The 56817-nt window shown below is 71.2% G+C and carries 48 protein-coding genes, 1 pseudogene and 1 riboswitch (2 of these 50 running past the window's edge); of the genes and pseudogenes, 31 read left to right on the top strand and 18 right to left on the bottom strand.

All coding sequences use genetic code 11. The features are described 5' to 3' along the window. Positions 1 to 64 carry the 3' portion of a PP2C family protein-serine/threonine phosphatase gene (locus tag ACFYZB_RS27160; RefSeq protein ID WP_388763214.1) on the top strand. Its footprint begins 1160 nt before the window's first position, so the window shows 64 of its 1224 coding nt (coding positions 1161-1224); the start codon falls outside the window, past its left edge; the stop codon is at positions 62 to 64. Positions 65 to 203: 139 nt separating this feature from the next. Further along, positions 204 to 410 (top strand): hypothetical protein, encoded by a 207-nt coding sequence (locus ACFYZB_RS27155; protein ID WP_388763212.1) that lies wholly within the window; start codon positions 204 to 206, stop codon positions 408 to 410. A gap of 298 nt (positions 411 to 708) precedes the next feature. Here the strand turns inward: ACFYZB_RS27155 and ACFYZB_RS27150 are convergent, their stop codons facing one another. Then, positions 709 to 882, bottom strand: coding sequence for a hypothetical protein (locus tag ACFYZB_RS27150; protein WP_199840890.1), 174 nt, complete (start codon positions 880 to 882; stop codon positions 709 to 711). A gap of 376 nt (positions 883 to 1258) precedes the next feature. Here ACFYZB_RS27150 and rlmN point away from each other — a divergent pair, with 376 nt between their 5' ends. From rlmN to ACFYZB_RS27125, 5 genes are all read left to right on the top strand, one after another. Continuing rightward, positions 1259 to 2365 carry a 23S rRNA (adenine(2503)-C(2))-methyltransferase RlmN gene (gene rlmN / locus ACFYZB_RS27145; protein ID WP_388763210.1) on the top strand — a complete coding sequence of 369 codons (1107 nt, stop codon included), beginning with the start codon at positions 1259 to 1261 and terminating at the stop codon, positions 2363 to 2365. 25 nt (positions 2366 to 2390) lie between these two features. Next, positions 2391 to 2499: riboswitch (TPP riboswitch) on the top strand. 81 nt (positions 2500 to 2580) lie between these two features. Next, complete coding sequence (locus ACFYZB_RS27140; protein WP_388763208.1) at positions 2581 to 3657, top strand: thiamine ABC transporter substrate binding subunit; 1077 nt, start codon at positions 2581 to 2583, stop codon at positions 3655 to 3657. Positions 3658 to 3701: 44 nt separating this feature from the next. Beyond that, positions 3702 to 5303, top strand: a complete 1602-nt coding sequence (locus ACFYZB_RS27135; RefSeq protein ID WP_388763206.1) for an ABC transporter permease — start codon at positions 3702 to 3704, stop codon at positions 5301 to 5303. A 49-nt stretch (positions 5304 to 5352) separates the two neighbouring features. Then, positions 5353 to 6372 (top strand): ABC transporter ATP-binding protein, encoded by a 1020-nt coding sequence (locus tag ACFYZB_RS27130; RefSeq protein WP_388763205.1) that lies wholly within the window; start codon positions 5353 to 5355, stop codon positions 6370 to 6372. Between the two features lie 25 nt (positions 6373 to 6397). Further along, entirely contained in the window at positions 6398 to 7195 is a 798-nt protein-coding gene (locus ACFYZB_RS27125) for a maleylpyruvate isomerase family mycothiol-dependent enzyme (protein ID WP_388763203.1), read from the top strand. A gap of 64 nt (positions 7196 to 7259) precedes the next feature. On the opposite strand, the gene ACFYZB_RS27120 is transcribed toward ACFYZB_RS27125, so the two are convergent. The 6 genes from ACFYZB_RS27120 to ACFYZB_RS27095 all read right to left on the bottom strand — a co-directional run bounded on the left by ACFYZB_RS27120 (position 7260) and on the right by ACFYZB_RS27095 (position 12946). After that, a complete protein-coding gene (locus tag ACFYZB_RS27120) occupies positions 7260 to 7940 on the bottom strand; it encodes an LAETG motif-containing sortase-dependent surface protein (protein WP_388763201.1) in 681 nt (226 codons plus the stop codon). Between the two features lie 201 nt (positions 7941 to 8141). Beyond that, a complete protein-coding gene (locus ACFYZB_RS27115; RefSeq protein WP_351210840.1) occupies positions 8142 to 8549 on the bottom strand; it encodes a VOC family protein in 408 nt (135 codons plus the stop codon). A gap of 99 nt (positions 8550 to 8648) precedes the next feature. Then, positions 8649 to 10115 (bottom strand): hypothetical protein, encoded by a 1467-nt coding sequence (locus tag ACFYZB_RS27110; RefSeq protein WP_388763199.1) that lies wholly within the window; start codon positions 10113 to 10115, stop codon positions 8649 to 8651. Further along, positions 10097 to 10843: an ABC transporter ATP-binding protein gene (locus ACFYZB_RS27105; RefSeq protein WP_388763197.1), complete on the bottom strand. Its 747-nt coding sequence runs from the start codon at positions 10841 to 10843 to the stop codon at positions 10097 to 10099. Before ACFYZB_RS27105 ends, ACFYZB_RS27110 begins: the two co-directional genes overlap by 19 nt. A 197-nt stretch (positions 10844 to 11040) precedes the next feature. Then, on the bottom strand, positions 11041 to 12405 hold the full coding sequence (locus ACFYZB_RS27100) for an aspartate aminotransferase family protein (RefSeq protein WP_388763195.1): 1365 nt from the start codon (positions 12403 to 12405) through the stop codon (positions 11041 to 11043). A 19-nt stretch (positions 12406 to 12424) separates the two neighbouring features. Beyond that, complete coding sequence (locus tag ACFYZB_RS27095) at positions 12425 to 12946, bottom strand: Lrp/AsnC family transcriptional regulator (RefSeq protein WP_067041370.1); 522 nt, start codon at positions 12944 to 12946, stop codon at positions 12425 to 12427. A 169-nt stretch (positions 12947 to 13115) separates the two neighbouring features. Here ACFYZB_RS27095 and ACFYZB_RS27090 point away from each other — a divergent pair, with 169 nt between their 5' ends. Both ACFYZB_RS27090 and ACFYZB_RS27085 read left to right on the top strand, forming a co-directional pair. Continuing rightward, positions 13116 to 14555 (top strand): gamma-aminobutyraldehyde dehydrogenase, encoded by a 1440-nt coding sequence (locus ACFYZB_RS27090; RefSeq protein WP_388763193.1) that lies wholly within the window; start codon positions 13116 to 13118, stop codon positions 14553 to 14555. A 292-nt stretch (positions 14556 to 14847) separates the two neighbouring features. Continuing rightward, positions 14848 to 16011 (top strand): PotD/PotF family extracellular solute-binding protein, encoded by a 1164-nt coding sequence (locus tag ACFYZB_RS27085; RefSeq protein ID WP_388763311.1) that lies wholly within the window; start codon positions 14848 to 14850, stop codon positions 16009 to 16011. Positions 16012 to 16070: 59 nt separating this feature from the next. On the opposite strand, the gene ACFYZB_RS27080 is transcribed toward ACFYZB_RS27085, so the two are convergent. The 3 genes from ACFYZB_RS27080 to ACFYZB_RS27070 all read right to left on the bottom strand — a co-directional run bounded on the left by ACFYZB_RS27080 (position 16071) and on the right by ACFYZB_RS27070 (position 18235). Next, the gene (locus ACFYZB_RS27080; RefSeq protein ID WP_388763191.1) at positions 16071 to 16265 is read right to left on the bottom strand and encodes a DUF397 domain-containing protein; all 195 of its coding nucleotides are present in this window, start codon (positions 16263 to 16265) and stop codon (positions 16071 to 16073) included. A 469-nt stretch (positions 16266 to 16734) separates the two neighbouring features. Beyond that, positions 16735 to 17106, bottom strand: a complete 372-nt coding sequence (locus ACFYZB_RS27075; protein ID WP_388763190.1) for a hypothetical protein — start codon at positions 17104 to 17106, stop codon at positions 16735 to 16737. A 229-nt stretch (positions 17107 to 17335) separates the two neighbouring features. Beyond that, the gene (locus ACFYZB_RS27070) at positions 17336 to 18235 is read right to left on the bottom strand and encodes a helix-turn-helix domain-containing protein (RefSeq protein ID WP_388763188.1); all 900 of its coding nucleotides are present in this window, start codon (positions 18233 to 18235) and stop codon (positions 17336 to 17338) included. A 352-nt stretch (positions 18236 to 18587) separates the two neighbouring features. Between ACFYZB_RS27070 and ACFYZB_RS27065 the strand changes: the two genes are divergently transcribed. The 5 genes from ACFYZB_RS27065 to ACFYZB_RS27045 all read left to right on the top strand — a co-directional run bounded on the left by ACFYZB_RS27065 (position 18588) and on the right by ACFYZB_RS27045 (position 22352). Continuing rightward, on the top strand, positions 18588 to 19550 hold the full coding sequence (locus ACFYZB_RS27065) for a hypothetical protein (RefSeq protein WP_388763186.1): 963 nt from the start codon (positions 18588 to 18590) through the stop codon (positions 19548 to 19550). 54 nt (positions 19551 to 19604) lie between these two features. Beyond that, positions 19605 to 20261, top strand: coding sequence for a hypothetical protein (locus ACFYZB_RS27060; protein ID WP_388763184.1), 657 nt, complete (start codon positions 19605 to 19607; stop codon positions 20259 to 20261). Beyond that, positions 20245 to 21201, top strand: coding sequence for an inositol monophosphatase family protein (locus ACFYZB_RS27055; protein ID WP_388763182.1), 957 nt, complete (start codon positions 20245 to 20247; stop codon positions 21199 to 21201). Before ACFYZB_RS27060 ends, ACFYZB_RS27055 begins: the two co-directional genes overlap by 17 nt. Before the next feature lie 151 nt (positions 21202 to 21352). Beyond that, positions 21353 to 22186: a Scr1 family TA system antitoxin-like transcriptional regulator gene (locus ACFYZB_RS27050; protein ID WP_388763181.1), complete on the top strand. Its 834-nt coding sequence runs from the start codon at positions 21353 to 21355 to the stop codon at positions 22184 to 22186. Next, positions 22164 to 22352, top strand: coding sequence for a DUF397 domain-containing protein (locus ACFYZB_RS27045; protein ID WP_388763180.1), 189 nt, complete (start codon positions 22164 to 22166; stop codon positions 22350 to 22352). Before ACFYZB_RS27050 ends, ACFYZB_RS27045 begins: the two co-directional genes overlap by 23 nt. Here ACFYZB_RS27045 and ACFYZB_RS27040 read toward each other — a convergent pair. Further along, positions 22349 to 23632, bottom strand: coding sequence for an SLC13 family permease (locus tag ACFYZB_RS27040; RefSeq protein WP_388763179.1), 1284 nt, complete (start codon positions 23630 to 23632; stop codon positions 22349 to 22351). The two genes, ACFYZB_RS27045 and ACFYZB_RS27040, sit on opposite strands and share 4 nt — an antisense overlap. A 101-nt stretch (positions 23633 to 23733) precedes the next feature. Between ACFYZB_RS27040 and ACFYZB_RS27035 the strand changes: the two genes are divergently transcribed. After that, a complete protein-coding gene (locus ACFYZB_RS27035) occupies positions 23734 to 29568 on the top strand; it encodes a TIR domain-containing protein (RefSeq protein WP_388763177.1) in 5835 nt (1944 codons plus the stop codon). A gap of 65 nt (positions 29569 to 29633) precedes the next feature. Continuing rightward, positions 29634 to 30158 (top strand): hypothetical protein, encoded by a 525-nt coding sequence (locus ACFYZB_RS27030; protein ID WP_388763176.1) that lies wholly within the window; start codon positions 29634 to 29636, stop codon positions 30156 to 30158. A gap of 206 nt (positions 30159 to 30364) precedes the next feature. On the opposite strand, the gene ACFYZB_RS27025 is transcribed toward ACFYZB_RS27030, so the two are convergent. Further along, positions 30365 to 31057 carry a glycerophosphodiester phosphodiesterase gene (locus ACFYZB_RS27025; protein WP_351210804.1) on the bottom strand — a complete coding sequence of 231 codons (693 nt, stop codon included), beginning with the start codon at positions 31055 to 31057 and terminating at the stop codon, positions 30365 to 30367. Between the two features lie 37 nt (positions 31058 to 31094). Beyond that, a pseudogene (locus ACFYZB_RS27020) lies at positions 31095 to 32306 on the bottom strand (adenosine deaminase). 23 nt (positions 32307 to 32329) lie between these two features. Between ACFYZB_RS27020 and ACFYZB_RS27015 the strand changes: the two are divergent. Then, positions 32330 to 33214: a DUF4190 domain-containing protein gene (locus tag ACFYZB_RS27015; RefSeq protein ID WP_388763175.1), complete on the top strand. Its 885-nt coding sequence runs from the start codon at positions 32330 to 32332 to the stop codon at positions 33212 to 33214. Between the two features lie 22 nt (positions 33215 to 33236). Here the strand turns inward: ACFYZB_RS27015 and ACFYZB_RS27010 are convergent, their stop codons facing one another. Beyond that, positions 33237 to 33794, bottom strand: coding sequence for an NADAR family protein (locus tag ACFYZB_RS27010; protein ID WP_388763174.1), 558 nt, complete (start codon positions 33792 to 33794; stop codon positions 33237 to 33239). Positions 33795 to 34003: 209 nt separating this feature from the next. Between ACFYZB_RS27010 and ACFYZB_RS27005 the strand changes: the two genes are divergently transcribed. From ACFYZB_RS27005 to ACFYZB_RS26970, 8 genes are all read left to right on the top strand, one after another. Next, on the top strand, positions 34004 to 35539 hold the full coding sequence (locus ACFYZB_RS27005; RefSeq protein WP_388763172.1) for a gamma-aminobutyraldehyde dehydrogenase: 1536 nt from the start codon (positions 34004 to 34006) through the stop codon (positions 35537 to 35539). Positions 35540 to 35626: 87 nt separating this feature from the next. After that, positions 35627 to 36874, top strand: coding sequence for a spermidine/putrescine ABC transporter substrate-binding protein (locus tag ACFYZB_RS27000; RefSeq protein WP_388763171.1), 1248 nt, complete (start codon positions 35627 to 35629; stop codon positions 36872 to 36874). Positions 36875 to 36879: 5 nt separating this feature from the next. Beyond that, on the top strand, positions 36880 to 38031 hold the full coding sequence (locus tag ACFYZB_RS26995) for an ABC transporter ATP-binding protein (RefSeq protein WP_388763170.1): 1152 nt from the start codon (positions 36880 to 36882) through the stop codon (positions 38029 to 38031). Further along, the gene (locus tag ACFYZB_RS26990; protein ID WP_351210790.1) at positions 38031 to 38960 is read left to right on the top strand and encodes an ABC transporter permease; all 930 of its coding nucleotides are present in this window, start codon (positions 38031 to 38033) and stop codon (positions 38958 to 38960) included. Before ACFYZB_RS26995 ends, ACFYZB_RS26990 begins: the two co-directional genes overlap by 1 nt. Continuing rightward, positions 38961 to 39761: an ABC transporter permease gene (locus ACFYZB_RS26985; protein ID WP_388763168.1), complete on the top strand. Its 801-nt coding sequence runs from the start codon at positions 38961 to 38963 to the stop codon at positions 39759 to 39761. 22 nt (positions 39762 to 39783) lie between these two features. Then, positions 39784 to 41214 carry an NAD(P)/FAD-dependent oxidoreductase gene (locus ACFYZB_RS26980; protein ID WP_388763167.1) on the top strand — a complete coding sequence of 477 codons (1431 nt, stop codon included), beginning with the start codon at positions 39784 to 39786 and terminating at the stop codon, positions 41212 to 41214. Positions 41215 to 41352: 138 nt separating this feature from the next. Then, a complete protein-coding gene (locus ACFYZB_RS26975; protein ID WP_388763166.1) occupies positions 41353 to 41631 on the top strand; it encodes a hypothetical protein in 279 nt (92 codons plus the stop codon). Between the two features lie 144 nt (positions 41632 to 41775). Further along, positions 41776 to 42234 (top strand): hypothetical protein, encoded by a 459-nt coding sequence (locus ACFYZB_RS26970; protein ID WP_388763164.1) that lies wholly within the window; start codon positions 41776 to 41778, stop codon positions 42232 to 42234. 33 nt (positions 42235 to 42267) lie between these two features. Here ACFYZB_RS26970 and ACFYZB_RS26965 read toward each other — a convergent pair whose 3' ends face one another. Further along, positions 42268 to 42888 (bottom strand): phosphatase PAP2 family protein, encoded by a 621-nt coding sequence (locus tag ACFYZB_RS26965; protein WP_388763162.1) that lies wholly within the window; start codon positions 42886 to 42888, stop codon positions 42268 to 42270. A 442-nt stretch (positions 42889 to 43330) separates the two neighbouring features. After that, complete coding sequence (gene gabT, locus ACFYZB_RS26960; protein ID WP_351210778.1) at positions 43331 to 44665, bottom strand: 4-aminobutyrate--2-oxoglutarate transaminase; 1335 nt, start codon at positions 44663 to 44665, stop codon at positions 43331 to 43333. 302 nt (positions 44666 to 44967) lie between these two features. On the opposite strand from gabT, the gene ACFYZB_RS26955 reads away from it, so the two are divergent. The 4 genes from ACFYZB_RS26955 to ACFYZB_RS26940 all read left to right on the top strand — a co-directional run bounded on the left by ACFYZB_RS26955 (position 44968) and on the right by ACFYZB_RS26940 (position 52061). Next, positions 44968 to 47094 carry an ATP-binding protein gene (locus tag ACFYZB_RS26955; RefSeq protein ID WP_388763160.1) on the top strand — a complete coding sequence of 709 codons (2127 nt, stop codon included), beginning with the start codon at positions 44968 to 44970 and terminating at the stop codon, positions 47092 to 47094. A 127-nt stretch (positions 47095 to 47221) separates the two neighbouring features. Then, positions 47222 to 48880, top strand: a complete 1659-nt coding sequence (locus tag ACFYZB_RS26950) for a PucR family transcriptional regulator (RefSeq protein WP_388763158.1) — start codon at positions 47222 to 47224, stop codon at positions 48878 to 48880. Positions 48881 to 49043: 163 nt separating this feature from the next. After that, positions 49044 to 50489 carry an aldehyde dehydrogenase family protein gene (locus ACFYZB_RS26945; protein ID WP_388763156.1) on the top strand — a complete coding sequence of 482 codons (1446 nt, stop codon included), beginning with the start codon at positions 49044 to 49046 and terminating at the stop codon, positions 50487 to 50489. Positions 50490 to 50699: 210 nt separating this feature from the next. Further along, on the top strand, positions 50700 to 52061 hold the full coding sequence (locus ACFYZB_RS26940) for a S8 family serine peptidase (protein WP_388763154.1): 1362 nt from the start codon (positions 50700 to 50702) through the stop codon (positions 52059 to 52061). A 215-nt stretch (positions 52062 to 52276) separates the two neighbouring features. Here the strand turns inward: ACFYZB_RS26940 and ACFYZB_RS26935 are convergent, their stop codons facing one another. Further along, positions 52277 to 53290 carry a LacI family DNA-binding transcriptional regulator gene (locus tag ACFYZB_RS26935; protein ID WP_388763152.1) on the bottom strand — a complete coding sequence of 338 codons (1014 nt, stop codon included), beginning with the start codon at positions 53288 to 53290 and terminating at the stop codon, positions 52277 to 52279. A 333-nt stretch (positions 53291 to 53623) separates the two neighbouring features. Here ACFYZB_RS26935 and ACFYZB_RS26930 point away from each other — a divergent pair, with 333 nt between their 5' ends. Beyond that, a complete protein-coding gene (locus ACFYZB_RS26930; protein WP_388763150.1) occupies positions 53624 to 55561 on the top strand; it encodes an acyl-CoA dehydrogenase family protein in 1938 nt (645 codons plus the stop codon). Between the two features lie 34 nt (positions 55562 to 55595). Here the strand turns inward: ACFYZB_RS26930 and ACFYZB_RS26925 are convergent, their stop codons facing one another. Beyond that, positions 55596 to 56060, bottom strand: a complete 465-nt coding sequence (locus ACFYZB_RS26925) for a hypothetical protein (RefSeq protein WP_388763148.1) — start codon at positions 56058 to 56060, stop codon at positions 55596 to 55598. 255 nt (positions 56061 to 56315) lie between these two features. On the opposite strand from ACFYZB_RS26925, the gene dxr reads away from it, so the two are divergent. After that, positions 56316 to 56817, top strand: the beginning of a protein-coding gene (dxr, locus tag ACFYZB_RS26920; RefSeq protein ID WP_388763147.1) for a 1-deoxy-D-xylulose-5-phosphate reductoisomerase. It continues 770 nt past the right edge of the window; only the first 502 of its 1272 coding nucleotides appear in the window; its start codon is at positions 56316 to 56318; its stop codon lies off the right edge, out of view.

Below are 56817 nucleotides of genomic sequence, written 5' to 3'. Positions count from 1 at the left end.
GGCCCGGCTCGGCGTCGCGGGCGGAGCCAGTGACGACATCGCCCTGGTCGTCATCCGCTTGTAGCCGTTTCAGGTGCAGATGACCCGGTTTAGGGTGTTGACGCCTTGCCTGCGGCATATGACGATGTGCGGAACCAGTGAGCGCCGAACCGTCGCCCTGTGAACCGCGCGGCGCTCCCGTCTCGGCCCGAAGGAGGGCGGCAATGAAGATGTTCCGGAGGCGTGTGCCGGGCAAGAAATCGGCGGTGGCGGCAATGATCCTCGGGGTGACCCTCTTGGCCGCTCCGACCGCGACCGCCGCCGCCGAGAGCCCGAAGTCCCAGAGTCCCGGCTTCGACCGCTGCGTCCACAGCGCCGGTCCGGCCGGACGCTATTTCTACCCGGGCTACGCCAACGTGCCCTGCCTCTGAGCGGCGCACCGGACGAGGAGCGGCTCGGCCGGCCGGGCCGAGCCCTCCTCCCGTTCTTCGGGCCGCCCAGGGCGGCTGAACGGCTTCCCTCGAACGCCGACGCCAACCCCTGGGTGAAGATTCCCGGCGAACTCAAGGGGGACGTCGGCGCCGCCGCCGACGGCACCGTCTGCGGCGTCAACATGCGGGTTCGATTCCTGCCGCCCGCTCTGGACGCTGAAGGCCCAGCAAGAGGTTGTTTCCCTCTTCCTGGGCCTTCAGCCGTTCCTGGGGCGGGTTCAAGCCCGCAGCAGCGCGCTCAGCGCTTGAAGGAGCCCTTGGTCTGTTCCTTCGTGCCCCGCATCTTGCCTCGTGCTTCGAGAGCGGCGCCTTTCGCCGCGAGGGTTTCCTTGTGCATCGCGTGGGCCGCCGTCCGCACGGTCTTTCCGACGATCTGTTCGGCCTTTGCCTTGGCCCGTTCTCCGGCGCTCATCTCGGTACCTCCGTGGGTCTCACTGGCCGTGTGCCCCTTGAGGCAAAGGGTGAAGCCACCCTTGTGGGCCGCGTTGGCAAGGCGCGGCCGAGGTCCCCACGGGCCCGACGCGGAGGCGTTCCGGATCCGCTCCCACCTGGATGATCGCCTCGATGCCTTCGTGGCGGCGGCACGTAGCGCCATGGGCGGTCTGCTTGGCGTGAGGAGATCGGGACGATGACGGTGGCAGCTCGGCCGGGGACGTGCAGCGCCGTCGGCCGGGCCGTCTCTGGGCCGTCCGACGCCGCTCAGTGGCGACCACTGACGCCTACCAATGACCGTCGTAGCCAGTGACAGCCGCAGGTCACCCAAGTGGATCTGCGACACTGGTACAGCCATGCCTAAGCCCGGAGAACTCACTTTCGTCGCGCCGCGCGGAGCTCAGAAGCCGCCGCGGCATCTTGCCGACCTCACGCCCGCGGAGCGCAAGGACGCGGTGGCCGAGATCGGCGAGAAGCCGTTCCGTGCCAAGCAGCTCTCGCAGCACTACTTCGCGCGGTACGCGCACGACCCGGAGCAGTGGACCGACATTCCCGCCGGGTCGCGCGGAAGACTGCAGGAAGCGCTGTTCCCGGAGCTGATGACCGTCGTCCGGCATCTGTCGACCGACCAGGGGACGACCCGTAAGACGCTGTGGCGGCTGTTCGACGGGACCCTGGTCGAGTCCGTGCTGATGCGGTACCCGGACCGGGTCACCATGTGCATCAGCTCGCAGGCCGGGTGTGGGATGAACTGTCCCTTCTGTGCCACCGGGCAGGCCGGGCTCGACCGGAATCTGTCCACCGCCGAGATCGTCCACCAGATCGTGGACGGGATGCGGGCGCTGAGGGACGGAGAAGTGCCCGGAGGGCCTGCCCGGCTCTCGAACATCGTCTTCATGGGCATGGGCGAGCCGCTCGCCAACTACAAGCGGGTCGTGGGGGCCATCCGGGCGCTCACCGATCCCGCCCCGGACGGGCTCGGGCTGTCCCAGCGCGGGATCACCGTGTCCACCGTCGGGCTCGTGCCGGCCATCCACCGGTTCGCCGACGAGGGCTTCAAGTGCCGGCTCGCGATCTCCCTGCACGCCCCCGACGACGAACTGCGCGACACCCTCGTCCCCGTGAACACGCGCTGGAAGGTGCGCGAGGTGCTGGACGCGGGGTTCGAGTACGTCGAGAAGAGCGGACGCCGGCTGTCCATCGAGTACGCGCTCATCCGGGACATCAACGACCAGGCCTGGCGAGGTGACCGGCTCGGGCGGCTGCTCAAGGGCAAGCCCGTGCACGTCAATCTCATTCCGCTGAACCCGACCCCGGGCAGCAAGTGGACCGCCTCCCGGCCGGAGGACGAGAAGGCCTTCGTCGAGGCCATCGCCGCCCATGGGGTGCCCGTCACCGTCCGGGACACCCGTGGCCAGGAGATCGACGGGGCCTGTGGTCAGCTGGCGGCCACCGAGCGGTAATCTGGCCACCGTCCATCACATCTTCATATTCCGACAGGGGAGCGCCACAGCGCTGAGAGTGCGGCGGACAGGGCCGCAGACCCTCTGAACCTCGCCCAGGTCATTCTGGGTAGGGAGTTCGGTCATCACTCAAGCTGTTGCGCCCTGCCCGGGTCTCCCCAGCGGAGCCCGGTCAGGGCCGCGTCTCTTCCTGGCCAACCCCAGGAGGACATCCAGTGCAGAACAAGACCTTCGTGGCCGTGGCGGTCGGGCTCGGCCTGATCACGCTGTCCGCGTGCGGTTCCGGCGGCGGCACCACGTCGTCCGCGGACTCCAAGGACGTCACGCTCGTCAGCCACGACTCGTGGGCCGTGTCCAAGAACGTGCTCGCCGACTTCGAGAAGAAGACCGGGTACAAGGTCCACGTCCTCAAGGACGGCGACGCCGGGCAGGCCGTCAACAAGGCGATCCTGACCAAGGACAACCCGCAGGGCGACGTCTTCTTCGGCGTCGACAACACCCTGCTCTCCCGCGCCATCGACAACGGCCTCTTCCAGCCGTACACGGCCAAGGGCCTCGACAGGACCGGCGCCGCCTACCAGCTCGACCAGGACAGGCACCGGGTCACACCGATCGACTACGGCGACATCTGCGTCAACTACGACAAGGCGTACTTCAGCAAGCACAAGCTGACCCCGCCGCAGACCTTCGCCGACCTCGCCAAGCCCGAGTACAAGAACCTCCTCGTCACGGAGAACGCCGCCACCTCGTCGCCGGGCCTCGGCTTCCTGCTCGGCAGCGCAGGGCAGTTCGGCGACAACGGATGGCAGGGCTACTGGAAGAAGCTCAAGGCCAACGGCGTCAAGGTCGTCGACGGCTGGGAGCAGGCCTACTACCAGGAGTTCTCGGGTTCGTCGGAGGGCAGGAAGGCCGGGGGCGACCGACCGCTCGTCGTGTCGTACGCCTCCTCCCCGCCCGCCGAGGTCATCTACGCCAAGAAGCGGCCCAGCACCGCGCCGACGGGGGTGTCGTACGGCACCTGCTTCCGGCAGATCGAGTTCGCCGGGCTGCTGAGCAACGCCAAGAACCCCAAGGGCGCCGAGGCGTTCATCGACTTCCTGGTCTCCAAGGAGTTCCAGGAGGACATGCCGCTGAACATGTTCGTCTACCCCGTCGTGCAGGGCGCGAAGGTTCCCGCCGAGTTCACCGAGTACGGCAAGGCCGCCGAGCACCCCGAGACCATGGCCCCCGGCAAGATCGCCGCCAACCGTGACCAGTGGGTCAAGTCGTGGACCTCGCTCGTACTGAAGTAGTCCCTCGGAAGGACCGCGCGGGGAGCGCGGCACGGCTCGGGCTGATGGCCCTGCCCGTCGCGTTCTTCGCGCTGTTCTTCGCCTGGCCCGTGGCAGCGATCGTCGCGCGCGGGCTGAACGTGGACGGTGCCTGGCGGTTGGGGCGGATCGCGGACGTCGTCACGCAGCCGGACATCCGGCACGTGCTGTGGTTCACCACCTGGCAGGCGCTCGCCTCCACCGCGCTCACCCTGCTGCTCGCCCTGCCCGCCGCGTACGTCTTCGCCCGGCTCGACTTCCCGGGCAAGCAGGTGCTGCGGGCCGTCGTCACCGTTCCGTTCGTGCTGCCGACCGTCGTCGCCGGCAGCGCGTTCCTCGCCCTCGTCGGACACGGCGGGCTGCTGGACGACCTGTGGGGCGTGCGGCTGGACACCACGGTGTGGGCGATCCTGCTGGCCCACGTCTTCTTCAACTACGCGGTCGTCGTACGGACCGTGGGCGGGCTGTGGTCCCAGCTCGACCCCCGCCAGGAGGAGGCCGCCCGCATGCTCGGCGCATCCCCGCTGCGCGCCTGGCGGAAGGTCACGCTCCCGGCCCTCGCGCCCGCCGTGGCCGCCGCCGCGCTGATGGTGTTCCTGTTCACCTTCACCTCCTTCGGCATCGTCCAGATCCTCGGCGGCCCCACCTTCTCCACCCTCGAAGTGGAGATCTACCGGCAGACCTCCGAGGTCTTCGACCTCTCCACGGCCGCCGTTCTCACCCTCGTCCAGTTCGCCGCCGTGGGCGCGATCCTCGCCGTGCACGCCTGGACGGTACGGCGCCGGGAGAGCGCCCTGCGGCTGGTGGACCCGTCGGTGACCGCGCGCCGGCCGCGCGGTGCCGGGCAGTGGGCCCTGCTCGCCGGGGTCCTCGTCACCGTCGCGCTGCTGCTCGTCCTGCCCCTCGCCGTCCTCGTCCGCCGCTCCCTGGACGCGCCCCGCTTCGGCTACTACCGGGCCCTCGCGAACGCCGACGGCGGTACGTTCCTGGTGGCGCCCGTGCACGCGGTGTGGACCTCGCTGCAGTACGCCGTCGCCGCCACCGCCATCGCCGTCGTGATCGGAGCTCTCGCCGCCGCCGCGCTGGCCCGCCGGGACGCCGGACGACTGGTCCGGGGTTTCGACGCCCTGCTGATGCTGCCGCTCGGCGTCTCCGCCGTGACCGTCGGCTTCGGCTTCCTGATCGCCCTCGACAAGCCGCCGCTGGACCTCAGACAGTCCTGGATCCTCGTCCCGCTCGCCCAGGCCCTGGTCGGCGCCCCCTTCGTCGTACGGACCATGCTGCCCGTGCTGCGCGCGGTGGACGTACGGCTCCGGGAGGCCGCCGCCGTGCTCGGGGCCTCGCCCTGGCGGGTGTGGCGGGAGGTGGACCTGCCGCTGGTGCGGCGGGCGCTGCTGGTCGCGGCCGGGTTCGCCTTCGCCGTCTCGCTCGGCGAGTTCGGGGCGACCGTGTTCATCGCCCGGCCCGACAACCCGACCCTTCCGGTCGCCGTGGCCCGGCTGCTCAGCCGCCCCGGAGACCTCAACTACGGCCAGGCGATGGCCCTTTCGACCATCCTGATGGTGGTGTGCGCCGCCGCGCTGCTGCTCCTGGAGCGGCTGCGCACCGACCGGACGGGGGAGTTCTAGATGCCGACGGGGGAGTTCCGATGCCGCTGACCGGACGGGTGGGTGCCCGATGCTGCTGAGCCTGGATGCCGCGACCGTGCGCTTCGGCGGGCGGGCCGTACTCGACGCGGTCGATCTCGACGTCGCCGAGCACGAGGTGGTGTGTGTGCTGGGCCCCAGCGGCAGCGGGAAGTCGACCCTGCTGCGGGCGGTCGCCGGGCTCCAGCCCCTCTCCGGCGGACGGGTGCTGCTCGGCGGCCGCGACCAGTCGGGCGTGCCCGCACACCGGCGGGGCGTGGGCCTGATGTTCCAGGACCACCAGCTCTTCCCGCAGCGGGACGTCGGCGCGAACGTGGCGTTCGGGCTGCGCATGCAGGGCGTGGGGAGGGGGGAACGGGACGCCGGGGTGGGCGAGTTGCTGGAACTGGTCGGGCTGCCCGGCGCCGCACGGCGGGCCGTGGCCTCCCTGTCCGGAGGCGAGCAGCAGCGCGTGGCCCTCGCCCGGGCGCTCGCGCCCCGGCCCCGGCTGCTCATGCTGGACGAGCCGCTCGGCCAGCTGGACCGCTCGCTGCGCGAGCGCCTGGTGGTCGAACTACGGGAGCTCTTCGGCCGGTTGGGCACGACCGTGCTCGCCGTGACCCACGACCAGGGCGAGGCGTTCGCGCTGGCCGACCGGGTGGTGGTGATGAGGGACGGGCGGATCGCGCAGTCCGGCACGCCGCTTCAGGTGTGGCAGCGGCCCGCCGACGCGTTCGTGGCCCGCTTCCTCGGCTTCGACAACGTGGTCCCGGCGACCGTGGCCGGTACGGCAGCCGACAGCCCCTGGGGCAAGCTGCCGGTCCCCGACGGCTCCCCGCAGGGCCCGCGCACGCTCCTGGTCCGGCCCGCCGGGGTACGGCTCGTGGCGGCCGACACCGGCCTGCCCTGCACCGTGACCGCGCGCACCTTCAAGGGCACCCATGTGGCCGTCCACCTCCAGCCGGCGGACGGGCCACGACTGGAGGCGGCGTGCGCGCTGCGGGACGCGCCGGAGGTGGGTGACGGGGTGGGCGTGGAGTTCGACGCGGCCGAAATGGTCGTGCTCGGCTGATCGTTCCCGCCCTAGGGTGTGGGGTATGACACTGCTCGCGCATGATCGCTACTGTGACGAAATCGCCCGCCAGGTGGACCAGTTCAGGGCCCTGGTGACCTCGGCGCCCGATCTGTCGGCCACCGTGCCGACCTGTCCGGAGTGGACGCTGGAACGGCTCGCACGGCACATGGGCGGCGCCCTGCGCTGGGCGGCCACGCTGGTCGGGGCCCGGGCCCAGGAGATGCTCCCACGGGAGCAGGTGCCGCTCGGCGGGGGGCCGGAGGCCGAGGGCGACGCTGCGGCCCTCGACGCCTGGCTCGCGGAGACCGGCGAGATGATCGTCGGGGCGCTGCGCGAGGCCGGTCCCGAGGCCAAGGTGTGGTCCTGGATGGGCATGGTCACCAGCGGGTTCTGGGCCCGTCGGATGGCCAACGAGATCACCGTCCACCGCGTGGACGCCGCGCTCACCGTCGGCGCACCCTACGAGGTCGCGCCCGACATCGCCGCCGACGCGCTGGACGAGTGGCTGCAGATCGCGGAGTGGGTGCAGCGCTCCGGCGCGCGCGAGTGGGCCAACGAACTGCGCGGGCCCGCCCGCAGCATCCATCTGCACGCCACCGACGCCGCCCCGGAGCTGAACGCCGAGTGGCTGATCGAGCTGAGCGAGAACGGACTCGGCTGGCGGCGCGGGCACGAGAAGGCCACGGTCGCCCTGCGCGGCCCGCTCACCTCCGTGCTGCTCGCCTTCTACAACCGGCTGCCGCTGGACGCACCCGGCCTCGAGGTCCACGGCGAGCGTGAGGTGCTGGAGTTCTGGCGCAAGCACGCCACCTTCGGCTGAGACACGACCGCGGCCCGTCCCCTGGGGATAGGGGGACGGGCCGCGGTGGCGTACGTGTGAGGCGTCAGCCGTTGCCGCGCGCTCCACGACGCCGCATGCCGAAGTAGACCGCGCCACCGCCGACGACGACCAGCGCGCCCGCGATGCCGGCGATCAGGCCGGTGTTGGAGCTGGCACCGGTCTCGGCGAGGTTGGAGTCACCGGCTGCCGGGGACGGCACGTTGCCGACCGTGCCCGCCGGGGCGGAGCTGGACGCGGAGGCCGTCGGGGTCGGGGTCGCCGACTGGGCCGGGGCGGACGGCGTCGGCTTCGGGGAGGCCGACGGGGCCGGGGTGGGGCTCTCGCTCGTGCAGGTGGCGGCCGGGGTCGTCAGGCCGCCCGCGATGTCCTCGTCGACGTAGGGGCTGGCCGTGACGTGGACGCGGTACGTCGCGTTCGGCTTCCACTTCTCCGAGAAGGTGACCGAGGTGCCCTGGGCGGAGCCCTTGACCTCCTGCTGGCCGATCTGCTTCTCGACCCCACCGTTGTTCGTGCGGAACAGGCTGATGGTGGCAGGGGTACCGGAGGCGTCGGTGTCGGTGACGACGATGACGCCCTTTGCGGCGTCGCACTTGGCTTCGGCCTTGAAGTCACCGATTACGCATGCGGACGCGGAGCCGGACAGGCCCAGCACCACGGCGGCAGAGGCGGCGGCAACACCCAGGATGCGCACGGAACGGCGTGCGCTGCGGCGAGATATGGACACGTTTGTCCTTTACAGAGTGCACAACTGCGGGGGGCTGAGGGAGAGTTGGGGCGACGGATGAACTGACGCCCCAGCACCCCCAAGTGGCTCACAGGTCTATAAGCGCTCTGTAAGAGTGTCAACGCATATGCCACCTACGGCCGTTGACTTTGCCTTCTTATTAACCATCGTGACGTTTGGCGACGTTCGGACTGCGCGGGGTCAGCCCTGGACCGCGGCCGGATCCATCCAGATGACCTCCCAGGTGTGGCCGTCGAGGTCGTCGAAGGCGCGGCCGTACATGAAGCCGTGGTCCTGGGTCTCGCCGCTCGGGGTGGCGCCCGACGCGAGGGCCTTGTCCACCAGTTCGTCCACCTTCTCGCGGCTCTCGGCGCTCAGCGCGACCAGCACCTCACTGGTCTTGGTGGCGTCGGCGATCTCCTTCTGGGTGAAGGTCGCGTAGAACGGCTTGGTGAGCAGCATCGCGACGATGGTGTCGCTGATCACCACGGAGGCGGCCTTCTCGTCGCTGAACTGCGGGTTGATCGTGTAGCCGAGCTCCGTGAAGAACTTCTTCGAGGCGTCGAGGTCGTTCACGGGCAGGTTCACGAAGATCATCTGCTGGTACATGACGGGTCTCTCCCTTGGTGGTCCGTGCCGGGATCGGCGTGTTCGGTCGGGTAGACCCAGGTCCCCGGGAGAACTCATCGGTCGCCGGAGACCTTTTTTTCAGCGGTCCACGGGCAGGGCCGCCAGGGCGGCGACTACCAGGGTGAGCGGGCCGAACAGCGCCAGCAGGGCCGCCGCGCGCAGGGCCGCGGCCGCTCGCAGCATCGAGGCCGGGGCGCCGAGACGGAGCAGCGCGGCGGTCGTGTCGGCCCGGCACTGGCGGGTCTCCACTGCCGCGGTGAGCAGGGTGGCGACCGTGCAGCCGGTGACGAGCAGCGCGCCGAGGGTGGTCAGGGGCCCGAAGGCCGGTGCTGTGCCGGCGTACAGGGTGGTCTTGGCGTAACCGGCGGAGGCGACCGCACAGACGACGCCCAGCGGGCGGCCGATGCGGATGGCCTCCGTCATGAGGACCCGGCCGGCCAGGAGGCGGAGGGCTCCGGGTCGGGTGGACTGCAGGAGGCGGCCGCACAGGTGGGTGAGGCCGGGGGAGGCCAGCACCAGGCCGATGGCGGTGAGCAGCCAGCCGAGCAGCACGGCGGCGTGCGAGCGGTCGGCGTAGGCCTGGGCCGCGAGGCCGGTGGCCAGCAGGGCGATGCCCCAGGGGAGACCGATGGGGGCCTCCTTGGGGGGCTTCGGGGCGCCGTCGGTCCAGTCCGTGCCCGGGGTTCCGGGCTCGGGGTCGGTGTCGCTGTCCGGTGTCGGCGGGGTGCCGGCCCGCTGCGGGGCGGGGGCCGCCCCAGCGGCACCACTGTCCGCGGGGTGGGGCTGGGGCTGCGCGCCGTCGTCGGGTGCGTCCGCGGGCTGATGGCCGGCGTGCGCCCCGTCGTCGGCGACCGCGGGCCGATGACCGGGCTGCTCGCCGTCTTCCGCCTGCCCGTGCTGTTCGCGAGGGCCTGCGGCCCCCGGCCGCGACCGTGCCCCGAACCTGCCGTACGTCCCGAACGTCTCCCGTGCCACCGAGTGGCCGTACGCCCCGAAGCGGCCGTACCTGCGCAGGAGCGGGGTGGCGGGGCGGGGGTCCTTGGGGCGCAGGGCCAGGGCCACCGCGGCCGAGGCGAAGGCCGGGACCAGGCCCAGCAGGGTGAGGGTCGCCGGGACGGGAAGGTGTTCGCCCGCCGCCAGGAAGTCCGCGGCCGCGCCGTCGAAGGGCACGCCCGTGAGGTCACCGCGCAGCGTGAGGAAGACCAGCAGGGCCAGCAGTGAGCCCAGGGTGCAGGACAGGGCCGTGGTCAGCGCGGAGATCGCCATCAGGCGCGCCGGACCGAGACCCACGGCGGACAGGCCCGTGCGCGGCCGGGTGCCGGGGTCGGTGCGGGCGACGGCGAGCGCGAAGTACACCGTGGCGGCGAGCGGCACCGCGCACCAGGCCAGCCGCAGCGCGGCGGCGTCCGCGGCCTCGGGGTGGTTCAGGGCGTAGCCGAAGCAGGACAGCAGCAGGAAGCCGCTGCCCGCCGAGGCCGCCGCCACCAGCAGGCGGCGCAGCTGGACGGCGGGCCGGGCCGCCCGGGTCAGACGGAGAGCGACCACGCGGCGCGGCCTTCCGTCTCGGGGGCGTCCGGCAGGTGCACGGTGCTGACGCGCCGGCCGTCCAGCAGGGCCACGGCGCGGTCGGCGAGGGCGGCGGTGTCGGGGTCGTGCGTGGCGAGGACCACGGTGATGCCGTGCGAGCGGGCGGCCGAGGTGAGCGTGCGCAGCACATGGGTGCGGTCGGCGCGGTGCAGCGGGGCCGTGGGCTCGTCGGCGAAGAGGACCTCCGGGGCCGGGGCCAGCGCCCGGGCGATGGCGACGCGCTGGCGCTCGGCCTGCTGGAGTTCGTGCGGGCGGTTGCGGGCCCGGTCGCCGACGTCGAGTCGTTCCAGCCACTCCAGCGCGGCGACCTTGGCCCTGCGCCGGCCGGCGCCGCGCAGCATCAGGGGGAGCGCGGCGTTCTCCCAGGCGCTCAGCTCGGGGACCAGGACCGGCTCCGGGTCGATCCAGCCGAAGCGGTCCCGGCGCACCCGCTCCCGGCGCATCGGGCCCAGGGTGTGCAGGGGCGCACTGTTGAACCACACCTCGCCGCTGAGCACCGGCACCAGGCCGGACAGACAGCGCAGCAGGGTCGTCTTGCCGCTGCCGCGCGGCCCGGTGACGGCGACGATCTCGCCCTCGCGCACACCGAGCGAGACCCCGGCGAGCCCGGGGGAGCCGTCGGGGTGCCTGAAGTGCAGGGAGCGTGCCCAGAGCACGTCGTTGTCCGGCGGGGCCTCGGCCTCCATGGTCGTACACCTCGTTCTGATCCGTTTTCCCGTGCCTGTTCCCTCGTCCGGGGGAACGAAGGCTGGGCCGATCGGTCACTGGAACGCTAGGCAGACGCCGGGGCGGAGCCGGGACAGCACGCGGCCCCGGCCCGCCGTTCTCACTCGAACGGGCGGCGCCGGGGCCGGGGCAGATCAGCTGATCGGATGAATCAGGCTCAGAGCTTGGTCCACGCCTCCGTCAGCGTCGCGCGCAGGATCTGCTCGATCTCGTCGAAGGTCTCCTGGTTGGAGATCAGCGGCGGGGCGAGCTGGACGACCGGGTCGCCGCGGTCGTCGGCACGGCAGTACAGGCCGTTGTCGTACAGCGCCTTGGAGAGGAAGCCGTACAGGACGCGCTCGGTCTCCTCCTCGTTGAAGGACTCCTTGGTGTTCTTGTCCTTCACCAGCTCGATGCCGTAGAAGAAGCCGTTGCCGCGGACGTCGCCGACGATCGGCAGGTCGTGCAGCTTCTGCAGGGTCTGCAGGAAGGCGCCCTCGTTGTCCAGCACGTGCTGGTTGATGTTCTCGCGCTCGAACAGGTCGAGGTTGGCGAGACCCACCGCGGCGGAGACCGGGTGGCCGCCGAAGGTGTAGCCGTGCAGGAAGGTGTTGTCGCCCTTGTAGAACGGCTCGGCGAGACGGTCGGAGATGATGCAGGCGCCGATCGGGGAGTAGCCCGAGGTCATGCCCTTGGCGCAGGTGATCATGTCCGGGACGTAGCCGAACTTGTCGCAGGCGAACATCGTGCCGAGGCGGCCGAAGGCGCAGATGACCTCGTCCGACACGAGCAGGACGTCGTACTGGTCGCAGATCTCGCGCACGCGCTGGAAGTAGCCGGGCGGCGGCGGGAAGCAGCCGCCGGCGTTCTGCACCGGCTCCAGGAAGACCGCGGCGACGGTGTCCGGGCCCTCGAAGAGGATCTGCTGCTCGATCTGGTCGGCGGCCCAGCGGCCGAAGGCCTCGGGGTCGTCGCCGAAGAGCGGGGCGCGGTAGATGTTGGTGTTCGGCACCTTGTGCGCGCCCGGTACGAGCGGCTCGAAGGGGGCCTTCAGACCGGGCAGACCGGTGATGGACAGGGCACCCTGCGGGGTGCCGTGGTAGGCGACCGCGCGGGAGATGACCTTGTACTTGGTCGGCTTGCCCTTGAGCTTGAAGTACTGCTTGGCGAGCTTCCAGGCGGTCTCGACGGCCTCGCCGCCGCCGGTGGTGAAGAAGACCTTGTTCAGGTCGCCCGGGGCGTAGTCGGCGAGGCGCTCGGCCAGCTCGACGGCCTTCGGGTGGGCGTAGGACCACACCGGGAAGAAGGCCAGCTCCTGGGCCTGCTTGAAGGCGGTCTCGGCGAGTTCCGTACGGCCGTGACCGGCCTGGACCACGAACAGACCCGCGAGACCGTCGAGGTAGCGCTTGCCCTTGTCGTCGTAGATGTAGGTGCCCTCACCCCGGACGATGGTCGGGACGGGGGACTTCTCGTACGAGGACATGCGGGTGAAGTGCATCCACAGGTGGTCGTACGCGGTGCGGCTGAGGTCCTTGGTGCTCACGGTTATCGGGTCCTCACGGTTATCGGGTTCCCCACATGTAGGTCTGCTTCTTCAGCTTCAGGTAGACGAAGCTTTCGGTGGAGCGCACCCCGGGCAGCGCCCGGATGCGTTTGTTGATGACGTCCAGCAGGTGGTCGTCGTCCTCGCAGACGATCTCGGCGAGGATGTCGAACGAGCCCGCGGTCATCACCACGTACTCGACTTCCGACATGTCAGTCAGCGCGTCCGCGATCGACTCGACATCGCCTTCGACGTTGATCCCGACCATCGCCTGGCGGCGGAAGCCCACGGTGAGCGGGTCCGTGACGGCGACGATCTGCATCACGCCCTGGTCCAGCAGCTTCTGGACGCGCTGGCGCACGGCCGCCTCGGACAGGCCGACGGCCTTGCCGATCGCGGCGTACGGCCTGCGGCCGTCCTCCTGGAGCTGCTGGATGATGGCGAGGGAGACGGCGTCCAGCTGGGGGGTGCCGCCGTTCCTGGACTCGCGGGTGGAGTCCCTCTGGTCTGCGCTTCGACTGGCCACGACCTCACTGTGCACGAGGTCTCGACAGTTTCGCAAGCCCCGATCGATGAAATTCGTTGTTTATGAGACCGAAGCTTGCGGATTTCGCAGAAGAGGTGGCCGTGGGGGTGTTGAAAACGTCGGCTCGGCGACTAGTGTGGGTGTCTCAGTGAGTGGACAGTAGAACCAGATCAGGAGGCCGGCAGTGAGCACCGAGCTGCGTCGTCTGCGCAACTACATCGACGGTGAGTTCCGGGACGCCGCCGACGGACGGACCACCGAGGTGGTCAACCCCGCGACGGGCGAGGCGTACGCGACCGCGCCGCTGTCCGGCGAGGCGGACGTCAACGCCGCGATGGAGGCCGCCGCCCGCGCCTTCCCGGCCTGGCGCGACACCACCCCCGCCGAGCGCCAGAAGGCCCTGCTCAAGATCGCGGACGCGTTCGAGGAGCGCGCCGAGGAACTGATCGCGGCCGAGGTGGAGAACACGGGCAAGCCGACCGGGCTCACCCGCTCCGAGGAGATCCCGCCGATGGTCGACCAGATCCGCTTCTTCGCGGGCGCGGCGCGACTGCTGGAGGGCCGCTCGGCCGGCGAGTACATGGAGGGGATGACCTCGATCATCCGCCGCGAGCCGGTCGGTGTCTGCGCCCAGGTGGCCCCCTGGAACTACCCGATGATGATGGCCGTGTGGAAGTTCGCCCCGGCGATCGCGGCCGGCAACACGGTGGTGCTGAAGCCGTCGGACACGACCCCGGCGTCGACCGTCCTGATCGCGGACATCATCGGCTCGATCCTGCCCAAGGGCGTCTTCAACGTCGTCTGCGGCGACCGCGAGACCGGCCGGCTCATGGTCGAGCACGACACCCCGGCGATGGCCTCCATCACCGGCTCGGTCCGCGCCGGCATGTCGGTCGCCGAGTCGGCGTCGAAGGACCTCAAGCGGGTCCACCTGGAGCTGGGCGGCAAGGCACCGGTCGTCGTCTTCGAGGACACCGACATCGCCAAGGCCGTCGAGGACATCTCCGTGGCGGGCTTCTTCAACGCCGGCCAGGACTGTACGGCCGCCTGCCGCGTCCTGGTCCACGAGGCGATCCACGACGAGTTCGTGGCCGCGCTCGCGAAGGCCGCCGAGGACACCAAGACGGGTCAGCCGGACGACGAGGACGTCCTCTTCGGCCCGCTCAACAACCCCAACCAGCTCAAGCAGGTCGAGGGCTTCATCGAGCGGCTGCCCGCCCACGCGCGCGTGGAGGCCGGCGGCAAGCGCGTCGGCGACAAGGGCTACTTCTTCGCGCCGACCGTCGTCTCCGGCGTCAAGCAGGACGACGAGATCATCCAGAAGGAGGTCTTCGGCCCGGTCATCACCGTCCAGTCCTTCTCCGACGAGAACCAGGCCGTCGAGTGGGCCAACGGCGTCGAGTACGCCCTCGCCTCCTCCGTGTGGACCAAGGACCATGCCCGCGCGATGCGCATGTCCAAGAAGCTCGACTTCGGCTGCGTGTGGATCAACACCCACATCCCGCTGGTCGCGGAGATGCCGCACGGCGGCTTCAAGAAGTCCGGTTACGGCAAGGACCTGTCGGCGTACGGGTTCGAGGACTACACGCGGATCAAGCACGTGATGACGTCCCTCGGAGAGTAAGCACCGGGAGCGGCAGCGAGCGGCCCCCGGACGGGTCATCTCCTCGTCCGGGGGCGCGCTGTCTCATGCCCCGGCGGCGAACTCCAGCTCCTGCTCGGCCGGTTCGAGCCGTGCCGCCCGCTCCGTGCGCCGGAGCGACCGTACGGAGCCGGTCCACCGTACGGAGGTCGGTGGCCGCGATCGACAGGGTGTCGGGCAGCCGGGGCCATGCTCGACGCAGCGTCGATTGTCGGCGACGGCAGCGGGACGGCATCCTTCCGGGGTGCCCCTGACTTCCTCTCGTACGTCCGCGATGTCCCGCCGCTCCCTCCTGCGCGCCCTCGGCGGCACCGCCGCGCTCGGTGCCCTGGCCGGCTGCGGGGTGCCCGCCGCCTATGTCGCGCCCGGCGACCGGGCCGTCGGCGACGAGTCCACGGCCGACAGGAAGCTGACCTGGGCGAACTGGCCGCTGTACATCGACACCGATGACAAGAACCCCAACAGGCGGCCCACCGTGGACGCCTTCGAGAAGCGCACCGGGATCTCCGTGGACTACGTCGAGGAGATCAACGACAACGACGAGTTCTTCGGCAAGATCAGCCCCGCGCTGATGAACCACCAGTCCACCGGCCGCGACCTGATCGTCATCAGCGACTGGATGTGCGCCCGGTTCGTCCGCCTCGGCTGGGTCCAGGAGATGGACCGCGCCCGGCAGCCGAACGTCGCGAAGTACCTCGACCCGCTGCTCCGTTCACCCGCCTTCGACAAGGGCCGTCGTTTCACGGTCCCCTGGCAGTCCGGCATCACCGGCATCGCCTACAACCGCAGGAAGCTGGGCCGCGAGATCCGGCACGTCAAGGACCTCTGGGCGAGCGACCTCAAGGGCCGCGTGACCCTGCTCTCCGGCCTGGACGAGTCCTTCGCGCTGCTGATGCAGGGCAACGGCGTGGACATCACCCGGTGGACGGCGGACGACTTCCACCACGTCTGCGACGAGGTCGAGCGCGAGATCCACCGCGGCCAGATCCGCCGCTTCACCGGCAACGACTACACCAAGGACCTGGTCAGCGGGGACGTCCTGGCCTGCCAGGCCTACTCCGGCGACGTCATCCAGCTCCAGGCCGACAACCCCGACATCCGCTTCGTCGTGCCCGAGGAGGGCGCCGAGCTGTGGTCGGACTCCCTGATGATCCCCAACCGCGCCCGCCACAAGGCCAACGCCGAGCGCCTGATCGACTACTACTACGCTCCCGAGACCGCCGCGGAACTGGCCGCGTGGGTCAACTACGTCTGCCCGGTACCGGCCGCCCAGGAGGTCCTCGCCTCCTCGAAGGACAAGGACACCGCGGCCCTCGCCGACAACCCCCTCATCTTCCCCGACGCCGGCATGCGGGCGCGCCTCGCGATCGCCCGGGACATCACGTCCACGGAGCGGGTGGAGTTCGCGAGGCGGTGGAACAGGATCGTGGGGCTTTAGCGACGCCGAGAGCCGCCTGGGACGAGGGCCTGTCCGGAGGTGTGATCAGCAGGAGCGCCTCATGGATCGCTCGGTCCACGCGTCGCTCGGGCCAGGAAGGCGCGCCAACTGGCCGGTGTGAAGCGAAGGGTGGCGTGGTCCCTGTCCTTGGTGTCACGGACCATGATCCGGTCACCGGTGCAGGCGACCTCGACGCAGTCGGCTGTTCCGAGGTCACTGAAACTGCTCTTGCGCCACGCCCACGGCTCTGCCACTCACGCCTCCTCCGCCTCGAATGCGGAGGGACTGCCGGCCCGGCTGGCCCGGCGAGGTGAGGTGCCACCTGCCGTCGACCGGTTACGGGCCCCTCGTCCCCCTCAGCCCGAGTGATCGCACAACGGAATACCAGCACTCGTCCTTCACCGTAACAATGCCTCGCGGGAAAGAACATGACACATCGCGCCGTGACGAGGACGGCAGCCGGACATGGCCGGTTCGATGGCCGGCGAGGCACCCGTTGGTTCCGGACTCACTCCTTCCGCCGCGCGGCGCGCTAGGCTGACGGGAGACATCTCACGAGGGGATGATCGATGACGCGTGCGGCTCCCTCTCCCTCTCCTCGGTCCTTGCTCTGGATGCAGGCGGTCTACGTGATCGTGTCCGGCACCCTGGCGTACGGCGCCGGATACGGTGCCGCCGCGCTGTTCGACTCGACACCGCTGGGAATCCTGGCGGCCTCGCTCCTCATGGTGGCCGCGGGCTGGTGGGGGCACTCTCTCCACCGGGCGGCTCACCGGGTGTTGACGACTCGGGCGCGGCGCCGGGGTGAACTGCTGCTTCCGCTCGAGTGAGTTCGCGGGCCGCCGTGCGACGCCCGAGCCACCGCCGCAACCGCGCGGTGACCAGCACACCGGCGCCGCAGCCCAGTACGCCGGGCCAGTGGCCCGGATCGGGGATCACGACCGTGAACAGCACGGCGAAGAACCCGCCGATCACGACCGGCGGGATGGTGACGAGCCACAGCAGATGCACCGTGCGCGTGCGGGACGGCAGTACGTCGTGGATGATCTCGCTGCAGATGTGGATCCAGGTGTCCACCCGCCTACGTGCTGCCATGCCCGCACCCCCGCACCCGGCGCCGACCGCGCCGGAACCCCGCGCCAACCCGCGACCTTGCCATCGGCCACCTCGGTGATCCCTGGTCAGAAACCGCAGCCGGCGGTGTGGCTGCGGGCAGCGCCTTGCCTAGCGGTCCGGCGCGTCGGGGCCGATGACCCGTCACCGGGTCCGGGGGTGTGGCCGTCCTGCGTGCCGTTCCTGATCCTCAGCTTCCGCTGCGCCGCCGTCAGGGGGTCTCGGCGGGCGCAGCCAGTGTCAGGCCGTGGCCGTCGTCGCCGACATCGGCTGCCATGGAACGCAGAAAGGTGCCGATGTCGTCCCGGAGCGCCTGGTCCTCCAGACCCCAGAAGATCTCCAGATACTGGCCGGTGACCTCCGGGTCGTTGCTCGAGTACGACTCTCCTCGCGGGTTCTCGAGATAGACGGAGTCCGGCATTCCCTCCTCACGGAACTCGAAGTGGGTGAAGGGCCCCATCAGGCCCCGGTGCGCTCCCACGCCGAAGGGGAGCACCTGGATGGTGATCCGCGGATGCTCGCTCAGGTCCGCCAGGCGCTCCAACTGGGACCGCATGACCTTCGGGCCACCGATCTGCCGGCGGATGACGGACTCGTCCATGATCAGGAACAGCTCGGGCCCGTCGTCGCCCTCAAGGATCTCCTGCCGGGCCAGCCGGGCCTCGACCAGCCGGTCCAGGCGTTCCGGCGAGGTCGCCTGCCCGGTCCCCGCGGCCATGGCCCGCATGTACTCCTCGGTCTGGAAGAGCCCGGGAACCACGAAGAAGTGGAACCCGCGGATGATCGAGGCGGACGACTCCAGGGCCAGGAAGGACAGGAACTCCTTGCTCAGCACGTCCCGGTACTCCGTGAACGGCATCTTGCGGCTGCTGCGCGCCAACTGCAGCAGTTCCTCGACCTTGCGGCGATCGGTCACCCCGTACTCGCTGAGCAACGCCTTGAGGTCGTTGACCGAGATGGCGACCTCTCCGGCCTCGATCCTGATCAGCTTGGACGGACTCCAGTACATCTTCGTGGCGACTTCACGCTGCGTCAGCCCCACGCGGTTCCGGGCCTTCCGCAACTCCGTCCTCAGACGGAGGCGCTGCACGGCAGCGCTCGGAGTGCTCACGATCGCCACCTCCCTACCTTGAAGGTCCAATGTGCAATGTAGCAGATTGTCATATCGCCAGGGAATACCTCACTAGTTGCGCGCACAGGGACACTTGGCCTGCAGGCCGGCGGCCTGTGCGCTGGGCGGGCGCCGCAGAACGGGGCGTCGCAGAATGCGACATGGCAGAAGTGCAACTCACCTTCCGCCTGTCTGCATGATGGGGGTCACCGTACCGGATCTGACAGACCGACATGTCTGCGTTCGAGTGGTACGCGATCGACTGTGCTATGGCATTTCACGGCCGATTGCCCCATGGCTGACCCGCTCCCCTTCCTCCTACGATGGGAGCCACCGTCGGGGGAGGGTGGACGTGACGAACAGCGCACCACAGGGGGCCGGGCGCCGGCTGGAGGACGCGATCGGCTGGGCGGTCCGGAACGCGGACGGGATCGTCGCCATCGTCGTCGCCGTCACCGTCGGGCTGATGGACGTCCTCAACAACGACATGGACGCCAACATCGTCTCCGGCGCCACCCTGCTGGTGCTCGCGGCACTGGTGTACGGCTCGCTCACCGAGCGCCGCCGGCGGATGGCCGACATCCGCGCCGCGACCGCCGGGACGGGCAGGGCCATCGAGGACCTGGCGATGGTCCGCACGCTCTCCGGCGCCGAGGTCGCACTCGCGCACGAGCGGGCCCGGCGCACCACCACCCGCTGGGTGTTCAAGGGCGGCACCGGCACCTATCTGCGCGCCGTCACGCTGCCCGAGTGCGTACTGGAGGCGCAGCGGCAGCGGCGCTCCATCAGCATGAAGATCGACATCATCAATCCCGCCGACGAACAGGTGTGTGCCGCCTACGCGCGGTTCCGCAGCACCTTCGGCCCCGGCCCCGGCGACGCCGAGTGGACCGTCGAGCGCACCCGCAAGGAGGCGTACGCCACCGTCGTCGCCGCCGCCTGGCACCGCCAGCGGCTGGACACCCTGGAGATCGACGTCCATCTGTCCTCCGTCGCACCGGCGCTGCGGTTCGACCTCTCGGACAGCTGCCTGATCATCACCCAGGACGACCCCAGCCGGGTCAGCCTCTATGTGGAGCGCGACCGGCCGCTCTACGACTACTACGTCACCGAGCTGCACCAGAGCCGCGAGCAGGCGGTCAAGCTCGACCTGCGCGAGGCCGGGGCCGTCCGGCTCGCCGACGAGCCCACCGTGGACGAGGTCGGACAGCTGCTCGACCGGCTCGGCCTGCCGCTTCCGCCGAGCTTCACCGACCGTGACGTCGGCGACGTCATCGACAAGGCGCTGCGCGCGGAGAACCCGTACCGCAGGTGAGCGAGCGCCGTGTTCCGGCCAAGGGGAACCAAGGGTGACCAAGGGGGAAGGAACATGGACTACCCGGCCCTGGCACGGGCCGCCCGGCGGCACGCCACCGCCGAGCTGACACGACACGCCGTGACCGAACTCGACCTGATCGCCTCCGGCCGCCGCGCCCTGCGCGCGGTACGCCACCCACTCGGGTTCGTCTGCCTGCCCGTCCTGCGCGACGGCAGTGACGGTGTCTGCGTCCACGTCTTCGGCACACCGGAGGCGAAACCCGACGAGTCCGTTCCTCAAGTCCACTGCCACAGCTGGGACTTGACCAGCACCGTGCTGTACGGGCACCTCGACAACCGGCGGGTCAGCATCGACGAGGACACCAAAGACCCCACCCATCGGGTCTTCGAAGTGCACAGCGATCCGTCGGGCGTGGACGAACTGCGGCCCACGGAGCGGCTGGTGCGCTGCCGGCCCGGCGCGCGGCAGACCCACACCCGGGGCCAGAGCTACGCCCTCCCGGCGGGTGAATTCCACACCAGCGTGGTGCCGGACGGCCGGCCCACCGCCACCCTGGTCCTGGGGCGGACCCTGCCCGGCCGGGTGGACCTCTCCCTGGGCCCGCCGTCCGTGCCCGGGCACCGCATGGTCCGCCGGACCTGCGACGCGACCCAGACCGCCCGGATCGCTCGGGCCGCCCTCAGGAGGATCCATGAGCCCGAACCCTGACCCCTGGTCAGCCGAGCGCACCACAGCCGTGGCGGCAGCCGAGGAGGCCGGGGCACTGCTGCGGTCCCGGTTCCCCGACGGGTTCGCCGCCCGCGTCAAGGGCCAACTGGGCGATGTCGTCACCGACTTGGACATCGCCGCCGAGCGGCTGGTGGTCGGGCGGATCCGGGAGCGCTTCCCGCACGACCGGATCCTCGCCGAGGAGTCCGGGGAACTGGCGGGGGACGGCGGGGGCAGCCGCACCTGGCTGGTGGACCCCCTCGACGGAAGCAACAACGTGGTGATCGGGCTCGCCGTCTACGTCGTCGGCATCGCCCTGTGCGTCGACGACACACCGGTGGTGGGGGTCGTCCACGATCCGATGACCGGCCGCACGTGGTCCGCGTTGCGGGACGGCGGGGCGTACGGCCCGGCCGGCCGGCTTCCCGCCGCCGACGACCGACCCCTCCCCGCCGCCGGTCCGCTGCTGGCGTGGACCCAGGGCCACGGCGTCCCCCGCGACGACCCCGTGGCCTGTTCCCTCCGGCACACCCTCGAACTGCGCTCCCGGCGCCTGCTCCAGCTCTGGGCACCCCTGGCCGCCTGGGCGATGCTGGCCCGGGGCGACATCGACGGCTTCGTGGGCTACCGCGCGGAGGCGATCGACCTGCCCGCCGGTGCGCTGCTGGCCCGCGAGGCCGGTGTCGCTCTACGGCACCTCGACGGCGCGGAGTTCGGCGGCGGCTTCGGCGGCCCCGACACCGGGCGCTCCTTCGTCGCCGGGCGCCCGGAACTGCTGCCGCACCTGCTGGACCTGGTCAGTCCCTTCTCTCCCGGCACCCAGGACACTCGCACGGTGGGAACCGCCCCGACAGGTCCAACGGCGCGGCGTTCTTCGGCGGCCGGTACGTCACCCTTGGCCCCCACGTCCGGCCACCGTCCCGGGAGACCCTCAGCGTGAGAAACGCCCCGACGACCCCGTCTTCATTCTGGTCCTGCACTTCAACGCCTTTCACGTTCCGTGGCGATACGTGCACAGAGTGAGTGGGCGGGAGTAGCTTCGGTAGATGACCGAGCGTGACGACGGAGTCAGCACGAGGGGGAGTTGAAGGGTGGCCATCGAGGACAACCCCATCTCGCGGGTGCGGTACGGGGAGGAGCTCAGGCGGCGGAGGGAGGCGGCGGGACTCACGCAGGAGGAACTGAGCCAACGTGTCGTGATGTCCCGCACCCACATCGCCCACATCGAGGCGGGGCGCCGACGGCCGGACGTGGAGGATGCGCGGCGGCTGGACCGGGAGTTGTGCACGGACGGGCTCTTCGAGCGGTTCCTGCCGGTGCTGGACGGCAGGAAGGTGGCTGAGCACTTCGCCGAGGCCGCGGAGCTGGAGCAGCAGGCCGTCGCCATCAAGGAGTACGCGACCATTCTCGTTCCTGGATTCCTCCAGACACCGGGCTACGCGCGCGAGGTGCTGGGCTCGGGGCACCCTGCCAAGAGCGACGAGCGACGTGACAGCCTGCTCCGCACACGGCTCGAACGTGCCCGCATCCTCGACGACTTCGACTCACCCAAGGTGACGCTTCTGCTGGGTGAGGCCGCCCTGCGCCAGGTGATCGGCGGCCCGGACGTCATGTGCGACCAACTGCGGCACATTCTGGAGCTGGGCGAGAGCCGTCGTATCCGCGTACACGTGCTCCCCTTCGTGGTGGGCGCGCATGCCCTCCTGGAGGGGCCCGTCAAGCTCATGTGGTTCGAGGATCTGCCGCCCGTCGCTTACGTGGAGGGCCTGAAGTCGGGCAGGATCTGGGAAGTCCAGGGCACCGTGCGCGAGTTGGAGGACGTCTACGATCACGCACTGGGCGACGCCTTGTCGCACCGTAAGTCCCTGGCGCTGATCAGGTCGGTCGCGGAGGATTACGAGCATGAAGCCCACAGGCTGGCGTAAGTCGAGCTACAGCGGTGAGAGCGGCGGCAACTGTCTGGAAGTGAACGACACCGCCGCCCCCACCCACGTCCCCGTCCGTGACAGCAAGAACCCCACCGGTCCCGCCGTCGTGTTCTCGGCAGCGGCCTGGTCGGCGTTCCTCGGTGCCGTGAAGACGGACGGCTAGCGCGTCAGTGCCAACGCCGTCACCGACGCGACAACCGCCGCCGTCGCCAGTACCGCGCCGGTCCCCATCAACCGGCGGACCGGCACCCGGACCCCGTACGCATGGCAGCGTTCGTACCAGAGCAGCGTCGCCAGGGACGCCCAAGGAGTGATCACCGGACCGGCGTTGGTGCCGACCAGCAGGGCGAGGAGCTGGTCGTGGTTGCCCGTGGGAACCGCCGCTTCCCCGGCCAGATACACCGGCAGGTTGTTGAGCGCGTTGGACAGGCCGCCACCGACCGCTGCCGCGCGGAAGAGGCCGAGCGTGCCGCCGTCGGTGCCGACCGCGGAAGCCAGCAGATGGTGCAGCCCGTGCGCGTCGAAGGTCTCGACCACCAGGAACATGCCCGGCACCATCACCAGCAGCCGCCAGGGGATCAGCGACAGCCGCAGTACGGCCCGCCGCCGTACCCCGAACGCCGCCACCGCGACGAGCGCCGCCGTCCCGGAGGCCGCCCACAGCGGTACGTCGGCCACCAGGATGGCCAGCAGAAAGCCGGCGCAGGCGAGCGCGCAGGCGCGGAAGAGCACCGGGTCGGCCGGGCGGTGCACGGCGGGCGGCACATAGCGGTCGGCGGCGTCCGCACGCACATCCGCCGCACGCGCCGCACCCGGGCCCGACACCGGTACGGCCGCCATCAGGCCGGACCGGTCCACCACGGGCCCCTCCCGTCGCCCCCGCCGCCAGAAGAACAGCCACAAACAAGCCATCGTCACGGCCAGCGCGGCCAGTTGGGGCGCCCACATCCGCCCCGCCAGGCCCAACGGGGACAGCGCGACCCGGTTGGCGGCCAGCAGGTTCGTCAGGTTGGACACGGGCAGCAGCAGGCTCGCCGTATTGGCCAGCCACACCGTCGTCATCGCCAGCGGCACCGGCGCGATGCCCACCCGGGAGGCGAGCGCCAGCATGACGGGCGTCAGCAGGACGGCCGTCGTGTCCAGGTTCAGGGCGATCGTCGTGACCGACGCGAACAGCACGCACAGCAGGAACAACAGCGCATAGCTGCCCCGCCCCGCCCGCGCCACCCGCGCCGCCAGCACGTCGAACACCTCGGCCCTGCTGGTCAGTTCGGCCAGCACGATGACCGTGCCCAGGAACGCCAGCAGCGGGGCGATGCGTGTCATCGCGCCGGACGCGGAATCCGTCGGCAGCACTCCCGTGGCCACGCACACCAGTCCGGTCACCAGCAGACCGATCGCCACCCGGTCGAGGACATGCAGACGCAGCAGTGAGGCACGCACGTGTGGAAGGGTCGCACGTTTGTGCGTCGCTGTGACCAGGGCACCGTCGAAGGCCTGGAAACGACCGGTATCAACCTCTCTTTTCACGGCATCATCAATACATGGTGGCTCGTCAGAACACCCCGGGGGACGGCAGCACCGGGCCATTGGACTTCTTCATCAGTTACTCGCCGGCCGATGAGCGCTGGGCGTCCTGGATCGCCTGGACCCTGGAGGAGGCCGGGTACCGGACGGTCCTGCAGGCCTGGGACTTCGTGCCGGGCACGAACTTCGTCGACTTCATGGACCGCGGCGTGAGCGGGTCCGCCGCCGTCATCGCCGTACTGTCCAGGAACTACGAGCGGTCGCGGTACGGGCGGATGGAGTGGCAGGCGGCGTTACGGGCCGATCCGGACGCGCCGGAGCGGCGGCTGATCACCGTGCGGGTCGAGGACATCCCGGTGGAGGGGCTGCTCGCCACCATCACCTACGTGGACCTGGTGCCGGTCACCGATGCGGGGGCGGCACGGGAGCTGCTGCTCGCCCGGGTGCGGCAGGCCCTCGACGGGCGGGCCCGGCCCAGCCTGGCTCCCGGTTATCCCGGTGGGGCGAACGGCGGTCCCGTGGCCGCCGTCCCCGCGGCGCCGAGCCCCGGGCGGCCGCTCGGCGGGCCCGGGTGGGCGGGGCGCCGCAGACCCGCCGCGCCGCCGTCGTACCCGCGGCTGTCCGGGGGCGTCCGGGAGCGGGAGGCGGTCACCGTGCTCCAGCTGGCCGGGCCCGCCTTCGGGCGCGGGCAGGAGCCCGCCGAGCTGCAGGCGGCCATCTGGGGTGATCTGGTCGAGCTGGCGGACTCCGGTGCGCCCTCGCCCGATCTGCTGGTCGTCACCGGGGATCTCACCGCCTCCGGCAGCCGGCGCGAGTTCGAGCAGGCCCTCGCCTTCCTCACCGGGCTGCGGGCCCTGCTCGGGCTCGAACCGCACCGGGTCGTCCTCGTCCCCGGTGGCCAGGACGTCAACCAGGCCGCCTGCCAGGCCTACTTCAGCACCTGCGAGGCCGACGAGATGCCGCCCCGGCCGCCGTACTGGCCCAAGTGGCGGCACTTCGCCCGGCTCTTCCAGGAGCTGTACCAGGGGCTCGACGTCGTCTTCGACAGTGATCAGCCGTGGACCCTCTTCCCCGTGCCGGAACTGCACACCGTGGTCGCGGGCCTCAACTCGTCCATGGCGTACAGCCATCGGCGCGACGACCAGTACGGGCTGGTCGGGCGGGAGCAGGCCGCGTGGTTCGCACAGGCGCTGCGGCCGCACGAGACGGAAGGGTGGCTCAGGATCGGGGTGGTACGGCACTCGCCGGGTGCCGCCCGCCCGGCCGCCCCCGGCGTGCGGCGCGCCGGTACGGCCGCCCTGGACGGCGCCGGGCCGCTGCGCGACACCGATGTGCTGACCCGGCTGACCGCGCCCCGGCTGCACCTGCTGCTGCACGGTCCGGCCGACCCCGGCGCCGCGCTGCCCGGCCTGGTCACCGGATCCGGTGAGGTGCCGGTGATCGGTGCCGGGCGGCCCGGCGGGCACCAGCTGGTGCGGGTCGGCCGGGAGGGGCTGGCCGTCTGGCAGGGGCCCGAGGAGCCGCGGCGGCGGGCGCTCCAGTGGCGGCGGGCCGAGCGGGCCTTCGGGCCGCAGGCCCCGGACGCCGTACCCCCTGCCGACCTGAGCAGCGCCCCCGAGCCCGAGCCGCGCGCCGTGCAGACCCCGGCCGAGATACTGCTCGCCCGGGTCGCCGAGGTCTGCCGCACCCGGCACGAGGGCGCCCAGATCCGCCCGGTGGACGGGCCGGTGCCGCAACTGCTCGTCACCTGGAGCCAGTCCGGCTTCGTGCGGCAGCAGCGGGTGGCCGTGCACACCGGCACCCCGAGCGCGCAGGACGTCGACCGGTTCGTGGCCCTCGTGCACGCCGCCGACGCCGAGACGGAGGCCGAACTCGTCCACGACGGGCCGCCGCCCGCCCGTGAGCTGCGGGACGCCGCCCGCCGCCGGGGTGTGCGGGTGCGCAGCTTCACCGAGTTCCAGGGGCTGCTGGACCTGCGCGGCCATGTCGCCGGGCAGAGCGAGCGGCTGCGCACCGACCCGCGCTATCCCCCGGGCATGTACCTGCCGCAGCGCTACCGGGAGGTGGAGCGCCTCGACGCCGAGGACCGCGACGGGCTGGTGGACGAGATGCTGCGGCTGCTCGACTCCGACCAGGGGCGCTTCCTGCTGCTCCTCGGTGACTTCGGGCACGGCAAGACCTTCGCGCTGCGTGAGCTGGCCCGCCGGATCCCCGGTGAACTTCCGCACCTCGTCCCGCTGTTGATCGAGCTGCACGCTCTCGACCGGGCCTATTCGTTCGAGGGTCTCGTCGCCGCGCACCTCGCCGCGCACGGCGTCGACAACATCGATCTGCGGGCCTTCAGGTACATGCTCCGGCAGGGCCGCATCGTGCTGCTCTTCGACGGCTTCGACGAGCTGGTCAACCAGGTCACCTACGACCGTGCCGCCGAGCGGCTGCAGGTGCTGCTGGACTCCGCCGTGGACAGCGCCAAGATCGTGGTGTCCAGCCGTACCCAGCACTTCCGCTCCCAGGGCCAGGTGCTCACCGCCCTCGGCGAACGCGTCGGCCTGCTCCCGCACCGCCGGGTGCTGGCCGTGCAGGAGTTCAGCCCGCGGCAGATCCGCGCCTACCTGGTCAACCGCTACGACGGCGACGAACGCGCCGCCGACCACCGGATCCGGCTGCTGGACGCCATTCCCGACCTGCTCGCCCTGTGCCGCAACCCCCGGCTGCTCGGTTTCGTCGCCGACCTGGACGACGACCGGCTGCGCGCGGTCGCCGGCGCCGGGCGCGCCCTCAGCCCCGCCGGGCTGTACGAGGAAGTCCTCACCGCCTGGCTGAACTTCGAGGTCCAGCGCGGCAGCGGCAGTCCCGGCCGGGCGCCCGGGCTGTCCCTGGAGCAGCTGTGGGACGCGGTCACCGCGCTCGCCCTGCGGCTGTGGGAGAGCGGACAGGACTCGCTGCGGCTGGACGAGCTGACCGATGTCGCCGAGACCCTGACCGGGCTCGCGGACGCCCGGCTGTCGGTGCCGCAGACCGCCCACGCCATCGGCTCCGGCAGCCTGCTGGTGCGCAGCGACGACGGGGTCTTCCGGTTCATCCACGGCTCGGTGGTGGAGTGGCTGGTCGCCCGGGAGTGCGCGCGCAGGATCACCGACGGTGACAGCGCCCTGCTGGGTCGGCGCCAACTCAGCCGGCTGGCCACGGAGTTCCTGTGCGACCTCGCCGACCACCGGGTCTGCCAGGGGTGGGCCGAGCGGGAGCTGTCCGGCACGTCCCAGGACGCCTCCTCGGACGCCGCCCGCGCCAACGCCGTGAAGATCCTCAGCCGGCTCCGCGTGCCCGCCCACACCGATCTGCGCGGTGCCGCCCTGGCCGGGGAGGACCTGTCCCACCGTGACTTCTCCGGGGTGGACCTCACCCGCGCCGACCTCACCGACGCCCGGCTGGTCGGCGCCAACCTCTCCGGCGCCGTCCTGCGCAGCGCCCGCCTGGTCGGCGCCCGGCTCGACGGCGCCGATCTGACGGGCGCCGACCTGCGCGGCGCCGACCTCAGGCGGGCCCGGCTGATCGGCACCGACCTGAGCGGCGCCCGGGTGCAGGGCGGCCGGTGGCGGCGGGCGGCGCTGATCTCGGCGACCACCGGGCCCCTTGCGCAGACCCCCGAGCTCCAGGGAGCCGCGATCGCGCCCGGCATGGCCGTCGACTCGGGCTTCCGGCCCTCCGCGGTCGGTGTGCCGTACGGCTTCGACATGCGTACCAGCAGGCTGCCCGAACCCATCTCCTTCAGCGTCGACGGCGAACTGCTCGCCGTCGGCAGCGAGGACGGCGGCGTGCTGGTCTGCGAGGCCGCCACCGGCATTCCCCTGCGTACCCTGCAGGGTCACACCGGCCGGGTCTACGCCGTCAAGTTCCGCGGCCGGGTCCTGGCCACCGGCAGCGCCGACGGCACCGTACGGCTGTGGGACCCGGTCTCCGGCCGCTGTCTGCACCGGCTCGGGATCCACCCGGACGGCGTCTGGCCGCTCGTCCTCGACGCCGAGGGCGCCCTGCTGGCCACGGGCGACGCCGACGGCGTGGTCACCGTCTGGGACACCGCCTCGGGCACCCCCCTGCACCGGCTGCCCGGCCACGCGGCGCCCGTCTACACCGTGGCGTTCGGGCCGGGCGACACCACCCTGGTCACCGGGGACGCCTCCGGCGCCGTACGGCTGTGGGACGTCGCCACCGGGGTACGGACCGGCGAACTGCCCGGCCAGCGCGGCGCGGTGTACCGGGCGCGGTTCAGCCCGGACGGCAGGGTGCTGGCCACCACCGACCAGGGCGACGAGCGGCAGGGCGGCACGGTACGGGTGTGGGACCTCGCGACCGGGACCGTGCGGCACGAGTTCACGGGCCACTCCGGCCGCGTCTACACGCTGGACTTCCACCCCGGCGGCGCCCTGCTGGTCAGCGGGGACACCGAGGGGGAGGTACGGCTGTGGGACCTGGCCACCGGGCGCTCGTCCGGGTTGCTCGGCGGCTGCCGCGGGGCCGTGTACCAGGTGCTGTTCGACCCGGACGGGTCCCTGCTCGCGGCCGGGGACAGCGCCGGGGTCGTCCGGGTGTGGCGGATCGAGCCGGAGGCCGACCCGGTCGCGACGCCGCTGAACCGGCAGCCCGCCGACCACCGTGGCTCGGTGTGGGTGTGCAAGTTCCGCCCGCACGGCGACACACCCGCCCAGGGTCCGGGCGCGCTGCTGGTGACCGGCGGCAACGACGGTGTCGTACGGCTGTGGGAGCCCGCCACCGGGCAGGGCCGGCGCATCCTGCGCGGCCACGGGCGGCGTGTCGGCACGCTGTCCTTCAGCGCCGACGGCTCGCTGCTGGCGGCCGGCGGCAACGACGGTGTGGTCCGCGTCTGGCACGCCGCCTCCGGCCGGCGCCTGCGCGAACTGACCGGCCAGAGCGACCGCCTGGTGTCGGCGGCGTTCGGCCCCGCCGGACCGTTGCTGGCCACCGCGAGCAGCGACGGCGACCTCTACCTGTGGAACGCGGCCACCGGCGAGTACCAGCGAGAACTCGACGTCGAGACCGACCACGTGTGGGCGGAGGCGTTCAGCACCGACGGCGAACTCCTCGCCACCGCCAACGACGACGACACGGTACGGCTGTGGTACCGGGCCACGGGGGCGCACGTCGCCACCATCACCGAGCATTTCGGGCGGGTCCGCGCGATCGCCTTCCGGTGCGACGGCGCGGTCCTGGCCACCGGGTGCGACGACCGCAAGGTGCGGATCTGGGACGTGGCCGAACGCCGGATCACCGGTGTCCTCGACGGCCACGCCGACCGGGTGTACGCCGTGGGGTTCGCACCCGACGGCTCCTGGCTGGCCAGTGCCTCCTGGGACGGCACGGCGGTGGTCTGGAAGGACGGCGAGATCGACCACCGGCTGACCGGTCACACCGGCAAGCTCTGGACTGCGGCGGTCCACCCCCTGCGCCCCCTGCTGGCGACGGCGGGCGACGACCGCACGGTCCGCCTGTGGAACCCCGGCACCGGCGAGGAGACGGCCGTGCTGACGGGCCATACCGGCAGGATCCTCGCCGTGGCCTTCAGCCCCGACGGTTCCCTGCTGGCCAGCGGCGGCGAGGACGGCACGGTACGGCTGTGGAACGTGCCCGCCGACGGCCCGGCCACCCTGCGGGTCACCCTGGTCGGGATGCCCGGCGGCTGGGCGGCGCTGTCCGCGTCCGGTGGCTACAAGTACGAGGGAGACGTCACCGGCGAGTTCTGGCACGCGGTCGGCATGTGCCGCTTCGAGCCGGGGGAGTTGGACGGGCATCTGCCGGGGGTGTGGCAGGTGCCGCTGGACGAGCCGCTGGGGTGACGCGGGGGAGGGGCAGGACCGAGGGAGCTTTTGAACGCGTTCAAAAGAGGGCGTACGCTCATGCCATGAGCGACAGAGCCGCCCTTCTCAAGGGCATTCGCGCCTGGCTGGTCTTCTTCGTGGTGTGCCTCGCCCTGAGCGGGGCCACCGCCTTCCCCCTGGTCCACGAACTGCGCTGGACGGAGAGCGCGTTGCGCGCGCTGTCCGTACCGCGGTACCTGCCCGGTCCGACGCACTGGATCGAGCGCGTGCGCGACGGCCTCGACACCGCCGACACCGACTACCCGTTCCTGCTGTACGGCACCGACTGGCTGGCCTTCGCCCACCTCGTCATCGCGGTCGCCTTCTACGGGCCGTACCGCGACCCCGTCCGCAACATCTGGGTGGTCGAGTTCGGGATGATCGCCTGCGCCGGCATCATCCCGCTCGCGCTCGTCTGCGGACCTGTCCGCGGAATCCCCTTCTGGTGGTCGGTGATCGACATGTCGTTCGGGGTGTTCGGCGTGATCCCGCTGTACGTCGTGCGCAAGAAGATCAAGCGCCTGGAGGCGCTGGGAGTGCCGGGCGGGGCTCGGCCGGCGGCGGCCTGAGGCACGCCGTCACCCGGCGCGAAAACTGTTGTCGCCCCGCCCCGTGCCCCGGTCTGGCGCAAGCGCCTGCCGGTCCCGGCCGGTTTCACGCTCTCGCTCGCCCTCGGCGGCAAGCAGGCGGTGGCCGCCGCATGGACGATCCCGTCGGGGCCGACCCGGCGGCGGTCCCTCAGCGGTCCCGGGTGTTGCGCTCACGCGGGGCCATGTCAGCGGAGGGTGCCGTTGCGCAGGGTGTGGAGGACGTCGACCCGGTTCGTGGTGATCGAGTCGGCGCCCAGGGCCAGCAGGCGGCCCATCGAGCGGCGGGTGTCCGGGGTCCACACCGACAGCAGATAACCGTCGTGGTGGATGCGGGCCGCCAGCTCCCGGCTCACCAGGGAGAAGCGGTAGTTGAGCCAGCGCGGGCGGACCGCGTCCAGCAGCGCGGGCCGGGGTGGGGCCAGGCTCGTCCAGGTCAGCGCGATCTCGGCGGCCGGGTCGGCGGCGCGGACGGCGAGCATCGCCTCGGCGCCCGCGCAGTAGTAGACGCGCTCCCGGGCCCCGCTCTGCCGGACCACGTCCATGACCCGGTCGACCATCCGCCGCTCGACCCGCCCGCACAGGTCCACCATCACGCGGCTGTCGCCGGTCGCGGCCAGCGTCTCCGCCAGCGTCGGCACACCGCCCGCCGTGAGCCCGCGCACCTCCTCGGCGGACAGCGCGCCGAGCGGCCGGCCGACCTCCCACAGCCGCTGCAGCGTGTCGTCGTGCAGCAGCACGGGGACGCCGTCGCGGGTGAGCCGTACGTCGATCTCGACCGCGTCCGCGCCCCGGTCGAGCGCGGACCGCAGCGAGTCGATCGTGTTCTCACGGAGACGGTAGGGGTCGCCGCGATGGGCCACGGCGGTCACGGTCTGCATGACCCCCATTGTGGGGTGCCCCCGGTCCCGGGGTGCGTCAGGAGGCGAGCCAGGTGCTGGTGTACGTGTCGATCTCCGCCGTGATCCGGGCCTTGCCGGCGGCGTCCAGGAACGACGCCTCCACGGCGTTCTTCGCCAGGTCGGCCAGGCCCCGCTCGTCCAGGTCGAGCAGCCGCGCGGCCACCGCGTACTCGTTGTTGAGGTCGGTGCCGAACATCGGCGGGTCGTCGGAGTTGATCGTCACCAGCACCCCGGCCCGGGTGAACTCCTTGATCGGGTGCTCGTCCAGGGTGCGGACCGCGCGGGTGGCGATGTTCGAGGTCGGGCAGACCTCCAGCGGGATGCGGTGCTCGGCGAGGTGGGCGAGCAGCTTCGGGTCCCGCGCGGAGCTGGTGCCGTGCCCGATGCGCTCGGCGCGCAGGTCGGTCAGCGCGTCCCACACCGTCTCCGGACCGGTCGTCTCGCCGGCGTGCGGGACCGAGTGCAGACCGGCGGCGATGGCCCGGTCGAAGTACGGCTTGAACTGCGGCCGGGGTACACCGATCTCGGGGCCGCCGAGCCCGAACGACACCAGTCCCTCCGGGCGGATCCGGTCGTCCGTGGCGAGCCGCGCCGTCTCCTCGGCGGACTCCAGCCCTGCCTCACCCGGGATGTCGAAGCACCAGCGCAGCACGGTCCCGAACTCGGCCTCGGCGGCCTTGCGGGCGTCCTCGATCGCCGCCATGAAGCCCAGCTCGTCGATGCCGCGCCGGGTGGAGGAGAAGGGGGTGACGGTCAGCTCGGCGTAGCGCACCTGCTGCCGGGCCAGGTCGCGGGCGACCTCGTAGGTCAGCAGCCGGACGTCCTCCGGGGTGCGGATGACGTCGACGACCGACAGGTACACGTCGATGAAGTGCGCGAAGTCCGTGAACGTGAAGTAGTCGGCCAGGGCCTCGGGATCGGTGGGGACCTTGGAGTCGGGGTGGCGGGCGGCCAGCTCCGAGACGATGCGCGGGGAGGCGGAGCCGACGTGGTGGACGTGCAGTTCGGCCTTGGGCAGCCCGGCGATGAAGGTCCGCAGATCGCGGTCGGCCGTGCCGGCGGCGGGTACGGGGCTGTCGGTCATGGGGTCCTCCCCGGGACGGGCGCCCGCGAGCGTGGTCCATGGTCCTGGGCCGTGGTGCGGGCGCGGTGATCGGCTGATCGGTTGCGCGGGATCATCGTAGGCCCCGGCCCGCGCCGTCCCGGCCTGCCCGTAGCATGGCGGCACAGCCAGCAGAGGGGTCCTTCACCATGTCCGACGAGGTGCCGCAGTCCACGCCACAGCAGCATCAGCCTGCCGGCGAGGGGCCGACAGCACCCCGGCTGTCCCTGGACAAGCGGACGGAGCAGGGGCCCGAGGATCACGCACCGTGGCCGGCTCCGGGGCAGGGCGCTGATTCGGCTGCGGGTCGGGGCACCGGCTCCGCTGCGGGTCAGGGCACCGGCTCCGCTCCGGTTCCGGGCTCGATATCCGAGGCGCGCCCGGACTCCGCGCGTGGTGACGGCTCCGTCCACTACCAGCCGACGCTGACCTCGCTGCCCTCCTCGCCGGACGAGCCCGCCGACGCCGTGCCGCAGGGCTGGGCGCCGCCGGCCGCCGCTTCCGCGCCCCCGGCGGCGAACCCGTTCGCGCCCCCGGCGGCCACGGCCCCCGTGAACCCGTCCGCCCCGCCGTCCGCCCCGGCGAACCCCTATGCGCCGCCGTCCCCCTACGCCCCGCCTGCCGTGCAGCACGCGGGACCGGCACCCGTGCCCCCGCCGCCCATAGCCCCCGACGGCCCGGGCCAGGTGCCGTACGGCTACCCGGGCATGCCGCCCGCCTACGGCCACCCGGGACAGCCCCAGCCGCCGTACGCCGGCCCCTACGGCTGGCCCGGCATGCAGCCGATGCCGAGCAACGGCATGGGCACGGCCTCGCTGGTGCTGGGCATCCTGGCGTCGGTCGGCTTCCTGCTGTGGCCGATCGCCCTGGTGCTGGGCATCCTCGCGGTGATCTTCGGCGCGGTGGGCCGCGGAAAGGCCGGCCGGGGCGAGGCCACGAACCCCGGCGTGGCCCTCGCCGGGCTCATCTGCGGCGCGTCCGGCATCGTCCTGGCCCTGGGCTTCCTCGCGTTCGTGATCGCCCACCACACCTGAGGCACCGGCCGGCGCGACGGCGTCAGTCCGCTCTCAGCCGAGCCCGCGCCTCCATCAGGGCGAAGCCCAGCAGATTCGGCCCCCTCCACCGCTCCGGATCCGAAGCCGCCTCGTCGTCCGCCGCCAGCCCGATCCCCCACACGCGGTCCACGGGACTCGCCTCGACCAGCACCCGGTCACCCGTGCTCAACAGAAACCCGCGCAGCGCGTCGTCGGCCGCGAACTTGTGCACGCTCCCCTCGACCACGATCCCGAACCGCTCCCGCTCCCATGTCGTCTCGTCGAAACCCCGGACCAGCCGGCCGGCCTTCTTGGCCTGGGAGGGATGGCCGGAGGCCAGCACCCGCCGCTCGGCCTCCGCGTCCCCGAACAGCCGCGCCTTGCCGGCCATCATCCAGTGCTCGGCCGTCGCGTACTCCACCCCGTCGACCTCGAACGGGGACGGCCACCACTGACTCAGACAGCTCGCGCCGATGCTGCCGTCCGGTCGCGGCCGGTGCCCCCAGAAGTGCAGGTACTTGATCCGGCTGCCCGCCCGGACCTCGCTGATCAGGGCTTCCACCCCGTCGATCTTCCCCATGCACGCGAGTCTGGCACGCACCACTGACACTCCGTCCGCCCTTTTCTCGCCTGACTCGACACCTGGTCGACAGATTCCGTCGCGTAACCAAAAGGCAACAACGGAATCACTTGTTGGAGTCCTATTGCTCTGTCAGGATCGGCACTCAAATCGAGCTGGAGCTACGCCACCCACCCCCCGGGACGGGGCGAACGGCGGAGGAGAGCGACATGCACAACCCGGGCACCGCCACCCCGGAACGATTCCCCGCCGAGGAGCGATTCGCCGACGGCGCGCAGTTCATCGCGGGCCGGCTGACGAAGGGCACCTCGGGCCGTACCCACGCCGTGGTCGACCCCGCCACCGGCGACGCCGTGTACACCTACGAGCTGGCCGGCACCGACGACGTCGACGCGGCCGTAGCCGCCGCGCGCGAGGCGTTCCCGGGCTGGGCCTCGGCCACCCCGGGCGAGCGCTCCGACGCCCTGCACCGGTTCGCCGCCGTCCTCGCCGAGCGCGCCGAGGATTTCGCCCGGGCCGAGTCCCTGCAGTGCGGGAAGCCGCTGAAGCTCACCCGCGAGTTCGACGTGCCGGGGACCATCGACAACACCGCCTTCTTCGCGGGCGCCGCCCGGCACCTGCAGGGGCAGTCCGCCGGTGAGTACTCCGGGGACCACACGTCGTACGTCCGGCGCGAGCCGATCGGCGTCGTCGGATCGATCGCGCCCTGGAACTACCCCCTCCAGATGGCCGCCTGGAAGATCCTCCCGGCGATCGCCGCCGGCAACACCATCGTGCTGAAGCCCGCCGAGCTGACCCCGCTCACCTCGCTGCTCTTCGCCAGGGCCGCCACCGATGCCGGAATCCCGGACGGTGTCGTCAACATCGTCACCGGGACCGGGAAGGAGGCGGGGGAGCACCTGGTGGGCCACCCGGATGTCGCCATGACCTCCTTCACCGGCTCCACCGCCGTCGGCAGGCGCGTCGCCGAGGTCGCCACCGCCACGGTCAAGCGGCTGCATCTGGAGCTCGGCGGCAAGGCGCCGTTCGTCGTCTTCGACGACGCCGACCTGGAGGCCGCCGTCCACGGGGCCGTCGCCGGTGCGCTCATCAACACCGGGCAGGACTGCACGGCCGCCACGCGCGCGTACGTGCAGCGGCCGCTGTACGAGGCCTTCGTGGAGCAGACCGCCGCCCTGATGGAGAGCGTGCGGCTCGGTGATCCCTTCGCGCCCGGCACCGACCTCGGGCCGCTCGTCTCTCACGTCCAGCGCGACCGGGTGGCCGCCTTCGTCGACCGCGCGCGTGCCTACGCGCGCGTGGTGACCGGCGGCGAGGCCCCGAAGGGCGAGCTGGAGAAGGGTGCCTACTACCGGCCGACGCTGATCGCCGACGCGGCCCAGGACAGCGAGATCGTCCAGTCCGAGATCTTCGGCCCGGTACTGGTCGTACTGCCGTTCGACAGTGATGATGAGGGCATCCGGCTGGCCAACGACACCCCGTACGGCCTCGCCGCCTCCGCGTGGAGCAGCGGTGTGTACCGCGCGAACCGCGCCACCCGCGAGATCAAGGCGGGCTGCGTGTGGATCAACGACCACATCCCGATCATCAGCGAGATGCCGCACGGCGGCTACAAGGCGTCCGGCTTCGGCAAGGACATGTCGGCGTACTCCTTCGAGGAGTACACGCAGGTCAAGCACGTAATGTTCGACATTACGGCCGTTGCCCGCAAGGACTGGCACCGCACGATCTTCGGGGACCGGTAGCAGCCGTTCGACCGGCTGCCGCCGGGTGTGACGCTCCGGCCCTCGACCAGGCCGACCTCCCATTCCTCCCGAAAGGGCACCACGCGCATGGAGCAGTACGAGCCCGACCGCCTCACCCCGGTCGAAGTCGCCGCCATACGGCGCAGTCTGCGCAGCGGCCGGGCCGCGATGACCCGCCGGTCGCTGCTGCGCGCCTCCGCGGGCGGCGCGCTCGCGGTCGGCGGACTCGGGGCGCTGAGCGCCTGCGGGATCCCCCCGGCGAACAAGACGCAAGGAGGCGTGTCCGCCGACGACCACTCGGCCAAGGAGAAAGTCGTCAACTTCTCCAACTGGCCCGAGTACATCGACGTGGACGACAAGACGAAACGGCACCCCACGCTCGACGCCTTCGCCAAGCGGACCGGCATCCAGGTCAAGTACACCGAGGACATCAACGACAACGACGAGTTCTTCGGCAAGATCCAGCCGCAGCTCGCCGCGGGTCAGGACACCGGCCGGGACCTCATCGTCCTCACCGACTGGCTGGCCGCCCGCATGATCCGCCTCGGGTACGTCCAGAAACTGGACCCGGCCAACCTGCCGCACGCCTTCGCCAACCTGTCGGACCAGTTCCGCGCCCCCGACTGGGACCCGGGCCGGGCGTACTCGTACCCGTGGCAGGGCGTGTCGACCGTGATCGCGTACAACAAGAAGGCGCTCGCCGGCATCGAAGTGAAGTCGGTCTCCGACCTGCTCGACAACCCCAAGCTCAAGGGACGCGTCAGCTTCCTGACCGAGATGCGCGACACCATCGGCATGACCATGCTCGACATGGGCAAGGACCCGGAGAAGTTCACCGGTGACGACTTCGACGCGGTGATCGCCCGCCTCCAGAAGGCCGTCGACAAGGGCCAGATCCGCCGCTTCACCGGCAACGACTACACGTCCGACCTCACCAAGGGCGACATCGCCGCCTGCGTCGCCTGGGGCGGCGACATCGTCCAGCTGCAGGCGGACAACCCGGACGTCGGCTACGTCATCCCCGACAGCGGCTACATGACCTCGACCGACAACATGATGATCCCCAACAAGGCGCGCCACAAGACGAACGCCGAGCGGCTCATCGACTTCTTCTACCAGCCGGAGCCGGCCGCCGAGCTGGCCGCCTACGTCAACTACGTGAGTCCGGTCGCAGGCGTGCAGCCCTACCTTGCGAAGATCGACAAAGCGGCGGCGAACAACCCGCTGATCGTTCCCGACAAGGCCATGCAGGCGAAGTCCCGTTCCTTCCGCGCGCTGACGCAGCAGGAAGAGACGGCCTACCAGCAGAAGTTCTCGAAGCTCACAGGGGCGTGACGACGATGACGACACCAGACAACAGCGGCGACGTCCGCCTCTCCGGTATCTCCAAGACCTACGACAACGGCTTCACCGCCGTGCAGCCGCTGGACCTGACGGTGCCGCAGGGCTCCTTCTTCGCCCTGCTCGGCGCCTCCGGCTGCGGCAAGACCACCACCCTGCGCATGATCGCCGGCCTGGAGGAACCTTCCTCCGGCACCGTGCGCCTCGGCGACCAGGACGTCACCCACCTGCCGCCGTACAAGCGGCCGGTGAACACCGTCTTCCAGTCCTACGCGCTCTTCCCGCACCTCGACATCTTCGAGAACGTCGCCTTCGGGCTGCGCCGGCGCGGCATCAAGAGCGTGAAGAAGCAGGTCGAGGACATGCTGGACCTCGTCCAGCTCGGCGAGCAGGCGCGCAAGAAGCCGCACCAGCTCTCCGGTGGCCAGCAGCAGCGGGTCGCCGTCGCCCGCGCGCTCATCAACCACCCCAAGGTGCTCCTCCTCGACGAGCCGCTCGGCGCCCTCGACCTCAAGCTGCGCCGCCAGATGCAGCTGGAGCTCAAGCGCATCCAGACCGAGGTCGGCATCACCTTCATCCACGTCACGCACGACCAGGAGGAGGCCATGACCATGGCCGACACGGTCGCCGTGATGAACGCGGGCAGCGTCGAGCAGCTCGGTTCCCCGACCGACCTGTACGAGAACCCGAACACCACCTTCGTCGCGAACTTCCTCGGCACCTCCAACCTCATCGAGGCCGAGGTCGACACCAAGAGCGGCGACGACATCGTGCTCAAGGCGGGCGGCGGCAAGCTGGTGCTGCCCGAGTCGCGGTGTTCGGCGCCGACGACGGCCGGCGGCAAGGTGCTGGTCGGCATCCGGCCGGAGAAGATCTCCCTCACGCACGCCGACGACGCGGGGGACATCCCCGAGGGCCGCAACCGGCTCACCGGCAAGATCGCCGACGCGAGCTTCATCGGTGTCTCCACCCAGTACGTGATCGACAGCCCGGTCTGCGACGAGCTCGCGGTGTACGTCCAGAACGTCGAGCGCGACGGCCGGCTCGTGCCCGGCGCCGACGTCGTGCTGCACTGGAGCCCGGCGCACACCTTCGGCCTGGACGCGGCCCAGGACATCGACGCGGGCACCGAGGAAGAGGCGGCCGCCTGATGTCGACGCTCACCGAGGCGCCCCCGCCCCTCGCGCCCACCGCGCCGGAGAAGAAGCCCCCGCGCAAGCGGGGCCGGTTCACGCCGTACTGGCTGCTGCTGCCCGGCATCCTCTGGCTGATCGTCTTCTTCGCGCTGCCGATGATCTACCAGGCCTCCACCTCCGTGCAGCAGGGCTCCCTGGAGGAGGGCTACAAGGTCACCTGGCACTTCGCGACCTACTGGGACGCACTGAGCCAGTACTGGCCGCAGTTCCTGCGGTCCGTCTTCTACGCGGCCGCGGCCACGGTCCTGTGCCTGCTGCTCGGTTACCCGCTGGCCTATCTGATCGCGTTCCGGGCGGGCCGCTGGCGGAACCTGATCATGATCCTGGTGATCGCGCCGTTCTTCACCAGCTTCCTGATCCGCACCCTGGCCTGGAAGACGATCCTCGCCGACAACGGCCCGGTGGTGCACGTACTGAACTCGCTGCACCTCCTGGACCTCACCAACTGGCTCGGCTGGACGGCCGGCGACCGGGTCCTCGCCACACCGCTGGCGGTGGTGTGCGGACTGACGTACAACTTCCTGCCGTTCATGATCCTGCCGCTGTACACCTCACTGGAGCGGATCGACCCACGGCTGCACGAGGCGGCCGGCGACCTGTACGCCAAGCCCTGGACCACCTTCCGCAAGGTCACCTTCCCGCTGTCGATGCCGGGCGTGGTCTCCGGCACGCTGCTGACCTTCATCCCGGCGGCCGGCGACTACGTCAACGCCGAACTCCTCGGCTCCACCGACACCCGCATGATCGGCAACGTCATCCAGACGCAGTTCCTGCGGATCCTGGACTACCCGACCGCCGCGGCCCTCTCCTTCATCCTCATGGCCGCCATCCTGGCCATGGTCACGATCTACATCCGCCGGTCCGGGACGGAGGACCTGGTCTAAATGCCCTTCGTCAACTGGCTCAAGCGCCATCTCGTCGTCATCGCGGGAATCCTGACCCTCGCCTACCTGCTGCTGCCCAACGTCATCGTGACGGTGTTCTCCTTCAACAAGCCGAAGGGGCGCTTCAACTACGAGTGGCAGCAGTTCTCCCTGGACGCCTGGAAGCAGCCGTGCGGTGTCGCCGACATGTGCGGCTCGCTGTCCATCAGTCTCCAGATCGCCGTCTGGGCCACGATCGGCGCCACGGTCCTCGGCACGATGATCGCCTTCGCGCTGGTCCGCTACCGCTTCCGCGCCCGCGGCGCCGTCAACTCGCTGATCTTCCTGCCGATGGCGATGCCCGAGGTCGTCATGGCCGCCTCGCTGCTCACCCTGTTCCTCAACATGGGCGCTCAGCTGGGATTCTGGACGATCCTCATCGCCCACATCATGTTCTGCCTCAGCTTCGTCGTCACCGCGGTCAAGGCGCGCGTGATGTCGATGGACCCGCGCCTGGAGGAGGCCGCCCGGGACCTGTACGCCGGCCCCGTGCAGACCTTCCTGCGGGTCACCCTGCCCATCGCGGCACCGGGCATCGCGGCGGGCGCGCTGCTGTCGTTCGCGCTCTCCTTCGACGACTTCATCATCACGAACTTCAACGCCGGCTCGACCGTCACCTTCCCGATGTTCGTGTGGGGTTCGGCGCAGCGCGGAACACCGGTCCAGATCAACGTGATCGGTACGACCATGTTCCTCGTCGCGGTTCTCATCACGCTGTTCTCGATGCTCGTCACCAATCGCCGTAACAACCAGAAGGCATAAGCCCCTGTAGGGAGTTGAAATCATGGCCCCGAGCGCCATGAGCCGTGGCAAAGACAACTGGATCGCTTCTCTCTCCGAGGCCCAGCCGGTCCCGTACTGGCTGGAGGACCCCGGCAAGCCCCACCCCGAGCCCGCCCTCACCGGCACCGACACCTGCGACCTGCTGGTCGTCGGCGGCGGCTACAGCGGACTGTGGACCGCGCTCAACGCGAAAGAGCGCGATCCGCAGCGGGACGTGGTCCTGCTGGAAGGCCGCGAGGTGGGCTGGGCCGCCTCCGGCCGCAACGGCGGATTCTGCGCCGCCTCCCTCACCCACGGCCTGCCCAACGGCCTCACCCGCTGGCCCGACGAGATCCAGAAGCTGGAGGAGCTGGGCCGGCGCAACCTGGACGAGATCGAGGCCGCGCTCGCCCGGCACGGCATCGACTGCGACTTCGAGCGCACCGGCGAGATCGATGTCGCCACCGAGACCTACCAGGCCTGGGAACTGCGCGACTGGCACAAGGAGTTGGCGGAGCAGGGGCTCGCGGACGGCATCGAGTTCCTGGACGCCGACGCCGTGCGCGAGCAGGTGAACTCACCCACCTTCGAGGCCGGACTGTGGGACCGCCGGGGCGTGGCCATGCTGCACCCGGCGAAGCTGGCCTGGGGCCTGAAGGCGGCGTGTCTGCGGCTCGGGGTGCGGGTGTACGAGCACACACCCGCGCTGACGCTGAAGCCGTACGGCGCCGGGATGGCCGTACGCACGCCGTACGGCGCGGTCCGTGCCCGCAGGGTCGCGCTCGGCACCAACATCTTCCCGAACCTGTTGCGCCGCGTGCGCTCCTACACCGTCCCGGTCTACGACTACGCGCTGATGACCGAGCCGCTCACCGCCGACCAGCTGGCGTCGATCGGCTGGAAGAACCGTCAGGGCCTCGGCGACAGCGCCAACCAGTTCCACTACTTCCGCCTCTCCGCCGACAACCGCGTCCTGTGGGGCGGTTACGACGCGATCCACCACTACGGCGGCCGGGTGCGCGCCGAGTACGACGACCGGCCGGAGACGTACGCCAAGCTCGCCGGCCACTTCTTCACCTGCTTCCCGCAGTTGGAGGGCGTCCGCTTCACCCACGCCTGGGGCGGCGCGATCGACACCTGCTCGCGCTTCTCGGCGTTCTTCGGCACGGCGCACCAGGGGAAGGTCGCGTACGCGGCCGGCTACACCGGTCTGGGCGTCGGCGCGACCCGCTTCGGCGCGGACGTGATGCTCGACCTGCTGGACGGGGAGCGCACCGAGCGGACGGAGCTGGAGATGGTCCGCAAGAAGCCGCTGCCGTTCCCGCCCGAGCCGTTCGCCTGGACCGGGATCGCTCTCACCAAGTGGTCCCTGGCCCGCGCGGACGCGCACGGCGGCCGCCGCAACCTGTGGCTGCGGACGATGGACCGGCTGGGGCTGGGCTTCGACAGCTGAGGCCTTGTACCCGGTCGTTGTGGCTGGGTCAAGCCACGAGTTTCCGGAGCATGACCGCGCTCCCGCGTTCCGGCGTACTGGAAGCACGGGCCTCACCGGGAGGCACCGACTTCCACACCGGATCGGCAGGAGAAGATCATGACCCTCATCAACCGCTTCCACCGCAAGCACGACGACACTCGTCCCAAGCGCCGCCTGGGCCTGGCGACAGCGGTGGCCTCCGCCGTCGTCGCCGCCGGAGGCGTCATGCTGCCGGTGGCGGCCGCCACGGCGGCGCCGATGCACCAGACGTCCGCGGTGACCATGGCTCCCCGGCACGACCACCAGGACGGGGACCACTGGGACCACCACGACCATGACGACTGGGACCACCATCACCACCACTGCGACGACGCCTGGTACTGGTTCTACGACTAGCGGGTGCCCCGGCCGGGCACCGCAATGTGACCCAGGTCACTTCGTTGGGGGTCAGGAACCCGCGTAATGCCCCCGGAAGGCCTCCCTCTCTCCTCCTGACGCGACCGCGTCGGACGGTCGGGCGAGAGAAAGGGAGGCCTTGCGATGACTGGGGCGAAGACGGCCGTCGAATGGCTGGCATCCGTCGCACCGGACCCCGAAGCCTGTCGCCGGGAATGGGAGCGCAATCCTCTGGGCATCGCGCTGTTGCCCGCCGGCCGGGCCTGGGACGTGCTGATCCTGCCGGGCGACCTCGGTTACCCGACCCTGGACGTGCTCACCCGTGTGCTCGACCACCCCGGCCCGGTGCTCGTCGACTTCGGCGACAACCGGGTCGGGTTCTTCGTGCCGCCGGGCACCGCGGCCCGCTGGGTCGGCACCGGGGTCCGCTCCGCCGGACCCGGCACCTGGCTCGTCGTGCCGTATCCGGGCCGGACGACCCGGGGCGTGCGCTGGCTGGTGCAGCCGGACGGCTCGGGCACGCTGACCGACCCCGCGCTGCTGGAACTGGCGATGCACGAGGCGGCGGCGCGGCTGGCCGGGGGAGAGGGCGGGGAAGGGTAGCGTCCGGGAACCCGCGGCTCCCCCGCCGCCCACTCATGTACGCGTCGCGCTCCGGCCGACGCCCGGCACCAGGGACAGGGCGGTCAGCAGCACGGTGCACAGGCACCAGCTGGCCACCACGTCCAGTGGCCAGTGATAGCCGTGGCGGACCAGGCCGTACGACACCCCGAGGACCAGGGCCGCACAGCCGGTGACCAGGCTCCGGCGGGCGGCCGTGGAGCGCAGCCAGGAGAGCAGCAGCAGGGTCGCGGAGCCGTAGGCGACGGCCGCCGTGGCCGTGTGTCCGGAGGGGAAGTAGCCCACGGCCGGAGGTTCCACGGGTCCCGGCCGCGCGGTCCAGTCCTTGAGCGGTTCGATGATCACCGGGACCAGCGCCATCAGGACGGCCGCCGCGGCGGGTGGCAGCCACCACCGGTGCGCGCCGGTCGCGCGTCCCCGCCGGAGGGCGTAGATCACGGCCGCTGCGAGGACCGGGACGGCGACCTGGACGTTGCCGAGGTCGGAGAGGACTTGGCCGAACCCGTCCGGCCGGACCAGGTCCCGGCTGAGGCGCGAGTCCAGGCGCAACAGCGGGCCGTGGACCACGACCTGCCAGGTGATCAGGGCGAAGAGGGCGGCCGGAAGGCCGAGGAGCGCACGGTGACGGGTTGACACGGTGCCCAGCTTCTCAGGTCCGCTCGGCCCGGCACGCGGAATGCGTCGCATCGGTCGGGGCACGGCCCGGAGGGGCGAAGAGGAAGGAGGTCGGCCGCCCCGGAACAGGGGGGGTAGTTCCGAGGCGGCCGTCCGGATCGGAACGTCGCGCGCCCCGGGGGGTTTGGGGCGGCGACCGTCCGATCGGTGAGGAGATCCCGGCTCCGTCAGGCGCCGGTTGTGTGCGCGAGGGCACGACCAGGTCGAAGCTGGGGAGGCCTCGGCCTGAAATCGCCCACAGTCCCCTGTGGGCGGGGTGTATCTCTCATCTGGGTAGAACCTACGGCAGGTCGGGCCGCTTGGGCAGACGGAATCGGCTCCCGTCATCCACCCCGCACACCTTCTTCACACGGCCTGCCGCAGGCACCCTTCAGGGGGAGACCAGCCGCTCGGATGTGCGGGCTCAGATGCGCGCGAACGCCTGCTCGATGATGTCCAGGCCCTCGGTGAGGAGGTCCTCGCCGATCACCAGCGGGGGCAGGAAGCGCAGCACGTTGCCGTAGGTGCCGCAGGTCAGGACCAGCAGTCCCTCGGCGTGGCAGGCCTTGGCGAGGGCGGCGGTGGCCTCCGGGGCGGGCTCCTTGGTGGCCCGGTCCTTGACCAGCTCGATCGCGATCATGGCACCGCGGCCCCGCACGTCGCCGATCACGTCGAACTTCTCGGCCATGGCGGAGAGGCGACCCTTCATGATCTCCTCGATGCGCTTGGCCTTGCCGTTGAGGTCGAGCTCCTTCATGGTCTCGATGGCACCGAGCGCACCCGCGCAGGCGACCGGGTTGCCGCCGTAGGTACCGCCGAGCCCACCGGCGTGCGCGGCGTCCATGATCTCCGCACGCCCGGTGACGGCGGCGAGCGGAAGCCCGCCGGCGATGCCCTTGGCGGTCGTGATCAGGTCGGGCACGATGCCCTCGTCCTCGCAGGCGAACCACTGCCCGGTCCGGCAGAAGCCGGACTGGATCTCGTCGGCGACGAAGACGATCCCGTTGTCGGCGGCGAACTGCCGGACGGCCGGCAGGAAGCCCTTCGCGGGCTCGATGAAGCCACCCTCACCGAGCACCGGCTCGATGATGATCGCGGCCACGTTGTCCGGGCCGACCTGCTTGGTGATCTGGTCGATGGCCTGCGCGGCGGCCTCCGGACCGGCGTTCTCCGCCCCGGTCGGCCACCGGTAGCCGTACGCCACCGGCACCCGGTACACCTCGGGCGCGAACGGCCCGAACCCGTGCTTGTACGGCATGTTCTTCGCCGTCAGCGCCATGGTCAGGTTGGTCCGGCCGTGGTACCCGTGGTCGAACACCACCACGGCCTGCCGCTTGGTGTACGCACGCGCGATCTTGACGGCGTTCTCGACGGCCTCGGCGCCCGAGTTGAACAGCGCGGACTTCTTGGCGTGGTCACCCGGGGTCAGCTCGGCGAGCGCCTCCGCGACCTCCACGTACCCCTCGTAGGGGGTGACCATGAAACAGGTGTGGGTGAAGTCGGCGAGCTGGGCGCCGGCCCGCCGCACGACGGCCTCGGCGGACGCGCCGACGCTGGTCACGGCGATACCGGACCCGAAGTCGATGAGCCGGTTGCCGTCGACGTCCTCGATGATCCCGCCACCGGCGCGCGCGGTGAACACCGGCAGCACGGAGCCCACGCCCTGCGCGACCGCGGCGGTACGGCGGGCCTGCAGCTCCTGCGACTTCGGGCCGGGGATGGCGGTGACGACGCGGCGCTCCTGCGGAAGTGCGGTCATGGGGGCTCCTGATGATCTTGCGTACCGAGCGGACTGATCTGGCGTCCCGGACGATCCCGGGCGGTGAGTTTCCGGCCGCTTACCTACTCTTTCTTCGCAGGCTAGGGCCGGGGGTGGGGGGTGGGCATGCTCCATGTGGGCGTTGTCGTTCACCCCGGTTGTCCGTGGTGGACATAGCCGGGTGGCCGGGGTACGCCCAGTCGGCGGGCGCTCTCGGCCGCGTAAGCGGTGAACTCCCCTTGCCGGGGCGTTAGATTGCTGGCTGACGGTTCGAGGGAACGGCTGGTCAGGGGGCAAGGGCGATGGACAGCGACGGCACGCGAGACGCACGCGGCACGCATGCGAATCCTGTACCTCGCCCGGCGTCACCGACCGAGCGGGGCACGGTGCCGCCCATGCCTGCGCTACCGCCGGGCCTGCCTCCCCAACCGGACGGCTCCGCCTTCCTGACCTGGCTGCGGACCTCCCGTCCGGTGGCGGCGCCCGGCGTGTGGCGCCTGGGGCACCGGCCCCGGCCCGAACAGGAGCCCGAGCGGCTCCCGGCCCGGCAGCTGATCAGCGGTGCCCTCATCGCCTTCCTGGTCGGCTGGCTCGTCTGGTCCCTGCTGTGGAACGGCTACCTCGGCAGCTGGTGGGTGCTGCCGCTCGAACTGCTCGTCCCCGAATCCTGGCGCAACAGCGACAGCAGTGTGTCGCGTGCCTTCCTCTGGTACGGCTACTACACCGTCATCGCGCTCGCCATCGTGCTGATCGTCGGCCGTCTCGGCCGCTGGGGGGAGGTCTGGCGCCGCTACGGTCCGCCGGCCTGGCGTCCGGCCGTGCCGGTGGCCGAGCGCCCGCCCGCCCCCGAGCAGGACCCGGCCGAATGGCCCCACCTGCGCCGTGCCGGCGCCCACGAGGCTGCCGAGCGCCTTGCCGCCGAGGCGAGGGCCGGGCTCATGCGGGACGTCGATCACGCGCGGATCAGCCGGGCCTGGCAGGGGGTGCGGTCGGGGCGGCACACCCTGGCCACCTTCACCGGCGCCGTACTCCGGGACGGCTCCGCGGCCTGCCTGCACCCCTCCGGCGAACGCGACCTGCCCGTGCGGCACGCCCGCCACGACCTGTTCACCGGCCAGGTCCGGCTCGGCACCGCCGCTGACGACCCCCGCAACCCCTACCACTACCGGGGCGCGGGCCTCGGTCTCGACCCCGGTCTGCTCGGCACCTCGCTGCTCGCCGTCGGTCCGTCCGGCTCCGGGAAGACCGGCGCGGTGGTACGGCCGCTCGCCGAGTCCCTGTGCCTGCACGCCCTCGCCGGGCGCGCCTCCGTCGTGGTCGTCGGTGCGGCGGGGGCCGGACTCGGCTCGGACGAGGCCTACGACGTCGTCGTACGCATCGGCCGGCCGGAGTCCGTCTACGACCTCGACCTCTACGGGGGCACCACCGACCCCGACGAGGCCGCCGCCATACTCGCCGAGGCCCTCGCGGGAGACCTCGCCGACCCGCACCCGGGCAGCGACAGCCGCCGCTCGACCACCGTTCTCGCCCAGTTGCTCGGTCCCTTCCGGGCCGTCCACGACCGCTTTCCGTCCGTGCCCGAGCTGCGCCGGCTCCTCGACGGCGCTCCCGGCCCGCTCGCGGCGCTGCGCAAGGCGCTGACGGACACGGGACAGGAAGGGCTCCTGCGGGAACTCGACGCCCGCGAACGGCAGATGGCCCACCCGGGTGACGTAGGCACCGTGCTCGCCGACCGGATCGCACTGCTCGACCGGCCTGCCTTCGCCGGCTTCTTCGACACCTCCGACCAGACCCGGCCGTTCTCGCTCAAGGCCCTCGACCACCCGGTACGGGTCCGCATCGACCTGCCCCAGCGCGGGCACGCCGACGCCTCCCGGATCCTGGCCCGGCTGGTGCTCGCCCAGTTCACGGCTGCCGTGACCGTACGGGAGGACCGGTCGCTCTTCGCCTGCCTGATCCTCGACGACGCCTCCGGCGCCATCACCCCGGAGGCGGTCCGCGGCATCCAGCGGCTGCGTTCGGCGGGGGCCGGCGCGGTGCTCACCCTGCGCACCCTGGACGACGTGCCCAGGCCGCTGCGCAGTCCGCTGCTCGGCGCGATCGGCTGCCGGATGGCACTGTCCGGGGTCACCCCCTGGGACGGGCAGGACTTCGCCGAAGTGTGGGGCAAGGAGTGGACCGAGACCCGGGACGTCACCGATCGCCAGATCATCGCCGAGACCCCGGCCGGCAAGGCCGTCCACATCCTGCGCCGGGTCATCACGGGACAGGCACCCACCGCTCGCGCCGTCACCGTGCGGCAGGTCGAGCGGGAGCGGTGGTCGGCTTCCGAGCTGGCCCATGGGGTGCCGGCGGGACATGCGGTGTTGTCGCTGACGAGTGTGCGGGGGGAGCATGCGCCGCCGTTGCTGGTGGATCTGAGGGGGTGACGGGGCGGCGGGGGATCGTACGGTGAGGCAGAATCGGTGTAGGTCGTTCATACGGTTCGGCCAAAAGATCCATCGCGTCGTCACAGTGTCCGCCTGAACGCCCGGTGTTCCGTCATCTGAAGGACCGATGCCCCCTACCCTCGCCTCGCTCGTCCACCACTCCGCGCTGAAGCTGACCGTGCGCGCGGGCGAGGACCGCCTCGACGTGCCCGTCCGCTGGGCCCACGTCAGTGAGCTGGCCGACCCGGTGCCGTACATGGAGGGCGGCGAGCTGCTGCTGATCACCGCGCTGAAGCTGGACGCGGAAGATCCCGAGGCCATGCGGCGGTATGTGAAGCGGCTGGTCGGGGCCGGTGTCGTGGGGCTCGGCTTCGCCGTGGGCGTCAACTACGAGGAGGTTCCGGCGGCTCTCGTCGACGCCTGTCGGACGGACGGGCTGCCGCTGCTGGAGGTTCCCCGGCGTACCCCCTTCCTCGCCATCAGCAAGGCCGTCTCCGCCGCCATCGCCGCCGACCAGTACCGGGCCGTCACCGCCGGGTTCGCCGCGCAGCGCGAGCTGACCAAGCAGGCGCTGACCTCCGGGCCCGAGGGGCTGCTCGGCGCGCTCGCCGGGCAGGTCGACGGATGGGCCGCGCTGTACGACGCCTCCGGCTGCGTCGTCGCCGCCGCGCCCGAGTGGGCCGGGCGGCGTGCCGCTCGGCTGACGGCGGACGTCGAGCGACTGCGGGAGCGTCCCGCGCCCGCCTCCTCCGTGGTCGGCGGGCCCGATCACGAGGACCGGGTCGAGCTGCACTCCCTGGGGACGGGGCGGCGACCGCGCGCGGCGCTCGCCGTCGGCACCGCCGCCGCCCTCGGCACCGCCGAGCGGTACGCCGTGCACTCCGCCATCGCCCTGCTCACCCTCACCACCGAACGCTCCCGCTCCCTGCACGCGGCCGAACAGCGCGTCGGCACGGCCGTGCTGCGCATGCTCCTCGCCGGGGAGCCCGACCACGCCCGTGCCGTCGCCGGCGACCTGTACGGCGGACTGCTCGACGCGCCGTTCCGGATGATCGTCGCCGAGTCGGTGCCGGGATCCGCCGCTCGGGCGCACGCCGATGCCCATCGTCACGTGCGGACGGCGGGTGCCGGCGGCGGCGTGCCCGACGCCGGTGACCTGAGCGGTGATCCGCTGGGCGGGCTGGCGGAGAGCATGGAGTCCGCCGCCGCGCGCTCGGGGGAGGCCGTGCTGGTCGTGCCCGAGGGGGAGCGGCTGGTGGTGCTCGCCACGGACGGGGGAGCGGCGGTGGCCGCCTGTACGCAGTACGCCACCGCGCTCGAGGCGGCACGAGCGGTGGCGGAGCAGGCCGGGGGCCAGGAGGAGGAACTGGTCGTCGGGTTGTCCGCGCCGGCCGGGCCGATCGCCGCCGCGGCCGCCTACAAGCAGGCCGAGCAGGCGCTGTCGGTGGCGCGGCGGAGGGGGCGGGTGCTGGTGGAGCACGAGCAGCTGGCCGCGGGGTCCGTGCTGCCGTTGCTCGCCGACGACGCGGTGAAGGCGTTCGCGGACGGGTTGCTTCGGGCGTTGCACGAGCACGACGCGACGGGGCGGGGCGATCTGGTCGCCTCACTGCGGGCGTGGCTGTCGCGGCACGGGCAGTGGGACGCCGCGGCCGCGGACCTCGGGGTGCACCGGCACACGCTCCGGTACCGGATGCGGCGCGTCGAGGAGATTCTGGGGCGGTCCCTGGACGACCCGGACGTGCGGATGGAGCTGTGGCTCGCCCTGAAGGCGACCAGCACCGAATGACCGGCGCCGAACAGTGCGAGCAGAGCAGCACCGAATAGTCCAAAAAGTAGTGCGCGCTCCGGCTACTGCTACGACCCGGACAAGCGACCCCGGGTCACCCCCGCCCTACCGTGGACCACGAAAGCCAAGCACACCTCCAACGCGGAAAGGCCGGGAATCGCGCATGACTTCGATCCACGCCTTCTGGCTCGCCGGCCGCCAGGTCACCGGCGAGGACACCTTCGACGTCACCTCACCGTGGGACGGCCGGCTCGTCGGCAAGGTCGGCGTGCCGACCGACGCCCAGGTCGAGGAGGCCGTGGCCGCCGCGTACGCCGTGCGGGACGAGTTCGCCGCCACCCCGGCGCACGTGCGCGCCGCCGCCCTGGACCACGTCAGCAAGCGGCTGGTCGAGCGCACCGAGGAGATCGCCCAGCTGATCTCCGCCGAGAACGGCAAGCCCGTCAAGTGGGCCCGCGGGGAAGTCGGTCGCGCCGTCTCCGTGTTCCGGTTCGCCGCCGAGGAGGCCCGCCGGTTCAACGGCGGCGAGGCCCAGCGGCTCGACACCGACGCCGGCGGCCAGGGCCGGCTGGCGCTGACCCGCCGGTTCCCGAAGGGTGTCGTGCTCGGCATCGCGCCGTTCAACTTCCCGCTGAACCTGTGCGCCCACAAGGTCGCCCCGGCGATCGCCGTCGGTGCGCCGATCATCCTGAAGCCGGCCCCGGCCACCCCGCTCTCCGGCCTGGTCCTGGGCGAGCTGCTGGCCGAGACCGAGCTGCCGGCCGGCTCCTGGTCGGTCCTGCCGGTCCCGAACGACCGCATGCCCGCCCTGGTCCAGGACGAGCGTCTGCCGGTGATCTCCTTCACCGGTTCGGACAAGGTCGGCTACGCGATCATGGACTCGGTGCCGCGCAAGCACTGCACGCTGGAGCTGGGCGGCAACGGCGCGGCCGTCGTCCTCGCCGACTTCGCGAGCGACGCGGACCTGGACTGGGCCGCGACCCGCATCGCGACCTTCTCCAACTACCAGGGCGGCCAGTCCTGCATCTCCGTGCAGCGCGTCATCGCCGACGCCGCCGTCTACGACCGCCTGCTGCCGCGCATCGTCGCCGCCGTCGAGGCCCAGGTCACCGGTGACCCCTCCGACGCCAAGACGGACGTCGGCCCGCTGGTCAGCGAGGACGCCGCCAAGCGCGTGGAGTCCTGGGTGAAGGAGGCCGTCGAGGCCGGCGCTCAGCTGCTCACCGGTGGCGACCGTGACGGCGCCTCCTACGCGCCGACCGTCCTCACCGACGTACCGGCGGACGTCACCCTCGCCTGCGAGGAGGTCTTCGGACCGGTCCTGACCGTGCAGAAGGTGGACGGCGAGGCGGCGGCCTTCGCCGCGGTCAACGACTCCAAGTACGGCCTCCAGGCGGGCGTGTTCACCCACGACCTGCAGGTCGCCTTCCGCGCCCACCGTGCCCTCGAGGTCGGCGGCGTGGTGATCGGCGACGTCCCGTCCTACCGCGCGGACCAGATGCCGTACGGCGGCGCCAAGCAGTCCGGCGTGGGCCGCGAAGGCGTGCGGTTCGCGATGGAGGACTACACCTACGAGCGCGTGCTGGTCCTGACCGGTCTCGCGCTCTGACCTGCCACGGACAGGTCGGAAACGGCAGCGGCCGGTGCCCACTGTGCGGGGGCACCGGCCGCTGTCGTTTCCTGTCCCTGAGTAAAGGATTCGACATCGGCTGTTCAAGAGTCCTGCTGTGTGTCTTGTTCTGTCCATGACTCTCCCGATGGGATGCGCCTGACCAGTTCGTCCGACTCAGGACGTCTCAGGGATTTGTCAGGGGAACACATGCGCATAGCCCGTACCGGGCGCGGCCTCGCGGCTTCCGCCGCCACCGCCGCACTCGTCGCCGCAGGACTGGCGACCATCTCCTCGGCCGGCGCCACCAGCGCCGCGCCCGCCGGCGTACCGCACACCTTCGCGCAGCCGGCCATCGCGGGGCACAACCTGGTCCACGGCGTGGCCAGCCCCCTCCCCATCGCCCAGTGCCAGGCCAAGTGGCACATCAACTGCTACAACCCGCTGCAGTACCGCACCGCGTACGACCTGAACCCGCTGTACAAGAAGGGCATCACGGGCAAGGGCCGTACGATCGTCATCGTCGACTCCTTCGGGTCCCCGACCGTCCAGCACGATCTGGACGTCTACAGCAAGCAGTTCGGGCTGCCCAGCACCAAGGTCGACGTCGTCAAGTGGGGTCACGTCCCGAAGTTCGACCCCAAGAACTCCGACATGACCGGCTGGGCCGGCGAGACCTCGCTGGACGTCGAGATGGCCCACGCCGTCGCGCCGGGCGCGAAGATCGTCCTGGTGGAGACGGCCGTCGCCGAGACCGAGGGCACCACCGGTCTGCCGGAGATGATGTCCGCCGAGAAGTACCTGATCGACCACGGTGTCGGCGACGTCATCAGCCAGAGCTTCGGCGCCACCGAGGACACCTTCCCGGGCTTCGACAAGGGCGACTTCTCCAGCATCAAGAAGCTGCGGTACGCCTTCGAGGCCGCGCAGCGCAAGCACGTGACCGTGCTCGGCTCCTCCGGCGACGGCGGCGCCACCGACATGAAGGCGGACGGCAAGACGTACTACAACAAGCCCGTCAACTCGTGGCCGTCGTCGGACCCGTTGGTCACCTCCATCGGCGGCACCCAGCTCCACCTGAACGACAAGGGCGAGCGCGTCAAGCCGGACAGCGTCTACAACGACTACGGCGCGGGCGGCGGCGGCCAGTCCCACGTGTTCACCCGCCCGGGCTTCCAGGACGGTGTGAAGAACGTCGTCGGCACCCGCCGCGGCACCCCGGACATCTCGATGGCCGCGGCGGTCAACGGCGGTGCCTGGGTGTACTCCAGCTACGACCCGACCGCCACCGGCTGGGACGTCTCCGGCGGCACCAGCGAGGCCAGCCCGCTGTTCTCGGGCATCGTCGCCCTCGCCGACCAGGCGGCCGGCCACCGTCTGGGTGACCTCAACCCGGCGCTCTACACCCTGCTGAAGCAGAAGAACCCGGGCATCGTCGACGTCAACGACGGCACCGACAACAGCTACCAGGGCGTCAAGGGCTACAAGGCCGTCAACGGCTACGACATGGCCACCGGCGTGGGCACGCTCGACGCCCTGCGTTTCGTGTCCGCCCTCGCCAAGAACCACTGACGGTCACTGTTTTCAGGCTCTGCAGGGCGCTGCCCGCCCTGCAGAAGGGGCCCGGCACCGCTGCCTTTCGGTGCCGGGCCCCTGTGCGTCGCCGGCGTCCTCCGGACCTCCCCCCCGCCGCAGCTGATGCACCGCATGCTCCTGAAGGGGTGCGGGACTTCGGGCAAGGCGGGCAGAGGCGTGCCCCGGACGCGACCGGAGCACGGGGAGGTACGTCAGGAGGCGGCCGGTGCCGGTCCCGAACTCGCCCGCACCGTGAGCTCGGGCGCGAGCAGCACGACCTCGTCGCCGCCCCGCCCGTCCAGCTTGGCCACGAGGTGCTCGACCGCGTACCGGCCCATCTCCTGCGCCGGGATGGCGACCGAGGTCAGCCGCACCGAGGCCTGCACGGCGATCTGGTCCGGGCAGATCGCGACCACGGACACGTCCTCCGGCACCGCCCGCCCCTGCTGGCGCAGCAGCGCGAGCAGCGGTTCCACCGCCGACTCGTTCTGCACCACGAACCCGGTCGTGGCCGGCCGCTCGTCGAGGATCCGGGCCAGGGTCACGGCCATCGCGTCGTAGCCGCCGTCGCACGGGCGGTGCAGCACCCGTACGCCCGTCTCGCGGGCCCGGGAACGCAGTCCGTCGAGGGTGCGCTCGGCGAAACCGGTGTGCCGCTCGTAGACGGCCGGGGCCTCGCCGATGACAGCGATGTCACGGTGGCCGAGCCCCGCCAGGTGCTCCACGCACATCGCGCCCGTCGCGGTCCAGTCCAGGTCGACGCAGGTCAGGCCGGTGGTGTCGGCGGGCAGTCCGATCAGGACGGACGGCTGGTCGGTGCTGCGCAGCAGCGGCAGCCGCTCGTCCTCCAGCTCGACGTCCATCAGGATCATCGCGTCGGCGAGACCGCTGCCGGTCACCCGGCGCACCGCGTCGGGCCCCTCCTCTCCGGTGAGCAGCAGGACGTCGTAGCCGTGGTTGCGGGCCGTGGTGGCCACCGCGATGGCGATCTCCATCATCACCGGCACGTACATGTCGGTGCGCAGCGGGATCATCAGCGCGATGATGTTCGACCGCTTGCCGGCCAGGGCGCGGGCGCCGGCGTTGGGGTGGTAGCCCAGTTCCCGGATGCTCTGCTCGACCCGCTGCCGGGTGGTCGCGGAGATGGACCGCTTGCCGCTGAGGACATAGCTCACCGTGCTCGCCGAGACTCCGGCGTGCTGGGCGACCTCGGCGAGGGTGACCATCCGTGCTCCAAGCTGTGTGAAGCGCTTCGACTGCCGCGCGTTACTGAGGGGCCTGAGTGAGGGTGAGATTGAGGGTGGGATTGACATTAGCCTCAGTCGGGGCGGGGTGTCCAGAGGCTGTCGAAGCGCTTCGACAACTTCTCGTTGGTCGATATGCCGGACGCGCCACCGAGAAGCAGTACACACCCATGCGCCCGGCCTCCGGCAGGGCTTTCGGCCGGATGGACGCGCGAGGGGTGGTGAGGTCGGCCCGTTTCGGGTACCAACGATCCAGTAGCACTGGTCGGTAACGAACGGTCCGCAATCATCCCTCTTCGCGGCGAGGTGAGCCTCATGTCGGCCCCCACCACTTCACGTACCACCGTCACCGAGCGCGAGGCCCGTCAGGTGGCGGAGGCCGCCCGGCAGCAGGACTGGCACAAGCCCAGCTTCGCCAAGGAGCTGTTCCTCGGGCGCTTCCGGCTCGACCTCATCCACCCCCACCCGCTCCCGGACCCCGAGAGCGTCCGGCGCGGCGAGGAGTTCCTCGCCAAACTGCGCGCGTTCTGCGAGTCCACGATCGACACCGCCCGCATCGAGCGCGAGGCCCGCATCCCCGACGAGGTCGTCACGGGCCTGAAGGAACTCGGCGCCCTCGGCATGAAGATCGACCCCAAGTACGGCGGTCTCGGCCTCACCCAGCTCTACTACAACAAGGCCCTCGCCCTGGTCGGCTCCGCGAGCCCCGCCGTCGGCGCGCTGCTCTCCGCCCACCAGTCGATCGGCGTGCCCCAGCCGCTGAAGATGTTCGGCACCCAGGAGCAGAAGGACGCCTTCCTGCCCCGCTGTGCCCGCACCGACATCTCCGCCTTCCTGCTCACCGAGCCGGACGTCGGCTCCGACCCGGCCCGCCTCGCCACCACGGCCGTACCCGACGGGGACGACTACGTCCTCGACGGGGTGAAGCTGTGGACCACCAACGGGGTGGTCGCCGACCTGCTCGTGGTCATGGCGCGGGTGCCGAAGTCCGAGGGGCACAAGGGCGGCATCACCGCGTTCGTGGTGGAGGCGACCAGCGAGGGCATCACCGTCGAGAACCGCAACGCCTTCATGGGGCTGCGCGGCATCGAGAACGGCGTCACCCGCTTCCACCAGGTGCGGGTCCCCGCCGCGAACCGGATCGGCCCCGAGGGCGCGGGCCTGAAGATCGCGTTGACGACGTTGAACACCGGCCGGCTGTCGCTGCCGGCGATGTGCGCGGGCGCCGGGAAGTGGTGCCTGAAGATCGCCCGCGAGTGGTCGGCGGAGCGCGAGCAGTGGGGCAAGCCGGTGGCGCTGCACGAGGCCGTGGGCTCCAAGATCAGCTTCATCGCGGCCACCACCTTCGCCCTGGAGGCCGTCCTCGACCTCTCCTCCCAGATGGCCGACGAGGACCGCAACGACATCCGCATCGAGGCCGCCCTCGCCAAGCTCTACGGCTCCGAGATGGCCTGGAAGATGGCCGACGAACTGGTCCAGATCCGCGGCGGCCGCGGCTACGAGACCGCCGAGTCGCTCAGGGCCCGTGGCGAACGGGCGGTCCCCGCCGAGCAGATGCTGCGCGACCTGCGCATCAACCGCATCTTCGAAGGCTCGACGGAGATCATGCACCTGCTGATCGCCCGCGAGGCCGTCGACGCCCACCTCTCGGTCGCCGGTGACCTCATCGACCCCGACAAGTCCCTGTCCGACAAGGCGAAGGCGGGCGCGCACGCGGGCGTCTTCTACGCCAAGTGGCTGCCGAAGCTGGTCGCCGGGCCGGGCCAACTCCCCCTGTCCTACGGCGAGTTCAAGCACGAGGTCGATCTGTCCGGGCATCTGCGCCATGTCGAGCGCACCGCCCGCAAGCTGGCCCGCTCCACCTTCTACGCCATGTCCCGCTGGCAGGGCCGGATGGAGACCAAGCAGGGCTTCCTCGGACGGATCGTGGACATCGGCGCCGAGCTGTTCGCGATGAGCGCGGTCTGCGTCCGGGCCGAACTGCTGCGCAGCCGGGGCGAACACGGCCGCGAGGCCTACCAACTGGCTGACGCTTTCTGCCGCCAGGCCCGCATCCGGATCGAGGAACTCTTCGACCGGCTGTGGACCAACACCGACGCCCTCGACCGCAAGGTGGTCAAGGGCGTGCTCGGCGGGGCCTACACCTGGCTGGAGGACGGCATCCTCGACCCGTCCGGCGACGGGCCGTGGATCGCCGACGCGACCCTCGGACCCTCGGCGCGGGAGAGCGAGCGCCGCCCCTTCGGCGACTGAGCCGCCCTCCCGCCGGCCGACCGGGCGCCTGGGGTCAGTTGCCCCAGGTGCCCTGGTTCACGGCGCAGGTCCAGCCCGAGCCGTGCAGGGCGAACTTCAGCTGGTAGCTGCGGGTGTTGAGCAGGTGCGTGGGGATCCTCATGCCCAGGCTCGCCCTGCCCTTGAACGTCCCCGTGTAGACGGACACCGAGGTGGACGAGTTGTGAGTGATCGTTCCGCCGGTGGGCTTGGCCTTGCCGAAGCGGAGGTTCTTGACGTTCGTGACGCTGAACGTCACCTTCTTGAAGCTCGTGGCCGTCTTGCTCTTGAGGCCGAAGTACAGACCCCCGTTGGTGACCCAGCCGTGCGAGTCGTAGTAGAAGCGGCTCGGGTAGACGATGTCGATCGGGCAGCCGGTGCCCTGCGGAGCCCGGGTGGCGGCGGCCGCGCCCCCGGCGAAGGCGAGCTGAGTGGCTGCCAGCACACCGGCGGTGGCCAGCGCGGCCGCGGTCGTACGCATGCGGTTCAAGGTGGTCTTCCTCCCCCTGTTGTTCCCCCAGTTGCGCGCGCCCTCCTCGAAGGGCGCCACGGGAAGGATGCCATCACCGGCGGGCCGGACGCGCGCGAATTCAGAAGTATGATCTTCATTACGCCTTCACAAGGGGAAACCGCTCCGTCGGCGACCGTCGGCGACCGTCGGCGATGAAACCCTCCGGGACACCCGCCCGGGGGATGCCGTGTCCGGGCCCTCGCCGGTTGGGGCAACAATGGGGGGATGACCGACAGCCCTGCCCATCCGGCACCCCTCGCCGATCCGCACCTCGTCTACGACCCCCTCGCGGGCGACAGCCCCAAGGACGTGGTGATCCTCGGCTCCACCGGATCCATCGGCACCCAGGCCATCGACCTCGTGCTGCGCCACCCCGACCGGTTCCGGGTCACCGCCCTGTCCGCGAACGGCGGCCGCATCGCCCTCCTCGCCGAGCAGGCGCACCGGCTGCGGGTGCGCACCGTCGCGGTCGCCCGCGAGGACGTCGTACCCGCCCTGCGCGAGGCGCTCGCCGCCGAGTACGGCCCCGGCGAGCCGCTGCCCGAGATCCTCGCCGGACCGGGCGCGGCCACCCAGCTCGCCGCCTCCGCCTGCCACACCGTGCTGAACGGCATCACCGGCTCCATCGGCCTCGCGCCCACCCTCGCCGCCCTGGAGGCGGGCCGCACCCTGGCGCTCGCCAACAAGGAGTCCCTGATCGTCGGCGGCCCGCTGGTCAAGGCGCTCG

The organism is Streptomyces sp. NPDC001852, from assembly GCF_042891825.1.
In the GTDB taxonomy this organism is placed as follows: Bacteria; Actinomycetota; Actinomycetes; order Streptomycetales; family Streptomycetaceae; genus Streptomyces.
This window is presented reverse-complemented; position numbering and strand designations above follow the sequence as displayed.

What these genes read in the sequence shown, in the direction of transcription:
- ACFYZB_RS27155 (WP_388763212.1), top strand. Translation starts at nt 204, where the DNA reads ATGAAGATGTTCCGGAGGCGTGTGCCGGGCAAGAAATCGGCGGTGGCG.
- ACFYZB_RS27150 (WP_199840890.1), bottom strand. Translation starts at nt 882, where the DNA reads ATGAGCGCCGGAGAACGGGCCAAGGCAAAGGCCGAACAGATCGTCGGA.
- rlmN (WP_388763210.1), top strand. Translation starts at nt 1,259, where the DNA reads ATGCCTAAGCCCGGAGAACTCACTTTCGTCGCGCCGCGCGGAGCTCAG.
- ACFYZB_RS27135 (WP_388763206.1), top strand. Translation starts at nt 3,702, where the DNA reads ATGGCCCTGCCCGTCGCGTTCTTCGCGCTGTTCTTCGCCTGGCCCGTG.
- ACFYZB_RS27130 (WP_388763205.1), top strand. Translation starts at nt 5,353, where the DNA reads ATGCTGCTGAGCCTGGATGCCGCGACCGTGCGCTTCGGCGGGCGGGCC.
- ACFYZB_RS27125 (WP_388763203.1), top strand. Translation starts at nt 6,398, where the DNA reads ATGACACTGCTCGCGCATGATCGCTACTGTGACGAAATCGCCCGCCAG.
- ACFYZB_RS27115 (WP_351210840.1), bottom strand. Translation starts at nt 8,549, where the DNA reads ATGTACCAGCAGATGATCTTCGTGAACCTGCCCGTGAACGACCTCGAC.
- ACFYZB_RS27105 (WP_388763197.1), bottom strand. Translation starts at nt 10,843, where the DNA reads ATGGAGGCCGAGGCCCCGCCGGACAACGACGTGCTCTGGGCACGCTCC.
- ACFYZB_RS27085 (WP_388763311.1), top strand. Translation starts at nt 14,848, where the DNA reads ATGTCCCGCCGCTCCCTCCTGCGCGCCCTCGGCGGCACCGCCGCGCTC.
- ACFYZB_RS27075 (WP_388763190.1), bottom strand. Translation starts at nt 17,106, where the DNA reads ATGGCAGCACGTAGGCGGGTGGACACCTGGATCCACATCTGCAGCGAG.
- ACFYZB_RS27060 (WP_388763184.1), top strand. Translation starts at nt 19,605, where the DNA reads ATGGACTACCCGGCCCTGGCACGGGCCGCCCGGCGGCACGCCACCGCC.
- ACFYZB_RS27055 (WP_388763182.1), top strand. Translation starts at nt 20,245, where the DNA reads ATGAGCCCGAACCCTGACCCCTGGTCAGCCGAGCGCACCACAGCCGTG.
- ACFYZB_RS27045 (WP_388763180.1), top strand. Translation starts at nt 22,164, where the DNA reads ATGAAGCCCACAGGCTGGCGTAAGTCGAGCTACAGCGGTGAGAGCGGC.
- ACFYZB_RS27035 (WP_388763177.1), top strand. Translation starts at nt 23,734, where the DNA reads ATGGTGGCTCGTCAGAACACCCCGGGGGACGGCAGCACCGGGCCATTG.
- ACFYZB_RS27030 (WP_388763176.1), top strand. Translation starts at nt 29,634, where the DNA reads ATGAGCGACAGAGCCGCCCTTCTCAAGGGCATTCGCGCCTGGCTGGTC.
- ACFYZB_RS27025 (WP_351210804.1), bottom strand. Translation starts at nt 31,057, where the DNA reads ATGCAGACCGTGACCGCCGTGGCCCATCGCGGCGACCCCTACCGTCTC.
- ACFYZB_RS27015 (WP_388763175.1), top strand. Translation starts at nt 32,330, where the DNA reads ATGTCCGACGAGGTGCCGCAGTCCACGCCACAGCAGCATCAGCCTGCC.
- ACFYZB_RS27010 (WP_388763174.1), bottom strand. Translation starts at nt 33,794, where the DNA reads ATGGGGAAGATCGACGGGGTGGAAGCCCTGATCAGCGAGGTCCGGGCG.
- ACFYZB_RS27005 (WP_388763172.1), top strand. Translation starts at nt 34,004, where the DNA reads ATGCACAACCCGGGCACCGCCACCCCGGAACGATTCCCCGCCGAGGAG.
- ACFYZB_RS27000 (WP_388763171.1), top strand. Translation starts at nt 35,627, where the DNA reads ATGGAGCAGTACGAGCCCGACCGCCTCACCCCGGTCGAAGTCGCCGCC.
- ACFYZB_RS26995 (WP_388763170.1), top strand. Translation starts at nt 36,880, where the DNA reads ATGACGACACCAGACAACAGCGGCGACGTCCGCCTCTCCGGTATCTCC.
- ACFYZB_RS26990 (WP_351210790.1), top strand. Translation starts at nt 38,031, where the DNA reads ATGTCGACGCTCACCGAGGCGCCCCCGCCCCTCGCGCCCACCGCGCCG.
- ACFYZB_RS26985 (WP_388763168.1), top strand. Translation starts at nt 38,961, where the DNA reads ATGCCCTTCGTCAACTGGCTCAAGCGCCATCTCGTCGTCATCGCGGGA.
- ACFYZB_RS26980 (WP_388763167.1), top strand. Translation starts at nt 39,784, where the DNA reads ATGGCCCCGAGCGCCATGAGCCGTGGCAAAGACAACTGGATCGCTTCT.
- ACFYZB_RS26975 (WP_388763166.1), top strand. Translation starts at nt 41,353, where the DNA reads ATGACCCTCATCAACCGCTTCCACCGCAAGCACGACGACACTCGTCCC.
- ACFYZB_RS26970 (WP_388763164.1), top strand. Translation starts at nt 41,776, where the DNA reads ATGACTGGGGCGAAGACGGCCGTCGAATGGCTGGCATCCGTCGCACCG.
- gabT (WP_351210778.1), bottom strand. Translation starts at nt 44,665, where the DNA reads ATGACCGCACTTCCGCAGGAGCGCCGCGTCGTCACCGCCATCCCCGGC.
- ACFYZB_RS26955 (WP_388763160.1), top strand. Translation starts at nt 44,968, where the DNA reads ATGGACAGCGACGGCACGCGAGACGCACGCGGCACGCATGCGAATCCT.
- ACFYZB_RS26950 (WP_388763158.1), top strand. Translation starts at nt 47,222, where the DNA reads ATGCCCCCTACCCTCGCCTCGCTCGTCCACCACTCCGCGCTGAAGCTG.
- ACFYZB_RS26945 (WP_388763156.1), top strand. Translation starts at nt 49,044, where the DNA reads ATGACTTCGATCCACGCCTTCTGGCTCGCCGGCCGCCAGGTCACCGGC.
- ACFYZB_RS26940 (WP_388763154.1), top strand. Translation starts at nt 50,700, where the DNA reads ATGCGCATAGCCCGTACCGGGCGCGGCCTCGCGGCTTCCGCCGCCACC.
- ACFYZB_RS26935 (WP_388763152.1), bottom strand. Translation starts at nt 53,290, where the DNA reads ATGGTCACCCTCGCCGAGGTCGCCCAGCACGCCGGAGTCTCGGCGAGC.
- ACFYZB_RS26930 (WP_388763150.1), top strand. Translation starts at nt 53,624, where the DNA reads ATGTCGGCCCCCACCACTTCACGTACCACCGTCACCGAGCGCGAGGCC.
- ACFYZB_RS26925 (WP_388763148.1), bottom strand. Translation starts at nt 56,060, where the DNA reads ATGCGTACGACCGCGGCCGCGCTGGCCACCGCCGGTGTGCTGGCAGCC.